Genomic DNA, 55,430 nt, shown 5'->3' with positions numbered 1-55,430 from the left:
AAGACCTGGTTGACCTTGACCTTTTCGAAGCTGCCGTCGCGCTTGGCCACTTCCAGCTGGTCCCCTTCGTGGATCGTCCCGGTGGAGACGCGGCCGATACCGAGGCGGCCGATGTAGTCGTCGTAGGCCAGGGATGAAATCTGCATCTGCAGCGGTTCGAGGCTCAGGTCTTCCTGAATGCCGACGTGCTTGATGATCGTGTCGAACAGCGGAGTCAAATCCGTGCTGTCGTCGTCCATTTCGTATTTGGCGATGCCTTCCTTGGCGATCCCGTAAAGAATCGGGAAATCGAGCTGTTCGTCGTTGGCGTGGAGTTCGACGAAGAGGTCGAAAACTTCGTCGACGACTTCTTCGGCGCGCTGATCCTTCTTGTCGATCTTATTGATGAACAGAATCGGGCGCAGTCCCTGTTCGAGGGATTTGTTCAAAACGAAGCGGGTCTGAGGCATCGGCCCTTCGCTCGCGTCGACGAGCAGGATGACGGTATCGACGGTTTTGAGGATACGTTCCACTTCAGACGAGAAATCGGCGTGGCCCGGGGTGTCGACGATGTTGATCTTGATGCCGTCGTGCATGACCGAGCAGTTCTTCGAGTAAATGGTGATCCCACGTTCCCGTTCCAAATCGTTGGAGTCCATCACGCAGTCGACGACCTTCTGGTTGTCGCGGAAGACGTGGCTCTGATTGAGGAAAGCGTCGACCAGCGTGGACTTGCCCGCGTCGACGTGTGCAATCACGGCAATATTAATAATTGGATTTTCTTGTTTCATTCATTTCTCCTGTTAACGAATTGTAGTGCCGATAATGGTCAAAATTTATTTCATTTATTTTCAATCGGCCCGCCGATTTGACGGGTTTTCATTTGTGTGAAAATTTCGCTTACAAGACTATATCACACTTTTCATTTTCTTTCAATTTTTCCTTGATTTTTTACAAAATTGCACTAAAAAAAGCGGAGCTGCCTCCGCTTTTAATTTGAAAATGGCCTTCGTCATTGGCGGCGCCCTTGATTTTCGACGTCCCGATTAATCCGCGCAGACGTCTCAGCCGCTTCCCGGCCGCCACGGCCGGTTTCGCTCGTGACGCACGGATCGGCTGCCGGCGCCTTTTGCATCTTCGGCCTTTTGTCGATCGGCGTGTGATCGCCAACGCCCAAAGCCTCGCCGGCCACACCCAGCGACGCGATCAAATCGCTTAAATCCGTCGGCATGTAAATCTTCGTCGCCCGGCCGTCGGCCATGTCCTTCAAAGCTTCAATGCCTCTAAGCTTCAACACCGCGTCCTGTATGTCCGCCTCGTTGAGCATCTTGATCCCATCGGCCTTCGCCTTGGAAACCAACAGGAGAGAGCGCGCTTCCCCTTCAGCCGTCGCGATTTTCGCGTCCCGCTCTGCTTCGGCGGCGAGAATCTTCGCCTTCTTGTCCCCTTCAGCCCGAGAGACGACCGCTTCCTGATGGGCCTGAGCCTCGAGCACCGTCTGGCGCCGTTCCCGTTCGGCCCGCATCTGCTTGGTCATGACCTCTTCGATTTCTTGGGGCGGCTTGATGTTTTTGATTTCCACCCGGGTCACGCGGATACCCCAAGGATCAGTCGCTTCGTCGAGGACGCCCTGCATTTTTGCGTTGATCACTTCCCGGCTCGTCAGCGTCTGATCCAGCTCCATCTCGCCGATGATGTTGCGCAGCGTGGTGGCCGATAGATTTTCCAGCCCCGCGTGGGGGTTGTTGATGCCGTAGGTGTAAAGCTTCGGGTCGAACACCTTCATGAACACGACGGAGTCGATCTGCATCGTGACATTGTCTTTGGTGATCACCGGCTGCGGCGGAAAATCCAGCACCTGTTCCTTCAGGGAGACCTTGCTGGTAATTTGGTCAATAAACGGCGCCTTCACGTGGAGCCCCGCCTCCCAGATGGTTTTAAATTTGCCGAGCCGTTCGATAATATAGGTCTCGGTTTGCGGTACGACGCGCACGTTGACGAGCACCAGCACCAGAATGACGATGAGCAGAAAGATCATTCCCAACACGATTTTCTCCTTTGTTAAAAAATAATAAAATTAGGGTTAAAAAAAGACTTTGCCGAAAAGCGGCAAAGTCCGATGGATATAAATTAACGTTTTGAGAACTGCGGTGCGCGGCGCGCTTTTTTGAGACCGTATTTCTTACGTTCGACCATTCTGTCGTCACGGGTTAAGAAGCCAGCCTTCTTCAGTTCAGGACGCAGGTTGACGTCTGCTTCGACCAATGCGCGGGCGATGCCGTGGCGGATCGCGCCGGCCTGACCGTTGAAGCCGCCGCCATAAACGTTGACGACAACGTCAAAGCTGTCAGTGGTGTTGGTTAATGCCAACGGCTGACGTGCGATCATTTTCAGTGTTTCCAGTCCGAAATAATCGTCGATGTCGCGACCGTTGATTGTAAATTTACCATCGCCCGGCAACAGACGCACGCGCGCGACGGATACTTTTCTTCTGCCTGTTCCAAAATATTGTACTTTTGCCATGTTCTATACCTCTCTCAGATTACAGTGCCATTTCTTCAGGCTGTTGTGCTGCATGCGGATGATCCGGACCAGCGTAAACGCGAAGTTTCTTCATCACCTGATCGCCGAGCTTGTTGTGCGGCACCATACCACGGACTGCCTTGTAAACGAGCTGAGCCGGTTTTTCTTCCAGGAAGTGACGATAAGCGATTTCCTTCAGTCCGCCTGGATGACCGGAATAGGTCTTGTAAAGCTTCTGATCGAGTTTATTGCCGGTTAATCTGATCTTGTCAGCGTTGACAATAATAACAAAATCACCGCAATCTGCGTTAGGGGTAAAGCACGGTTTGTTCTTCCCTCTCAACACGTTTGCGACTTCTGCAGCCAGACGGCCCAGCACCTTGTCTGTAGCGTCGACCACATACCATTTGCGATCTATATCCTGAGATTTAGCCATTTTTGTGGCGTATGCTTTCATCTCATATCCTCCTTGATTGTAAGTTGTTTTTTTCGATAAAAGTGGGAAATTATCGAAAGCGAAATGACCGGCTGATTGGTTGGCTCAGCCGTTATATCATTTTGTACCTAGGGGCAGAGGTACATGAAAGCCTGACACATATTATATTATATGCCTCTTTTGACTGTCAATTCTTTTTCCCATTTTTGTCAAATTATTTTGTGTAGTAAACGCGGGTCAGCTCCAGGCCCTTCGCTGGGGCCGTCACGCCCGCCGCGTTTCGGTCCTTCGCCGCGATGATGCCCGCCATCGCGTCCGGCGCAAACTTGCCCGAGCCGATGGCGACGAGGGTGCCGGTTAAAATCCGGACCATGTTGTAGAGAAAACCGGTGCCGACGTAGCGGATGATGAGCATCGGCCCGTCCTCGGCAAAGTCGATGCGGTCTACCCGCCTGACCGAGGTCTTGGCCGAGGAGCCCGCCGCCTGAAAGCTCTTAAAATCGTGGGTGCCGACGGCCTCCGCCGCGGCGGCCCGCATCTTGTCCACGTCGAGAGGATAGGACACCTGCCAGCTGAAATCCGCGGTCAAAGGATCGGCGATGGGGCCGCGGTAAATGCGGTAGGTGTAGCATTTGCCCTTCGCGTCGTATCGGCTGTGAAAAGCCACAGGCACCTCGAAGCTCTGCATGACCCGGACGGCCTCCGGCAGGTGGGCGTTGAGGGCGTAGGCGAAGCGCTCCGGCGGAATGCGGGAAGCGGTTTTGAAATTGGCCCGCTGTCCCCGGGCGTGTACGCCGGCGTCGGTGCGCCCGGCGCCGTAAATCGTCACCTTTTCGCCAGTCACCGCCTCGACTGCCTGCTTCAAATCGCCCTCGACGGTCTCAGCGTTTTTCTGAATCTGCCAGCCGGCAAAGGCGTCGCCCCGATAGGCCACGACCAATCCAATGTTTTTCATCGGCTTATCCAAAGGGGAAAGGCCACGGGTATTGGATGAACCGGGAGCCGATCATCGCCGCCGTCATCGCGGCGAGCACGATGTAGGCGATGGCGTCCCGCTTCGCGTAGGCAAGCACGTACATCCGGGTCCGGCCGCTCCCGCCTCGGTAGCAGCGGGCTTCCATCGCCGTCGCCAGCTCGTCAGCCCGTCTGAAGGCCGAGACGAACAGCGGCACGAGAATCGGAATCAATGCCTTGGCCCGGTCGATGATGTTGCCGGTTTCAAAATCAGCGCCGCGCGCCTTCTGGGCCTTCATGATCTTGTCCGTTTCTTCCATTAATGTCGGAATGAAGCGCAGCGCGATGGACATCATCATCGCCAGATCGTGGGCTACACGCTTGAGCCCCGGAATCACCGACATGCCGGCTTCCATCCCGTCAGTCAGATCCATCGGTGAGGTCGCCAGCGTCATGATCGACGTCCCCGCCACGAGCAGCGTCAGCCTAAGGGCCATGAAGATCGAAAGTTTTAAGCCTTCCCGGGTGATGTGCAGCGCCTTCCACTGCCAGAGCACCTGCCCCGGCGTCATGAACATGTTGAGGATAAAGGTCAGCACGATGATAAAGATCAGCGGCTTCAGGCCTCTGGCGATATAGACGAAGGGGATTTTCGACAGCGCGATCACCAGCGCCAGAATCCCAATCGCGATCAAATAGCCGACCGGATTGTTCACGACGAAAAGCAGCACGATGTACACGAGGGTAAAATTGATCTTCGTCCGTGGGTCGAGCTGGTGAATCACCGAGCCGGTCGGATAATATTGGCCGAGGGTAATATCCTTAAACATCGCGTTCACCTCCAAACACCCGTTCGATCTCCGCCTTGGCGGCTTCAACCGTGAAAATATCGTCGTCGATTTCCGGGTACCGTTTCTTCAGCGCCCGCATCAGGTACTTGACTTCTGGCACCGCCAAGCCCATTTTTTCGAGCTCATCCACGTGGCGGAAAACCACGGTCGGCGTGTCGTAGTACACGGCCTTCCCTTTGTACATGACGAGGATGCGGTCGGCGTAGCGCCCGACGTCTTCCATGCTGTGGGAGACCAGAATGACCGTATTGCCCGTCGCTTTGTGGAGCTTTTCAATCTGGCCGAGGATGGTGTCCCGCCCGTGGGGGTCGAGGCCCGCCGTCGGCTCGTCGAGAATCAACACCTTGGGTTTCATCGCCAGCACCCCGGCGATGGCCACCCGGCGCATCTGTCCGCCGGAGAGCTCAAAGGGCGAGACGTCCTTCATTTTTTCGTAGTCCAGGCCGACCATTTCGATGGCCCATTTCACCCGCTCCTGAATTTCTTCCTCTGAAAGCTTCAGATTCTTCGGGCCAAAGGCCACGTCCTTGGCGACTGTTTCCTCGAAAAGCTGGTGTTCCGGGTACTGGAAGACCAGCCCCACCGAAAACCGGGTTTTGACCAAATCTTCTTTTGACTGATTGAAAATATCGACGCCGTTTAAATAAACCGTGCCGGAAGTCGGCTCGATCAGCCCGTTTAAATGCTGAATCAGCGTGGATTTGCCGGAGCCGGTGTGGCCGATCAGCGCGATGAAGTGGCCGTTTTCCAGCTCGACGTTCACGTCGTCGAGGGCCTTGAACTCGAAGGGCGAGTTCTGCGCGTACACGTGATCCAAGTGTTCTATTTTAAGTGACATAACGCCTCCACCATTTCCGGAATTTCGAGGACATCCTTCGGGATGTCGTAGCCGTCCTGATTCAAAAGGTAGGCCAGCTCGGTCATCTGCGGCACGTCGAGGCCGATTTCTTTTAACATCGCCACCTGGGAGAAGATTTCCCGGGGCGTGCCTGTCGCGACAACCCGGCCGCCGTCCATCACGACGATTCGGTCCGCGCCGACGAGCTCGGTCATGTAGTGGGTGATGTGCAGCACCGTCATCCCGTGCTCGCGGTTCAAATTGGTGATGGTCTTCATGACCTCAGCCCGGCCATTGGGGTCGAGCATCGCGGTCGGCTCGTCGAAAATGATGCAGTCCGGCTGCATCGCGAGGATGCCGGCGATGGCGATCCGCTGCTTCTGGCCGCCAGAGAGCTGGTGCGGTCTGGCCTTGCGGTAGTCGGACATCCCGACGATGTCGAGGACCTCTGTCACTTTTTCCTTAATCTGTTCTGAGGGCACGCCGAGGTTTTCCATGCCGAAGGCCACGTCGGTTTCCACCACCGAGGACACCAGCTGGTTGTCCGGGTTCTGAAAGACCATGCCGGCCGTTTTCCGGATCTGCCAGATCTTTTCCGGATCCTTCGTGTTCATCCCTTCGATCCAGGCGTCGCCCGAATCCGGTGAAAGGATCCCGTTCAGGATTTTCGACAGCGTCGACTTGCCCGAGCCGTTATGCCCGATGATGCCGACAAACTCGCCGCGCGCCACCGTTAAATTGACATCGCTCAGTGCCTGCTTAGGCTGGTCACTGTCTTCCACCGGATAGGCGTAGCTGAGATTTTCAACCCGGATAATCGGCTGGCTCTGTGCGTCCTGGCCGTTCTGACCGTGTGTTACAAATGCAGTTTGCTCATTCATATCCTTATCCTTTGTATTTCGTCAATCTGACGATTAGTTCCGCATGCCATTATAATACAAAACCCAAAACTTGCAAAATAAAAAAGACCAAAGTCCGAAGACTTCAGTCTTGATTCTTAAGCTCACGCAAATGGCTTAGACCATTTCGATGATGGCCACTTCTGCAGCGTCGCCGCGGCGCGGTCCCATCTTGTAAATGCGTGTGTAGCCGCCGTTGCGGTCTGCGTATTTCGGTGCGATTTCTTCGAAGAGCTGAGTGACCACATCTTCACTTGTGATGTAGGCCAGAGCCTGTCTTCTTGCGTGTAAATCGCCGCGTTTTCCTAATGTCACCATTTTTTCAGCCATTCTTCTGACTTCTTTTGCGCGGTGCAGCGTCGTCTGGATGCGACCCTGTTCCAGAAGTGCAGTGGTTAAATTTCTGAGCATGGCTTTTCTTTGGGCGGATGTTCTTCCCAGTTTTCTGTAACCAGCCATTCTATTACTCCTTCGTTTTATCTTCCTGACTCAGAGACAGGCCCATTTCAGCAAGCTTGCGTTTGATTTCGTTCAAGGACTTGCGGCCAAGGTTGCGGACCTTCATCATGTCTTCTTCTGTTTTCTGAGTCAATTTTTCAACTGTATCGATATTTGCCCGTCTCAGGCAGTTGCTCGAACGGACGGAGAGTTCCAATTCTTCGATGGACATTTCCTTGATCCGTTCTTTTTCATTTTCTTCGCGTTCAACCATGGTTTCGACGTATTCCGCTTCTTCTGTCAGGTCGATGAAAAGTTTCAGGTGGTCGTTCATGACCTTCGCCGAAAGCGACAGTGCTTCTTCCGGCGTCATCGTCCCGTCTGTCCAGATTTCGAGCGTCAGCTTGTCGAAGTCCGTGACCTGACCGACACGCGTATCTTCAACCCGGAAAATGACTTTCCGAATCGGTGAGAAAATTGAATCCATCGGCAGTGTGCCAATGGGCATCCCGTCGTACTTATTCTTTTCTGACGGTCTGTAGCCCCGGCCCTTTTCCAGCTTCATTTCCATATTCAGGACGGCGTCGTTGGCCATCGTACAGATATGCATGTCTGGATTGATGATTTCCACTTCCGGCCCACAAATGATATCCCCAGCGGTGATTTCGCCTTCGCCTTGAGCTTCAATGCGGATGATCTGCGGTTCGTCGGTGTACATCTTGGCGCACAGGCCTTTAAGATTCAGCAGAATTTCAATAACATCTTCTCTAATGCCTTCAATCGTCGAAAATTCGTGACGAACATCATTAATCTTGACAGATGTAATGGCAACGCCAGGAAGAGAGGAAAGCATGATCCGTCTCAGGCTGTTGCCGAGCGTGGTGCCGTATCCACGTTCAAGAGGTTCGACTGTGTATTTGCCGTAAGTGTTATCTTCGGATCTATCAACATTCTTAATGATTGGCTTTTCGAATTCGATCATATAATCGATACCCTCCTAAAATATAAACAAGACTCCAAAACACGAGGGTTCCAATACGGCCCTAGATTACTTGGAATACAATTCGACGATGAGATGTTCTGCAATTTCAATATCGATATCTTCACGGGTCGGTTTGCTGACAACTTTACCTGCCAGTTTGTCGTAATCGACCGTCAACCATTGAACAATTGCTCTGTTTTCTGTCGCTTCGATGATGTCCTTGAATTTTGTGGATTTCTTGCTGCCGTCTGCAACTGCGATTTCGTCGCCGACCTTGATCTGATAGGATGGCACGTTGACGCGCTTGCCGTTGACAGTGAAATGTCCGTGGAGAACCAGCTGTCTTGCTTCCTTGCGGGAAGTTGCCAGTCCCAGACGATAAACGACGTTGTCCAGTCTTTCTTCGAGTAAGAATAACAGGTTGTCCCCTGTGATCCCCTGCTGTTTTTCAGCGACGTCGAAATAGTGTCTGAACTGTTTTTCCAGAACGCCGTAAATTCTCTTAACCTTCTGTTTTTCACGAAGCTGCATGCCGTATTCGGAAAGCTTCGCGCGGCGTTTGCCTGCACCACCTGGCGGTGTCGGGCGCTTGTCAAAAGCACATTTGTCTTTTGAATAGCATCTTTCGCCTTTTAAATATAATTTCATGCCTTCGCGTCTGCATTGACGGCATGAAGCTTCTGTATATCTCGCCATACTCTATATACCTCCAATCAGACTCTTCTGCGTTTCGGTGGACGGCAGCCGTTGTGCGGAATCGGCGTGACGTCGCGGATTACTGTGATTTCAAGACCGGCAGCCTGAAGTGCACGAATCGCTGCTTCACGACCGGAGCCAGGTCCTTTAACATTAACTTCAACGCTTCTCAGGCCGTGTTCCATCGCTAATTTTGCGGCTTGTTCGCTGGCCATCTGTGCGGCAAATGGGGTGCTCTTTTTGGAGCCTCTGAAGCCCATTTCCCCAGCGGAAGCCCATGAAAGCGCGTTGCCTGCGTTGTCTGTGATTGTTACGATTGTATTGTTAAAAGAAGATTGAATGTGTACTTGACCGCGTTCAACATTCTTTTTGATCTTTCTCTTTTTAGATCTAACAGCCTTAGCCAATTTTCAACCTCCTATTATGCGTCTTTCTTAGAACGGCCAACAGTTTTCTTCGGTCCCTTGCGGGTTCTCGCGTTGGTTTTGGAACGCTGTCCGCGGACCGGCAGGCCGCGACGATGTCTCATACCGCGGTATGATCCGATTTCGATCAGTCGTTTGATGTTCAAGTTCACTTCTCGGCGAAGGTCACCTTCAACGGTGTATTTTTCATCGAGAATATTACGGAGAGCGCCGACTTCAGCTTCGGTCAAATCCTTGACTCTTGTGTTCGGGTCAATGTTGACTTCCTGAAGAATCTGCTTTGAAGTTGCTCTTCCAATGCCATAGATGTAAGTCAAGCCGACTTCAACACGCTTATCGCGCGGTAAGTCAACTCCGGCAATTCTTGCCATAAGTAGTTTACCTCCTGAATCATGTGTAAATATGATCTGAGCTGCGAAGTGACAATAACAGCCCATGTCCGTCGGATCTGATTCCCTTATTCAGGCAATACGGTGATGGATCCGAACCTCATCTATCAAAAATGTGTTGACAGCCGCTTCCACATTAATGATCAAAAAATAATGTTGGCTTCGATTAGCCTTGTCTTTGTTTGTGCTTCGGGTTTTCGCAAATCACCATGACTTTGCCATGACGTTTGATGACTTTGCATTTTTCGCACATCGGTTTTACAGATGGTCTGACTTTCATGATATTCTCCTTATTTAAATTATTATGACCGGCCTTTTCCGCGCCACACAATGCGGCCACGGTCTAAATCGTACGGAGAAAGTTCCAGAGTAACTTCATCCCCCGGCAAAATGCGGATGTAATTCATACGCAATTTCCCAGAAATATGTGCTGTGACCATATGTCCGTTTTCCAATTCCACTTTGAACACCGTGTTCGGCAGCGCTTCAACAACTTTGCCTTTCAATTCGATCACATTCTTTTTCGACAAAGTATATCCTCCTTCATTTCTGTGTCGCGTTTAGATTTTGCTGGCCATCCTGCGGATAAGCTGAAAGTGCTTTTCGTATCTCACTATTCTGCACTTTTTGACCTGATAACAGCCTATCTTTTATATGATACAGGACTTTGTTCGTTTTTGCAAGATGTTTTATTTTTTTCTTTTTCGGCGATGCAATCTTGCGCAAATCGCCGTCGCACAACGCAACATGATCGCCATCGAGTATCCCAACGACGATCATGTATCTGCCTTTATCTCTGCCTGCTTTCGATCGGACGATCTGTCCGATCTCAATTTCTTTACTCATAAAATAATTTCGATTAATCTTCGACCAGTGTCAGAATTTCTGGCGCGCCTTCTCCGGTGATCCAGATCGTGTTTTCGTAATGAGCGGCGAGCTTGCCGTCATTGGTCACGACTGTCCAGTCGTTGTCCAGCGTGTGGACTTCGTAGGTGCCGACGTCGACCATCGGTTCGACCGCCAAGGTCATATTCTTGAGCAGTCTCGGACCGTGGCCCGGTTTGCCGTAATTCGGAATCGGCGGATCTTCGTGCATTTCCCGGCCGATGCCGTGTCCGACGTAATCTCTGACGACGGAGAAGCCAGCGGCTTCCGCCACCTGCTGAACAGCGTGGCCGATATCAGAAAGGCGGTTGCCTACGTGCGCCTGTTCGATTCCCTTGAAGAAAGAGTCGCGGGTCACATCGATGAGCTTCTGGGCTTCATCTGAAATTTTCCCGACACCCCAGGTTCTCGCCGCATCGCCGACGTATCCGTCCAGCGTCGCGCCGAGGTCGATGGAGATGATATCCCCTTCTTTAAGAACTCGGTCTGACGGAAAGCCATGGACGACTTCTTCGTTAACCGACGCGCAAATTGAATACGGGAATCCGCCGTACCCCAAAAACGTGGGATATGCGCCGTGATCTCTGAAATATTTTTCCGCGACGTCGTTGAGTTCCATCGTTGTGATGCCGGGCTTAATCATATCTCTGAGCAGATTGTGGCATTCGCCGACCAGACGGCCGGCTGCCTTCATCTTTTCAATTTCCTTGTCATTTTTTATCGCAATCATTGTGTCTCACACTTTCCTGTCTATTTGATTCTGTTCCTGAAGGTGCCTCAATTAATTGAGCGCCTTGAAAATATTGGCGGTGACCACACCCACATCCTGATCGCCGTTGACGGTGACGAGAATGTCCTTGCAGCGGTAGTAGTCGATCAACGGTGCGGTTTCCTTGTTGTAGACGTCGAGGCGGTTCTTAACGGTCGCTTCGGTGTCGTCCTTGCGCTGAGTCAGCGTGCCGCCGCAGCGGTCGCAGACGCCGTCTTTTTTCGGCGGATTAAAGGTGACGTGGTAGGATGCGCCGCAGTTGGGGCAGACCCGTCTGCCGACGATCCGGTCAATCAATTTGTCTTCAGGCACTTCAATTGAGAGTGCAAAATCAAGGGGCTTGCCGGTCTTTTCTGTGTAATCAGACAAAGCTGAAGCCTGCGCTACTGTCCGCGGGAACCCGTCGAGCAGGTAACCGTTCTGGCAGTCATCCTTCGCAATACGGTCTTCAACCAACGCGATGACCAATTCATCAGGCACCAGATTGCCCGCGTCCATATAAGCCTTGGCTTTCTTTCCCAAAGGTGTCTGATTTTTGATGTTGTCTCTGAACAGATCCCCGGTGGAAATATGAACAATACCGTATTGATCGGCGATTTTTTTCGCCTGTGTTCCTTTACCTGCGCCCGGAGGGCCCAATAACACGATTCTCATTTGATTTTCACTCCCCATATGTTTCTAAAGAATCTTTTATTTCAAAAATCCCTGATAATTGCGCATCGTCAGCTGAGATTCAAGCTGCTTCACCGTTTCCAGCGCAACCCCGACGATGATCAAAAGGCTGGTCCCACCGAACTGCATGTTGACGCCGCTGATGAAGTGGCCGACGATAATCGGGATGACCGCGATGATCGCGAGGAAGATCCCGCCAAAGAGCGTCAAGCGGTTCATCACCTTAGTGAAGTATTCCACTGTTGGCTTGCCTGGACGAATGCCCGGCACGTAGCCGCCCTGCTTTTTGATGTTGTCCGCAATATCGTAAGGATTGAAGGTGACTGCGGTGTAGAAATACGTGAAGGCCACCGTCAGGATGACGTAAAGAATCGTCGTCAGCGGTGTGCCCCATGCGAAGTATTTCGCGAGCCACTGTGTAAATCCTGAATTCGGGAAAAACTGTCCCAACGTCGCCGGCAGAAGCGTCAGCGATGAAGCAAAGATGATCGGGATGACACCGGCCATGTTGACCCGCAGCGGAATGTGGGTATTCTGACCGCCGTACATTTTTCTGCCGACCACGCGTTTTGCGTACTGAATCGGAATCTTGCGCTGTCCTTCTGTCACCGCTACGACCGCAACAGTCGCCACAATGATGAAGATGATGAGCAGAATCAAGGTGACGATGTTCATCGTCCCGACCTGCATGTACTGGTAGATGTTCTGAATTGCGGTAGGAATGCGGGATACGATACTGATGAAGATGATCAGTGAAATCCCGTTGCCGATGCCGATTTCTGTGATTTTATCCCCAATGTACATCAAAAGCACAGTGCCGGCTGTAACGATTAAAATAACCGTAAAGACTGTGAAGAATGTTCTTTCAACTAACAGCTGTCTGTATGAAAGTGTCATGCCGAGGGCCTGAATAACAGCAAGGACGATCGTTAAATAACGTGTGTACTGAGCGATTTTTTTGCGTCCTTCTTCGCCTTCCTTCTGAAGGTTTTCGAGGGCCGGAATGGCAAACACCAGCAGATTCATAATGATTTCCGCGTTGATATACGGCGTGATCCCCATTGCGAAAATGGTGAAGTTTTCAAAGTTCCCACCGGAAATGATATTGAAAAGTCCAAAGAAGTTGTTGCCGCTGACCAGCGAAGCGAGCTGCTGGCTGTCGATGTACGGAACTGGTATGAATGAGCCTAACCGATATACTAAAAGTAGGAGCAGCGTCATAATAATTTTACGACGCAGCTCCGGTACGCTCCATGCTTTTTTCAGGGTCGCAAGCATTAAATCACCTCGACCTTCCCTCCGGAGGCCTTGATTTTTTCTTCTGCTGTTTTGCTGACTTTATTCACTTTTACAGTTAAAGGCTTGGTGAGTTCGCCTTCGCCTAAAACCTTGACACCTGCTAATAATTTTCTGACGAAGCCGTATTCGAGCAACAGTTCCGGTGTCACAACTGTATTGGCTTCAAAGGCATTGAGTTCGCCGACGTTGACGATGGCGTACTGCTTTTTGAAATGATAATTGGAAAAACCGCGCTTTGGAAGGCGTCTTGCCAGAGGCATCTGACCCCCTTCAAAACCCAGACGAACGCTGCCGCCTGAACGGGATTTCTGACCGTCCTGACCTCTGCCGCCGGTTTTACCTTGGCCGGTCGCGGTCCCGCGGCCTTTTCTCTTCGTGTTTCTTGTAGAACCTTCTGCAGGTCTTAATGTACTTAACTTCATTCAGAGACCCTCCTACGCTTCTTCTTCTACATCGAGCATGAAATCAATTTTGTGAATCATGCCGCGAATCTGAGGTGTATCATCATGGGTCACTGTCTGACCGATCTTGCGCAGACCCAGAGCTTTAACAGTTGCGCGCTGTCTCTGGTTGCGGCCGATCATGCTCTTTTTCAACGTAATGTTTAATTTCGCCATGATAGTCCTCCTAGCCGAGAATTTCTTCTGGTTTCTTGCCGCGTTTTGCCGCAACCTGTTCGACAGTCGTCAGTCTTGACAGACCTTCCATAGTTGCGATGACAACGTTGTGCGGATTGTGTGTGCCGAGGCACTTGGTACGAATATCCTTAATGCCAGCTAATTCGCATACGGCACGGACAGGACCGCCGGCGATAACACCAGTACCGGCTGCAGCAGGCTTCAGCAGAACGCTGCCAGCGCCCTTCTGACCGAGCACCTGATGCGGGATCGTGGTGCCGACCAATGGAACCTTGATCAAATTCTTCTTCGCTGCGTCAACACCCTTGCGGATGGCGTCTGGAATTTCAACAGCTTTACCGGTGCCGACACCGACCAGGCCATTGCCGTCGCCGACAACAACTAAGCAGCTGAAACGCATATTGCGACCGCCCTTGACGGTTTTGCTGACACGGTTGATTTCAACGACTCTGTCCTGAAGTTCGATACCAGATGCGTCAATAAGTTTTCTTTTCATTAACAGACCCTCTTCTTTAGAATTTCAAGCCAGCTTCGCGGGCAGCTTCAGCCAATTCCTTGACACGGCCAGTGTAGATGTAGCCTCCTCTGTCAAAGACGACGTTTGTGATACCAGCATCGAGTGCTTTTTTCGCGACAGCTTCTCCGACTGCTTTTGCAGCATTTTTGTCTCCGCCGTGTTCGACGGCGTTCTTGATGTCAGCTTCGACAGTGGAAGTGGCAACCAGTGTTTTGCCTTCAACATCGTCAATGACCTGAGCGTAGATGTGCTTATTGCTTCTGAATACGCAGAGGCGCGGACGTTCTGCAGTTCCGGAGATTTTTCGGCGTACGCGCAGGTGTCTGTTCTGGCGTACCTTATTCTTATCTTTTTTCTTAATCATTTGTGATCCTTTCTCTTACCCTGTGGAGATAGTCTCAATCGATCAGCCGATCAATTAGCCGGTCTTCCCGACCTTACGTCTGATGTGTTCATCAGCGTACTTGATACCATGCCCCTTGTAAGGTTCAGGCGGTCTCTTGGAGCGCAGCAGCGCAGCGTAAGCGCCAACCGCTTCCTTGTCGATCCCGGATACGATGACGGTGTTTGGACCGTCGGTTTTGGTTTCGATTCCTTCCGGATCTTCCATTTCAACAGGATGGGAGTAGCCTAAGTTCATGACAAGTTTGTTGCCCTTCTTCTGTGCTCTCCAACCAACCCCGCTGATTTCCATTTTCTTTTCAAATCCTTGGCTGACGCCGACGACCATGTTGTGGATCAGCGCTCTGGTGGTGCCGTGGATTGCTTTATGGAATTTGTCGTCAGATGGTCTGGTGACAATGATTTCTTTATCTTCCTGTTTAGCTGTAATGTCTGGGTGTAATTCGCGGGTTAAAGTGCCCTTTGGTCCTTTAACGGTAATGACGTGACCGTCGATTTTGACGTCGACACCGTCTGGAATTACAACCGGTGCATTCCCGATTCTTGACATAATTTCCTCCTCAGATACGCTTACCAGACGTAGCAGACAACTTCGCCGCCGACGCCTGCTTTTCTGGCTTCCTTATCCGTGATCACGCCTTTGGATGTCGACATGATGGCAACACCCAAGCCATTTAATACCTTCGGCACATCTTCTTTACCGACATAGACGCGCAGCCCCGGCTTGGAAATGCGCTTCAGTCCTGCGATAACACGGCTCTTGTCTTCGCCGTATTTCAGTGTGACTTTGATATTCCCCTGATTGCCATTATCAATTGTTTCGTACTTTTCGATATAGCCTTCATCGAGGAGAATTTTAAGAATAGCTTTTTTTTCTTTAGATGCCGGGATTTCGACAGACGCGTGGCCTGCGGTATTGGCATTTCTGATTCTCGTGAGCATATCTGCGATTGGATCAGTCATTGACATGCTTGTTCCTCCTTGTTCCTAAATCCGTATTACCAGCTGGCTTTGCGAACGCCTGGAATTTCTCCCTTGTAGGCTAATTCTCTGAAGCAGATTCTGCAAATCCCGTATTTTCTCAAATAACCGTGCGGTCTTCCGCAAATACGGCAGCGATTGTATTCTCTTGTGGAATATTTCTGCTTGCGCTGCTGTTTCACCTTCATTGATGTTTTTGCCATGAATGATTCTCCTATCTTTCAAAAGGCAAGCCAAGCTGTGCCAACAATTCGTGTGCTTCTTCGTCAGTCTGAGCCGTTGTGACGAACATGATGTCCATCCCGCGGACGGCTTCAACCTTGTCGTATTCGATTTCCGGGAAGATCAGCTGTTCGCGGATCCCGAAAGCGTAGTTGCCGCGGCCATCGAATGAGTGATTGTTCAAGCCGTGGAAGTCGCGGACACGCGGGAGGGCGACGTTGAAGAGCTTATCGCAGAATTCGTACATTCTGTCTGCACGCAGAGTCACCTTTGCGCCGACGCTCTGTCCTTCACGAACCTTGAAGTTAGCAACGGATTTTTTAGCCTTGGTTACGATTGGATGCTGGCCGCTGATGATGCTCAGATCATTGACCGCTGCTTCGAGCAGCTTGGAGTTGTCTTTGCAATCGCCGAGACCCATGTTGATCACGACTTTAACCAGTTTTGGAACCTGCATCGGGTTTTTGTAGCCGAATTTTTCCTTCAGTGCAGGAACGGCTTCATTCACATATTTATCTTTCAGTCTTGTCATTGTGTACTCCTCTATTAATCAAGTTCCGTGCCGCATTTCTTACATACACGGACTTTGGAGCCATCTTCGTTGACTTTGATCCCAGTGCGCACGCCTTTACCGCATTTGTCGCAGAAAAGTAAAACGTTAGAAGCGTCGATGAAGCCTTCCTGTTTTACAATGCTGCCCTGCTGCATCGCCTGATTGGCTTTCTTGTGCTTGGTCTGAATGTTGACACCTTCGACCTTTACGCGGGCGTTTTCGAAATCAACTGCAATGACTTTGCCTGTTTTGCCAAGGTCTTTACCGGAAATAACCTGAACGTTATCCCCTATCTTTACATGTAATTTTCTTGTCATCTGGAAACCTCCTTAAATTACTTCAGGAGCCAAAGACACGATTCTCATGTATTTCTTATCGCGTAATTCTCTGGCAACAGGCCCGAAAATACGGGTTCCGCGCGGGTTCTTGTCGTCGTTGATCAGAACGGCTGCGTTCTGGTCAAATTTGATGTAAGAACCGTCGTTGCGGCGGACACCGCGTTTTGAACGAACAACCACAGCCTTGACCACGTCGCCTTTTTTGACGTCGCCGCCTGGGGTTGCGCTTTTAACTGAAGCGACAATGACATCTCCGATATTGGCATAGCGTCTGCCAGAACCACCGAGTACACGGATGCAGAGCAGTTCCTTTGCACCTGTGTTATCAGCGACCTTCAATCTTGTTTCTTGTTGAATCATCTCTGATACCTCCGTAGTAATTATAATGCCTTTTCGACAATTTCAACGACTCGCCAGTTTTTGTCCTTGCTGAGCTTTCTGGTTTCCATGCATTTAACGGTATCACCGACATGGCATTCGTTGTTTTCGTCGTGAGCTTTAAATTTAACTGTATCTTTTACGCGTTTCTTGTAGAGCGGATGCTTTTTAAAAGTTTCGATGGCAACAACAACTGTTTTGTCCATCTTGTCGCTGACAACTTTACCGATTCGCGTTTTTCTTTCATTACGTTCCATCAGCTATCCTTCCTTCTTATGCCTGGTTAATCCCCATTTTGCGTTCTGTCAAAATGGTTTGAATACGGGCGTAAGTCTTCTTGACTTCCCGAATCCGCATCGGATTTTCGAGCTGACCCGTTACACTTTGAAAACGCAAATTGAACAGTTCTTCTTTCAGATCTGCTAATTTCGCATTCAATTCTGTATCGTTAAGACTTCTTAATTCTTTAATCTGCTTGCTCATGCGTTTTCACCTGCTGCTTCCTGGTCAACCTTTTTGATGACCTTTGTTTTAATTGGCAGTTTGTGCTGCGCCAAGCGCAGAGCTTCCTTTGCCTGTGCTTCCGGAATGCCGCCAATTTCGAACATCACGCGGCCGGGTTTGACAACAGCTACCCAGTATTCCGGTGAACCTTTCCCTTTACCCATACGTGTTTCAGCCGGCTGAGCTGTAACAGGCTTGTCCGGGAAAATCTTGATCCAAACTTTACCACCGCGGCGGGTGTATCTGGTCATGGCGACACGAGCCGCTTCAATCTGATTTGAAGTGATCCATGCCGGTTCCAGAGCCTGGATGCCAAAATCGCCGTATGAAACGGTGTTGCCGCGCATGGCCTTGCCCTTCATGCGGCCTCTATGTTGTTTTCTGCGTTTTACACGCTTAGGCATTAACATCTCAACATCCTCCTTTACGCATCAGTGCGGGGTGCTGCCTTGCGGCGGTTATTGTTCTTTCTTCCCCCGCGTTTGTCGTCAGCTTTCTGAGCTTCGGCCAGAATATCTTCACGGCCGGTTAAAATTTCGCCCTTATTGATCCAGACTTTGACGCCGATTTTTCCGTAAGTGGTGTCTGCTTCTGCAAAACCGTAGGAAATGTCAGCACGAAGGGTCTGCAGCGGCACATTGCCTTGTGCGTAACCTTCTTTTCTCGCCATTTCTGCACCGTTCAAACGGCCGGAAACCAATGTCTTGATTCCCTTTGCGCCGGCGCGCATGGTTCTCTGGATACATTGTTTCATCGCACGTCTGAAAGAAATTCTTCTTTCGAGCTGGCCGGCGATGTTTTCAGCGACGAGCTGCGCATCCATGTCGATGTTCTTGACTTCGACGATATTGATGTAAACCGTCTTTTTGATCATCTTTTCGAGTTCGAGGCGAAGGGCTTCGATGCCTGCGCCGCCGCGGCCGATGATCATCCCCGGTTTAGCGGTGTAAATGTGAATTCTGACTTTGTTTCCGAATCTTTCGATGACAATGTTGGAAACACCAGCCTGGAACTGGCTTTTCTTAATGTATTTGCGAAGCTTGTTGTCTTCGATCAGGTTGTCAGCGAAATCTCTATCATTCGCATACCATTTGGCATTCCAGTCTTTGATGACGCCTACGCGAAAACCAAATGCGTTTACTTTTTGACCCAAATTGATTTACCCCCTAATTATTCATTAGAATCTGCTTCTTTTAAAACGGCAGTGATGATGGACGTTCTCTTTTTGATCGGGAATGCGCGGCCCTGGGGACCTGCCTTCCAGCGTTTCAAAGTTGGGCCCTGGTTTGCCGAAATCTGAGCGATATACAGGGTGTCTGTATTCATGTTGTGATTGTTTTCCGCGTTTGCGTAAGCAGAAAGTACGACCTTTTCGATGATTCTAGCGGCCTTGTTCGGCGCTAACTGTAAGATCGAAAGTGCTTCTCCGACACTCTTGCCTCTGATGGCATCAGCGACGAGCTTGGCCTTTCTGGATGAAACACGGACGTTTTTTGCGGTTGCTTTAGCTTCCATTGATTTCCTCCTTTAAGGCTTATTGCGCAGCGGTCTTCTTTGCGCCAGCGTGACCTCTGAATGTACGGGTCGGTGCAAATTCTCCCAATTTGTGGCCAACCATATCTTCTGTGCAATAAACCGGCACGTGTTTACGGCCGTCGTGAACTGCGATGGTGTGTCCGACAAACTGAGGGAAAATAGTGGATGAACGGGACCAAGTCTTGACGACTTTCTTTTCACCCTTTTCGTTCATTTCTTCAATTCTTTTTAAAAGTCTTTCTTCGACGAAAGGCCCTTTCTTTAATGATCGACTCATTCTATTCCTCCTCGTTACTTGGCATTGCGGCGTCTGACAATCAGCTTATCAGATTGCTTTCTCTTCTTGCGGGTCTTGTAACCCAATGCCGGTTTACCCCAAGGGGTAACAGGTCCTGGACGACCAACTGGTGCGCGGCCTTCCCCACCACCATGCGGGTGGTCGTTCGGGTTCATAACAGAACCGCGGACCGTTGGGCGGATACCCATGTGTCGTTTACGGCCTGCTTTACCGATTCGGACATTCTGATGATCGAGGTTGCCGACAATACCGATTGTGGCGTGGCATTCCAAACGGACCATTCTCATTTCGCCTGACGGAAGTCTCAGGGTCGCATAGTCGTTTTCCTTCGCCATCAGCTGTGCGCTGGAGCCTGCGGAGCGGGCCATCTGGCCGCCCTTGCCCGGCTTGAATTCGATGTTGTGTACGTAGGTACCAACTGGAATGTTAGCCAGCGGCAGGCAGTTGCCGACCTTGATGTCTGCATCATCAGATGAGAGGACGGTCATACCCGGCTGTAAGCGCAGCGGAGCGAGGATGTAGCGTTTTTCGCCGTCTGCGTACTGGATCAGCGCGATGTTCGCGGTACGGTTCGGATCGTATTCGATGCCGACAACCTTACCCGGTACACCGTATTTATCGCGTTTGAAGTCGATGATACGGTATTTGCGCTTTGCGCCGCCGCCCTTGTGACGAACAGTGATTCTGCCGTAGACGTTGCGGCCGCCGTTTTTCTTAACCTTCGTCAGTAAGGATTTTTCTGGTTCACTCTTTGTGATTTCGTCATAGGTGTTGACGCTCATGTTGCGTCGGCCTGGTGACGTCGGTTTGTATTTTTTAATTCCCATTATTCGCAAATCTCCTTTAATATCTTTTGCTTATCGGGTAAAGGGATTAGACCCCTTCGAAGAATTCGATGGTCTTGCTGTCATCTGTCAATTTGACGATGGCTTTTTTCCAGTCCGGTTTCTTGCCGACGGTGTAACCGCGGCGGACTCTTTTGCCCTTCATGTTCATCGTGAACACTTTCTGGACCTTGACATCGAAAATTTCTTCGACTGCGTTGCGGATTTCGATCTTGTTGGCGTCCTTCGCAACCTTGAATGAATATTTCTTTTCTTCGGTTTGATCCATGCTCTTTTCAGAGATGATCGGACTGATGATAATATCGCGAGGATCTTTCATTATGCATATACCTCCTCAATCTTAGCGAGCGCATCTTTTGTGAGGACAAGCACATCGTATTTGAGCATGTCGTAAACATTGAGTTCAGAAACAGTTGTGGCCTGAACCTTTGTGATGTTGCGGGCTGACAGATAGACAGTCGCGTCCTTTTCCGGAGTGACGATCAGTGCGTTTTTCGCATTGAGGGCATCCAGTGCGGCGACCATATCCTTTGTCTTCGGTGCTGCAAAATCGAAAGCGTCAACAACTCTGAGTTCCTGATCTGCTGTCTTTGCGGAAAAGACGGAACGCATAGCCAAGTTCTTGACTTTCTTGTTGACCTTTTTGCTGTAGTCGCGGCTCTTCGGTGCAAAGATCACGCCCCCGCCGATCCACAATGGTGAACGGCTGGAACCCGCACGTGCGCGGCCTGTGCCCTTCTGACGCCATGGTTTTCTGCCGCCTCCGCGGACTTCTGAACGGGTTTTACTGCCCTTTGTGCCCTGGCGTTTATTGGCTAACTGTGCCACAACAACCTGGTGAACAACCGGTTCATTCGGTTCGATGCCGAAGACGCGTTCGCTCAGTTCGGTATTGCCGACAACATTTCCTTTTGTATCTAAAATATCGATTTTTGGCATTTGATTTCCTCCTGTCGTTATTCAGCAACCTTGACGCTGCTCTTTACGGAAACCACAGAACCCTTCGAGCCAGGAATAGCGCCCTTAATCAATAACAGATTGTTTTCTGCGTCAACAGACACCACTTCAAGGTTCAATGTTGTGACATTTTTATTCCCCATCTGGCCGGCCATGTGTTTATCCTTCGGAACGCGTGACGGGTAGGCAGAAGCACCCATAGAACCCGCTGAACGGTGGTATTTAGAACCGTGAGCCATTGGCCCTCTCTGCTGTCCCCAGCGCTTGATCGCGCCAGCGTATCCTTTACCTTTTGAACGGCCTGAAACATCAACATGATCGCCGACTTCAAAAACGTCAGCCTTGAGTTCCTGACCCGGTTCAAGTGCGCTGCAGTCGTCCAGTCTGAATTCGCGAAGGACGCGCGCGTATTTTACGCCGTACTTGTCGAAGTGACCTTTAACTGGCTTGGTGACATTCTTTTCTTTGATGTCGCCAAATGCGAGCTGAACTGCATCGTAGCCGTCGGTTTCTACGGTCTTCTTCTGTACGACTGTACAGGGACCAGCTTCGACAACTGTCACCGGAACAACGGTTCCGTCTTCTTTAAAAATCTGCGTCATGCCGATTTTTTTACCGATAATCGCTTTTTTCATATTTCCTCCTGATCATTGGATCGCTTTCGCGATCATAATTCTTGGTTCGCTATAAAAGCTTCTTTATAGTTTGATTTCGATATCAACGCCGGAAGGAAGGTTAAGGCGCATCAGCGCGTCAACAGTTTTCGGTGTTGGGTTAACGATATCGATCAGACGCTTGTGTGTTCTGATTTCAAACTGTTCTCTTGAATCCTTGTACTTGTGTACAGCTCTCAAGATGGTCACAATCTGCTTTTCTGTCGGCAGCGGCACCGGACCGGAAACAGCGGCGCCTGTGCGGTTCGCCGTTTCGACGATGCGTTTCGCTGACTGATCAAGCAAAACGTGATCAAAAGCCTTTAAACGAATTCTAATTTTTTGGTTGCTCATACCTGAAACAATCCTCCTTAAATAATAAAGTGTTTAGGTGTTGCTGTATCATCACCCACCCGTCCGGGTGTTTAAAGTCACTGTCTTAAAAAAAGCGAGCGAATTTGCTCATCTTTTTGACGGTGATGATCGTCGCCCGATTCATAGATCGTGACATACTCCCCAAGAATGACCTGAATTAGTAACAGCAATATCTTGGTTCATCGCAGACAGCCAACTTTGACTAGTATAATGCATTCCCCGAATGTTGGCAAGATTTTTTTTTGTAATTCTCAATTTTTTTGAAAGTGGTTGAAAATTAAAGTTTTTATTAAGTTTATTTTCAATTTAACCGCAAAAAAAGCCCGTGCCATACGACACGAGCTTTTATTTTGATTGCTTTGTTTTTGAAGATTAGTCGATGATCTTCGCAACAGCGCCGGAACCAACAGTGTGGCCGCCTTCGCGGATAGCGAATCTTAAACCTTCTTCAATAGCGATTGGCGTGATCAGCGTGACTTCCATTTCGATGTGGTCGCCAGGCATGACCATTTCTACGCCTTCCGGCAGTTTGATGTCGCCGGTGACGTCGGTTGTTCTGAAGTAGAACTGCGGACGGTATCCGTCAAAGAACGGTGTGTGGCGGCCGCCTTCTTCTTTGGTCAGAACGTATACCTGTGCGGTGAAGTGGGTGTGCGGGTGAATGGTGCCCGGCTGTGCCAGAACCTGACCTCTTTCGATCTGTGTACGATCGATCCCACGAAGCAGGGCCCCGATGTTGTCACCTGAACGACCTTCGTCCAGTGATTTACGGAACATTTCGATACCGGTAACGGTGGTCTTTCTCGGTTCTTTGATCCCAACAATGTCGACTTCGTCGCCGATGTGGACAACCCCTCTTTCAACACGGCCGGTTGCAACTGTACCACGGCCGGTGATGGAGAAGACGTCTTCGACTGGCATCAGGAATGGTTTGTCTAAGTCTCTCTTCGGTTCTGGGATGTAGCTGTCGACAGCTTCCATCAGTTCGATGATCTTGTCGCCGTCTGGGCCCATTGGATCTTCCAGTGCCTTCAGTGCGGAACCGACAATGATTGGGGTGTCGTCGCCTGGGAAGTCGTATTCGTTGAGCAGGTCGCGAACTTCCATTTCGACGAGTTCGATCAGTTCTGGGTCATCGACCTGGTCTGCTTTGTTCAAGAAAACAACGATGTACGGCACACCGACCTGACGAGCGAGCAGGATGTGTTCACGGGTCTGCGGCATTGGACCGTCAGCTGCTGAAACGACCAGAATGGCGCCGTCCATCTGAGCAGCCCCAGTGATCATGTTCTTAACGTAGTCAGCGTGGCCCGGGCAGTCGACGTGTGCGTAGTGGCGGTTCGGGGTTTCGTATTCAACGTGTGCGGTTGAAATGGTGATCCCACGTTCTCTTTCTTCTGGTGCTTTGTCGATGTTTTCGAATGCGACTTCTTCACCAGAGCCATATCTCGCGTGCAGCACTTTGGTGATGGCTGCCGTTAATGTGGTTTTGCCGTGGTCAACGTGACCGATTGTCCCGATGTTTACATGCGGTTTCGATCTATCAAATTTTTCTTTTGCCATTTTAAATTCCTTTCTATACTAAATCTATTCAAACGAATGGTTGAAGGCAATTATTCTTTGCCTTCAACGATTTTTTCAGCGATTGATTTCGGAACAGCTTCGTAATGTGAGAACTGCATGGTCGAAATCCCGCGGCCCTGTGTCTTACTTCTCAGTGAAGTGGCGTAGCCGAACATTTCAGCCAGCGGCACAACGCCGGTAATCTGCTGGGTACCGTTCTGACGAGCTTCCATCCCTTCAACACGGCCGCGTCTTGAGTTGATATCGCCCATGACATCGCCCATGTATTCTTCCGGACAGACAACGGTCAATTTTTCCATCGGTTCCATCAAAACTGGAGCAGCTTTGCGCATCCCATTTTTGAACGCCATCGACCCTGCGACCTTGAAGGCCATTTCTGAGGAGTCGACTTCGTGATAAGAACCGTCGTAAACTGTTGCTTTAACGTCGATAACCGGATAGCCGGCGACAACGCCGTTCTGCATCGCTTCTTTGATCCCCTGTTCGATTGGCCCGATAAATTCTTTCGGAATGGCACCACCGACGACTTTATTTTCAAAGATAAAGCCTTCGCCAGCTTCCAACGGTTCCAGAGTGATCAAGCAGTGACCGTACTGACCACGGCCCCCTGACTGACGAGCGAACTTGCCTTCTGCGTCGACCTTCTTGGTGATCGTTTCTTTGTAAGCAACCTGCGGTTTACCGATATTGGCTTCGACCTTGAATTCACGCAGCATACGGTCGATGATGATATCCAGGTGGAGTTCGCCCATCCCAGAAATGATCGTCTGACCAGTTTCTTCGTCTGTGTGCGTCTTGAAGGTCGGGTCTTCTTCTGCGAGCTTCATCAGGGCAACGGTCATCTTTTCCTGACCAGCCTTTGTCTTCGGTTCGACAGCAACGGAAATAACCGGATCCGGGAATTCCATGCTTTCGAGGACGATCGGATGATCCGGATCGCAGAGGGTATCCCCTGTACCGGTGTCCTTCAGACCAACAGCCGCGACAATGTCGCCAGTGTAAACTTCAGACAATTCCTGACGGTGATTGGCGTGCATCAAAAGGATACGGCCCAATCTTTCGCGCTTGTCTTTCGATGAGTTGTAGACGTAGGAGCCTGCTTCAGCCTTCCCAGAGTAGACACGCATAAAGGCCAATTTCCCGACGTACGGGTCGGTCATGATCTTGAATGCGAGTGCTGAGAATTTTTCATCGTCGGATGCTTCACGTGTGACTTCTTCGTCTGTATTCGGGTCAACCCCTTTGACAGCCGGAACGTCCAGCGGTGACGGCAGATAATCGACGATGGCGTCGCACAGCATCTGAACCCCTTTGTTCTTGTAAGAGGAACCGCAGGTAACCGCGACGAGCTTCAGTTCGACAGTCCCTTTACGGATGGCACGTTTGATTTCTTCTTCAGAAATTTCCTGACCGTCCAGATATTTTTCCATTAAGTCGTCATCGACTTCGGCCAAGCCTTCGAGCATCTTATCGCGATATTCTTCGGCCTTGTCCTTCATATCATCCGGAATGTCAGTGATTTCGATCTGTTCGCCCAATTCGTCTTTGTAGATTTCAGCTTTCATCTTGATCAGGTCGATGATCCCGATGAATTCATGTTCAGCGCCGATTGGCAGCTGGATACAAATCGGATTGGCATTCAAACGGTCGACCAGGGTGTCGACTGACATGTAGAAGTCAGCCCCGGTAACGTCCATCTTGTTGATGTAAACCAAACGCGGAACGTCGTATTCGTCAGCCTGGCGCCAAACCGTTTCAGACTGCGGTTCAACCCCTGCTTTGGCGTCGAAAACAGCGACGGCACCATCCAGGACTCTCAAAGAACGTTCAACTTCAACGGTAAAGTCGACGTGCCCCGGGGTATCGATGATGTTGATTCGATTCCCCTTCCAATGACAAGTCGTAGCCGCAGAGGTGATGGTGATCCCTCTTTCCTGTTCCTGAGCCATCCAGTCCATCTGTGAAGCCCCATCGTGGGTTTCGCCGATTTTATGGATTTTTCCGGAATAGTAAAGGATACGTTCTGTGGTCGTGGTCTTACCCGCATCGATGTGGGCCATGATCCCGATATTCCGCGTATTTTCCAAACTATATTCTCTAGCCACAATTTCTCCTTGTTCTGGTTATTTTGATCTAACCTAAAACGCTTACCATCTGAAGTGAGCAAAGGCTTTGTTGGCTTCTGCCATGGCGTGCATGGTTTCCTTACGTTTAACAGCGCCGCCTGAATTGTTGCAGGCATCCATGATTTCGCCTGCAAGGCGTTCGACCATCGTACGTTCAGAACGCTGACGTGCAAAACCGACGAGCCATCTCAATGCCAACGCCTGTTTTCTGTCTGCGCGAATTTCTACTGGGACTTGATAGGTTGCCCCGCCAACACGTCTTGCTTTAACTTCCAATACCGGTGTGATATTGGCGATTGCTTCTTGAAATGCTTCAAGCGCATCTTTTCCTGTTTTTTCTGCTACCAGATCAAAGGCACCGTAAACGATACGCTGTGCGACGCCCTTTTTGCCGTCTAACATCACGTTGTTGATCAATTTGGTCACAATCGTGTTCTTATAGATTGGATCCGGCAGTACTTTTCTCTTAGGAACTGGTCCTTTTCTAGGCACTTGCTTCCCTCCTTAACAATTTTGGATTTTCATCGGTACTCGACATCCAAATGTCGTCGTGCGCTTAACCCGAAATAATTTCGCGTTAATGGCCAATCCACATCAAAAGATTCTATTCTAATGACGCGGCTCTGACTGCACTACTTACTTTTTAGGCTTTTTAGCCCCGTATTTGGATCGAGCTTGCTTGCGGTCTTCTACGCCAGCGGCATCGAGCGCGCCACGAATAATCTTATAACGAACCCCAGGTAAATCCTTAACACGGCCGCCTTTAACAAGAACGATTGAGTGTTCCTGCAGGTTGTGACCGATTCCTGGAATATAAGCCGTAACTTCCATGCCATTGACAAGTTTAACTCTGGCAATTTTACGAAGCGCAGAGTTCGGCTTCTTCGGTGTCGCTGTACGAACAGCGGTGCACACGCCGCGTTTCTGCGGGTTGCTCTTCAAAGCCGGCGTCTTTGTCTTCAGAACTGCCGATTTTCTTCCTTGTTTAACAAGCTGATTAATGGTAGGCATTCAGTGCTGCACCTCCTCATTTAAAATTTTTTATTAAAACCGGCACATTCTTCGCTTAAAAGAAGGTGCCGGAGATAACCATGCCTATGCTTGATCGTTTTTCACTCATCCAGAAAGCCGATGACGGCTGCGGGCCTGTCGATTTCACAGGCTTTGCCGATCTCAGCCTTTGTGCCGGCGACGACGCAGTGGACCTGATGTGTTTTGCAGGCCTCTTTAACGGTCTCGGCGATATGCGCGTCGCAGTCCTCTGCGAGCACGACGAAACGAATTTCGTCCTTCCGCATCTTTTTCATCGTCTGGTTCAGTCCGATGACTTTGGGTGAGTTTTTAAAAGTCTCTACATCTATTTTCATAAGATTCTCATTTGGCATTGATGCACGCTCAAAAAAGCATGCGTGATTATTTTACCTTTCTGCCGATTCAGTGTCAAGGTCTTTTTTATCTGATCAGCCGAGAATGTCGCCGGATCCGCCGTCATCCGAATTGGTATCGTCGGAATCGTTGTCCTTGTCCGGCGTCTTGTCCGCGTCGGCGTCGTCATCGCTCAAGAAATCCATATCGAACATGTCAAAGGCCTTCGAGAGTTCGGCGTTCTTTTCGATGCTGTCGTCAATGGACTTCCGTTCTTCTTCGACGCGTTTCGCGAGGATGTTGTCGTCGTCGATGACCACGTCCAGGCCGTCGGTTTCGCCGTCTGCGATATCGTCGATCAGATCGTCGCTGTCGGCCAAATCTTCTGTCGCGTCGATGTCGTCATCGAGGGCATTTTCATCGTATTCCAAATCCACGTCTTCGTATTCGCGGATGCCCGTCCCAGCTGGGATGAGCTGGCCGATGATGACATTTTCTTTCAAGCCCATCAGCGGGTCGACCTTGCCTTTGACCGCCGCATCTGTCAGGACACGGGTGGTTTCCTGGAAGGAGGCTGCCGACAGGAAGGAGTCGGTTGCCAGCGCAGCCTTTGTGATCCCGAGGAGATCGCGGGAGTAAGTACACGGTTCCAGACCGTGATCCAGCGCCTTGTTGTTGGCTTCGCGGGCGTCGAAAATATCGACGACTGTACCGGTGATCATATCGGTGTCGCCCGAATCTTCGATCTTGACCTTTCTCAACATCTGGCGAATGATGACTTCGATATGTTTGTCGGAGATGTGAACCCCCTGCAGACGGTAAACCTTCTGAACTTCTGTCAGCAGGTAAGCCTGAACCGCTTCGACGCCTTGAATTCTTAAGATGTCGTTCGGGTTGATGGACCCTTCAGTCAACGGCTGGCCCGCTTCGACCGAATCGCCGGTGGCGACCTTCAGTCTGGCCCCGTAAGGAATGACGTAGCTCTTCGAGCTGCCGTCCGGCGCGGAGACAATCGCTTCGACGCGCTTGCCTTCCTGAATATCGACCACCCCGGCGATTTCCGTGACAATGGCCTGGCCCTTTGGCTTTCTGGCTTCGAACAATTCTTCGACACGCGGGAGCCCTTGGGTGATATCGTCGCCCGACGCAACCCCGCCGGCGTGGAAGGTTCTCATGGTCAACTGCGTCCCAGGTTCACCGATGGACTGTGCCGCGATGGTCCCGACCGCTTCGCCGATATTGACCGGCTTCCATGTCGTCAGGTCAACCCCGTAGCACTTACGGCAGACCCCGTGTTTCGCTTCACAGTTGAAGACGGCACGGATGCTGACCGATTCGATGCCCAGTTCGTCGATCTTGTCGGCCATTTCGCGGGTGATAACTTCGTCTTTAGCGACCAGTACTTCGCCTGTATTCGGGTCGACAATATCTTCGTGCGCGTAGCGCCCGGCAATACGTTCGCCCAGGCTTTCGATGACTTCGTTGTTTTCCTTCAGCGCGTGGACTTCGTAACCGTGTTCGGTGCCGCAGTCTTCTTCACGGACGATCACGTCCTGAGAGACGTCGACGAGACGGCGGGTCAGGTAACCTGAGTCGGCCGTTCTCAGCGCGGTATCGGTCAGGCCCTTTCTGGCCCCGTGGGAGCTCGAGAAGAATTCCAAGATGTTGAGCCCTTCACGGAAGTTGGAGCGGATTGGCAATTCGACGATGTCCCCGTCGGTCTTCGCCATCAAGCCGCGCATCCCGGCGAGCTGACGGATCTGATTGTCAGAACCACGGGCCCCGGAATCGGCCATCATGTGAATCGGGTTCAAGCGGCCCAGATTGTCGAGCAGGGAACGGGTAACTTCGTCCGTCGCCGCGTTCCAGATGTCTCGGATGTTGTTGTGGCGTTCATCCCAAGAAATGAGCCCCATTTCGTAATTGGCCTGGTTTTCGTCGATCTTTTCGTCGGCCGCGGCCAGGATTTCTTCCTTGTTCCCTGGGACCTGCATGTCGGCGACCCCGACGGTAATCCCAGACAAGGTCGAGTGCTTGTAGCCGAGGCGTTTGATTTCGTCGAGCACTTCCGAGGTGACGGTCGGGCCGTGTTTTCTGAAGCACTTGTCGACAATCTTGCTCAGCACGCCTTTTTTGACGACCTGATCAATTTCAAGCTTAAAGTAGGTTTCCGGTCTTTCCGGATCTCTTTCGACAAAGCCTAAATCCTGCGGAATCACCTGATTGTAGATGAAACGGCCGACTGTCGATTCGATGAAACCGACGTGATCGACGCCGTTGATTTTGCGGTGTTCCCGGACCTTGACCCGTTTGTGAAGACCGACGGCGTGGTTGGCCAGCGCCATTTCCATTTCCGCTTCGTCGCAGAAGACCGGCATTTCGTCGGAAACCACCGGTTCGTAATCCGCCGGTGCGAAGCTGCCGTGGGTGGCTTCTTCTTCGTCGTTCATTTCCAGCGTGATGTAGTAAGCGCCGAGGATCATATCCTGGGTCGGCACGACAACCGGCGTCCCATCCTGCGGCTTCAGGATATTGTTGCAGGCCATCATCAGGAAACGCGCTTCAGCCTGTGCTTCGACGGACAGCGGCACGTGGATGGCCATCTGGTCGCCGTCGAAGTCGGCGTTGTACGGCGTACAAGCCAGCGGATGGAGCTTCATCGCGCGGCCTTCAACGAGGACCGGTTCGAAAGCCTGAATCCCGAGACGGTGAAGTGTCGGTGCGCGGTTGAGCAGAACCGGATGTTCGTGAATGACGTCTTCCAGCACATCCCAAACGATCGGGTCCATCTTTTCGACGGTCTTCTTCGCGTTTTTAATGTTCTGGCTGATGCCGCGATCCACCAATTCGTGCATGACGAAGGGCTTGAACAATTCGATAGCCATTTCCTTCGGCAGCCCGCACTGGTACATTTTCAGTTCCGGACCGACGACGATAACCGAACGGCCGGAGTAATCGACTCGCTTGCCGAGGAGGTTCTGGCGGAAACGTCCCTGCTTCCCTTTGAGCATGTCGCTCAGGGATTTGTACGGGCGGTTGCCAGGGCCGGTGATCGCGCGGCCGCGGCGGCCGTTGTCGATCAGGGCGTCGACCGCTTCCTGGAGCATGCGCTTTTCGTTCTGGATAATGATGTCCGGCGCATCGAGTTCCAACAGCTTCTTCAAGCGGTTGTTTCTGTTGATGACGCGGCGGTACAGATCGTTCAAGTCGGAGGTGGCGAAACGGCCGCCGTCCAGCTGAACCATCGGGCGCAGTTCCGGCGGAATGACCGGGATGCAGTCGAGGATCATCCATTCTGGCTTGTTGTTGGATTGTCTGAACGCTTCGACCGCTTCAAGATGACGCGCGACCTTGACGCGCTTCTGGCCGGTGGCGGTTTTCAGTTCTTCCTTCAGAACCGCTTCGTCCTGGTCCAGGTCGACCATCTGCAGCAATTCCTTGATGGCTTCCGCGCCGATGCCGGCTCTGAAGCTTCTGCCGTACTGCTGTCTGGCTTCCCGGTATTCGGTGTCGGAAAGCAGCTGTTTGTAGGCCAGCGGGCTGTCGCCTGGATCGGTGACGATGTAGGACGCGAAATAGATGACGCGTTCCAATTCCTTCGGCGACATTTCGAGAATCAGGCCCATCCGGCTCGGAATGCCCTTGAAATACCAGATATGGGAAACCGGAGAAGCCAGTTCGATGTGGCCCATACGTTCGCGGCGGACCTTCGCCCGGGTGACTTCAACGCCGCAGTTTTCGCAGACGACGCCCTTGTGGCGGATGCGCTTGTATTTGCCGCAGTTACATTCCCAGTCCTTGGTCGGTCCGAAAATCTTTTCGCAGAACAAGCCGTCCTTTTCCGGTTTTAATGTGCGATAGTTGATCGTTTCAGGTTTTTTGACTTCACCGCGGGACCACTGGCGGATCTTTTCCGGTGATGCCAGACTGATCTGGATCGATTCAAATTTTAACTCCTGTGGATTGATCATCTTTTACTCCTCATTATCGTTCAAATCCGCATCGATATCCTGGCCGTTGATAATGCCGAACATATCTTCGTCGGAATAATCGTCTTCCGTCGCCATCTGATCGTCGGAGGCGCCTGACAAATCGTCGAACAGCGACTGTGCCGCCTGTTCTTCGTCGTGTTCTTCGCCTTCTCCTTCGTCGTCGTGATGTTCGTGCGGCTTCTTCTGATCGAATTCGCCGTTATCGTAAGCTTCCTGAGCCAAGTCAATATCCAAGACGTCGAGGTGTTCGCCGTCTGCGGTGTTGACCGTCACGTCGAGGGCCAGGGCCTGGAGTTCCTTGATCAAAACCTTGAAGGCTTCAGGCAGGCCAGGTTCCGGAATATTTTCGCCCTTGACGATGGCTTCGTAAGCCTTCACACGGCCGACGACGTCATCGGACTTGATCGTCTGAATTTCTCGGAGGGTGTGGGCTGCGCCGTAAGCTTCGAGAGCCCAGACTTCCATTTCACCAAAACGCTGTCCGCCGAACTGCGCCTTACCGCCGAGCGGCTGCTGGGTGACCAGTGAGTACGGGCCGGTTGAACGGGCGTGCATCTTGTCGTCAACCAGGTGGTGCAGCTTCAAGTAATACATAACCCCAACGGTGACGCGCCCGTCGAAAGGTTCGCCGGTACGGCCGTCGTAAAGCTGAACCTTGCCGTCTTCCGGCAGGCCGGCTTCGACTAAGAGGTCGCGGATGTCGTTTTCGTTGGCGGCATCGAAGACCGGTGTCGCGATGTGCAGGCCGAGGGACCTCAATGCCATCCCGAGGTGCACTTCGAGGACCTGCCCGATGTTCATACGAGACGGCACGCCCAACGGGTTCAGGCAGATGTCCAGCGGTGTACCGTCCGGGAGGAACGGCATATCTTCCTGCGGGAGAATGCGGGAAATAACCCCTTTGTTCCCGTGGCGGCCGGCCATTTTATCCCCGACGGAGATCTTGCGCTTCGTCGCGATGTAAACGCGGACCATCGTGTTGACGCCCGGTTTCAAATCTTCGTCCTTGTTGGCTCTCGAGAAGACCTTGACGTCGACGACAATCCCCTGTTCGCCGTGAGGCACCTTCAAGGAGGTGTCGCGGATTTCGCGGGCTTTTTCGCCGAAAATCGCGCGGAGCAGTTTTTCTTCCGGTGACAGGTCAGTTTCACCCTTCGGCGTGACCTTCCCGACCAGGATGTCTTCGGATTTGACTTCCGCCCCGATGTAGATGATCCCGTTTTCGTCGAGCTTCTTCAGTGCGTCTTCCCCGACGTTTGGAATGTCGCGGGTGATTTCTTCCGGCCCCAGCTTCGTTTCCCGGGCTTCGCATTCAAATTCAGCGATGTGAATCGAGGTGTAGCGGTCTTCCTTCAGCAGGTTTTCGTTGAGCAGGACCGCGTCTTCGTAGTTGTAGCCTTCCCAGGTCATGAAGCCGATCAGGGCATTGCGGCCGAGGGCCAGTTCGCCTTGTTCGGTGGCCATCCCGTCGGAAATGATTTCTCCGGCGTCGACGTGCTGATTGTGGTAAACCAGCGGGCGCTGATTCATACAGTTCCCCTGGTTAGTTCTTTCGTATTTCTGGAGGTGGTAGACGTCCATGCCTTCGCCTTCGTCCGGACGGATGCGGATCGTGTCCGCAGAGACGTAGGCGACAGTGCCGGCGCGTCTGGCGATCTGGCAGTCTCCGGAGTCGTGAGCCGCCTTGGCTTCCATCCCGGTTCCGACCAACGGCGCTTCCGGCTTGAGCAATGGCACAGCCTGACGCTGCATGTTGGCGCCCATCAGTGCGCGGTTGGCATCGTCGTTTTCGAGGAATGGAATCAGCGCAGCCGCGACGGACACAACCTGTTTTGGCGACACGTCCATGAAGTCGACTTCTTCGCGGTGGATGGTCGTGAAGTCACGGTTTTTGCCGACACGGCCGGTGACCTGTTCGTTGACGAAACGGTTGTTTTCGTCCAGCGGTTCGTTGGCCTGGGCGATCGCGTATTCCCCTTCTTCGTCGGCGGCCAGGTAGACGACTTCGTCAGTGGCCACGCCATCGACGACGCGGCGGTAAGGCGATTCAATAAAGCCGTATTCGTTGATGCGGGCGTAAATCGCCAGCGACCCGATCAGCCCGATGTTCGGACCTTCAGGGGTTTCAATTGGGCACATTCTGCCGTAGTGGGAGTCGTGAACGTCTCGCACTTCGAAACCGGCACGTTCTCTGGACAAACCACCCGGCCCCAATGCCGACAGACGGCGCTTGTGGGTCAATTCTGACAGTGGGTTGTTCTGGTCCATGAACTGCGACAGCTGTGAGGAGCCGAAGAATTCCTTCAGCGCCGCGTTGATCGGGCGGGTGTTGATGAGGCTCTGAGGCGTCAGGATTTCGTCATCCTGCACGCTCATGCGTTCGCGCACCACTCGTTCCATTCTGGACAGGCCGATTCTAAACTGGTTCTGGAGCAGTTCCCCGACAGAGCGCAGACGACGGTTGCCCAAGTGGTCGATATCGTCGGTTTCGCCGATGCCGTATTCCAGACCCATAAAATAGGAAACGGTCGCGTACAAATCAGAGTGGAGCAGGTGCTTCGGCACCAGTTCACGGTGACGGCGCTTGATTTCGTCGTGTTTTTCTTCGTCGGTAAGGCCTTCGTCGTTCATGATTTCGTCGAGCACCGGTTTGTAGACGAATTCCTTGATGCCGAGGTCCGACACGTCGAAAGGCAGATCCTGTTTGGTCAGATCGACGAAGTCGTTGCCGATGACGTTGAACGGCGCTTCTTCACCGTCAATGGTAACGGCCACGCGGACGGTGTTGATGCCGGCGTTCTGGATGGCCCAGGCTGTCGCCTTATCGAATTTCTGGCCCTTTTCGATCAAAATTTCGCCGGTTTCTTCGTCAATGACGTCTTCGTAAGCGATTTGGCCGATCAGGCGGGCTGCCAGCGCCAGCTTCTTGTTGTACTTGTAACGGCCGACCTTCGCCAAATCGTAGCGGCGGTCGTCGAAGAACATCGAGGTCAGAAGGGATTCCGCCGATTCCACTGTTGGCGGTTCGCCCGGGCGCAGTCGGCGGTAAATTTCCAAAAGCCCGCTGATACGGTTGTTGACTTCCCCGGCCGCGTCCTTCTTCATGGTTTCGATCAAACGCGGGTCTTCGCCGAAGACACCGATGATGTCGCTGTCGTCGCCGAGTCCGAAGGCTCTGAGCATCAGCGTCAGAGAAATCTTACGGGTCCGGTCGATCTTGACCCAGAGCAGATTGTTGGCGTCGGATTCGTATTCGAGCCAGGCCCCGCGGTTCGGGATGATCTGGGACTGATACAGCGGAATACGGTTTTTCTTGTCCATTTCTGAGGTGAAGTACGACCCCGGCGAACGGACCAGCTGACTGACGATGACACGTTCGGCCCCGTTGACGATGAAGGTGCCGGTTGGCGTCATTTTGTGAAGATCGGCCAGATAAACCTTCTGTTCCTTGACTTCGTTCTTTTCCTTATTAATCAGGCGCACGCGAACTTTCAGCGGCTGATAATAGGTTTGATCTCTTTCCTTGCATTCTTCGATCGAATACTTCGTTTTGTCTTCCAGATCGTAATCGACGAACTGCAGCACGAGATTGCCAGTGTAGTCCGTGATTTCGCGCATGTCGTCGAAAACTTCCTTCAGGCCCTTTTCCAGGAACCACTTGTAGGAATCCAGCTGAACCTCCAGCAGATTCGGCATCTCGAGAACTTCTTCAATTTTCGAGAAGCTTTGTCTGATACGAAGTCCAGATCGAACAGGATGTACTTGTACCATTAGCGTTTGTCTCCTTCGAATCCAATAAAAACACACTCAGACAGCAAAAAAGAAAAGGTATCGATGAAATTTCCGGCCTTTGATCAGTCGGAAAAACGAATCCGGAAAATTGAAAATTCCTTCAAACCGCCTTTGATCAGCGGTTTCACGCCCATCCATGCCTTTTTGCATTCACAATTTATAAAGTTTTTTTGAGAAACACAAAAATTTTTTTGAATTTTTTTAAAAATTACGTATAAATTTTTGCACTAAAGTTCAATTGAGCATGTTATCATGCCGTTTTAAGATTGTCAAGCCTTTCGTTTGACAATTCCTCCGAATTTTTTTATAATACATCTTGCAAAACAAATAAAGCCGTACGGCTCATTTTTTATCGACCATTTTATTTTTTCGCCGTTCGGCTTAATTTTTAATTAAATGGGGGAATTACATTTATGAAAATTAATGACACCTCAGAATTTGGTGCCGCCCTGCGCAACCGCAGAAAGCAGCTGCATTACACACAGGCTTTTCTCTCTGAATTTACCGGCTTCAGTATCAGTTTTATTTCCGACCTCGAACGGGGCAAGCCCACCGCCGAGCTCGGCAAAGCCCTCTACCTGGCCAACCTGCTCGGCCTCGACACGACGCTCAACGCCAGAGGCTCCAACGCGTGAACGCGTTAAATGTCATGATTGAAATCTGCGGGCAGCCCGTGTTAGTCGGCACCCTGTCGGACGCCTACTCGCCGCTGCCCCAGTTTCAATACGCGCCGGATTACCTTTCCCGGGAAAATGCCCGGCCTATTTCCCTTCACCTGCCCCTTCAGGAAGACCCTTTTTCGCCTGAAAGCACCCGAAACTATTTCGAGGGGCTGCTGCCCGAGGGCTTCACGCGCCGTTCTGTCGCTGCCTGGATGCACATCGACGCCGACGATTACCTCACCCTGCTTAAAATGCTGGGGCGGGAATGTCTCGGCGCGGTCACCATCTGCGACCCCAACGAGCCCGCACCGTGCCCGGCTTACGAAAAGCTTTCAATGGAACAGGTCCGCGACCTCGCCAACGAGGGCGTGACGGTCTCGACTGAGCTCGTCACCAAAGCCCATTTATCGCTGACCGGCGCTTCCGGCAAGGTCGGCCTTTACCACAACCCCGATACCGGCGAGTGGTTTCTGCCGAAAGGCAATGCGCCGAGCACCCACATCGTCAAACAGAGTCACGTCCGCCTCGACAGCATCGTGACCAACGAGCAGCTGACGCTGACCACGGCTGAGCATCTCGGTATCGCCGTGCCCCAAAGCTTTATCGTCAACGTGGGCCTCGGCCGGGACCAGGACGTGCTCCTCGCGACACGCCGCTACGACAGGAGCTTCTCCCGTTCGACGCCCACCGTCAAAGGGACCCCGATGCCCCAGCGCCTCCATCAGGAGGATTTCGCTCAGGCCCTCGGCATTCCCTCGGCGAATAAATACGAGGGGCCGAACGACCATTATCTGCCGAGAATGTTCGACCTGCTGCGGCGCTATTCGGCCAACCCGATTGTCGACCAGCTGAAACTGTGGGATCTGGTGATTTTCAATTTCCTGATCGGCAACACCGACAATCATTTGAAAAATTTTTCGCTGCTCTACGACGAAACGCTGACGTCGATCCGGCTGGCGCCGGCCTACGATTTGATTTCCACGTCGATCTACCCGAGCTCGACGCGCAACATGGCCTTTAAAATCGGCGATCACCTGTCTCTCGACGACATCACGCCTGAGGATTTTGCCCGCGCGGCCAAGACGTGCGGTCTCGGCACCAAAATCGCCGCCCAGCATTTCCGACGACTCAGCGCGGCCTTCGCACCGGCCTTAAAGGCCGCCACCTCGTCCTTAGTCGAGCAGGGATTTGTCAACGCGAAGCACCTCGCCGACCGGATTCTCAAAACCGGCGGCTGTGAGCAGGTCGCCTGATTACGATAATACAAAATCGAGATCCTATTCAATCGGATCTCGATTTTTTGTTCGATTATTTAATTCGCTTTGGTTTCCTTCGCGCTCTTAACCTTCCAGTCGCCGCCGTCCTTTTCAAAGGTTAACTTCCAAGTATAATCCTTGGTTGAAGCGGTATCGATCATCTGCGATTTTGCCTTTTCAATTGCTTCCGGCATGATGCCGTTGAAAAGCGCAACATATAATCCTTTTTCTCCGCCAGAACTGTACGCGCTCATCAATTCGCTCTGATGCTGCGCAAAGTAGTTCTGACTCAAGGTAGAAACCGAGTTCGTAAAAGTTGAACTATTCATACTGTTCGGATCAAGAATAGAGACTTTAACCGACAGCGATTTATCGTTGTCATCGTAATCGTCGTTAATTGTGTAAGATTTGATCAAATTCTTTTCGTAATATTTCATCAGATCATTGACTGAATCCTGAGCGGATTGAGATAAATCAGATTCTGAAATTCCCATACTGGAAAAACTTGAGTAAAAACCTTTTTTGAACGTATCTTCCATGTTTTCGTCGATATCGAGAGAAGTAGACGCGGAACTTGAGCACATCTTCTGCGCCGAGGTAAAATCGCCATCGTCGCAATACGTCATAAAAGTCTTCGCTGCCGATTCCACTTCCTTTTTGTCACTGCCACAGGCCGTCAAACCGAAGGCCAGCGCAGCCACACACACCACAGCCATAAGCCGGCTCAGCATTCTCTTTTTCATAATCTTACACCTCCTTAGTTTTTTCTTGTTGTAATATTATGACTTCGGTTTCATTTTATCATGATTATACGTCGAACACAATATATTTATACAAAATATCTTGTTGTTTGAATTAATATCCTTAAATAAAAAAAAGAGCAAGTGAATTGTCCTCTTCGTATCAAAAATAGATACCATTATATATTCAAAATTTACTGTACTTCTTTTCGCAGCGGTAATGGATTTGTACTATAATAATTTTGTAATCGATACAATTCGGAGGGCAATTGATTTATCACTCATTTTCTCTAAGGAAAGAAGGCGTATGATTTTGATTAAAAAGAGAAAAGTTGCCATCATCGGTCTGGGCCACGTCGGCGCCCACTGCGCGTATTCCCTCGCGCTCCAGGGCATCGTCGACGAGCTGTATCTGGTCGATACCAATCACGACAAAGTCGTCAGCGAATGCCAAGACCTTCGGGACGCGGTGGCCAACTGCCCGCACACCGTGGAAATTAACGTAGCGGATTACGGCGATCTCGGCGACGTGGACATTATCGTCAATGCCATTGGCAACGTCGCCATTCTCGCGGCGTCGAACAACGACCGCCTCAAGGAATTGGATTTCACAATTCCCCAAGTGACCGACTTTATTCCTAAGGTGATGGCCAGCGGCTTTGACGGTATCATCGTCAACATCACCAACCCCTGTGATATTGTCACCTATCAAATTGCGAAACTGTCCGGGCTGCCGAGAGGGCGCGTCTTCGGCACCGGCACCGGCCTCGACTCCGCGCGGCTGAAAAACGTGCTGTACCGGAAAACCGGCATCGCCCATCACTCGATATACGGCTGTATGATGGGTGAACACGGCAACGCCATCATGGTGCCCTGGTCGCAGATTACTTTCGGCGGCAAGAAATTGACTGAACTCGCAAAGCGAGACCCCCGTTTTCAATTTGAACACGAAGACATCCGCAAGCAAGTCGTCCAAAACGCCTGGGTAACGGTCAGCGGCAAGGGCTGCACCGAATACGGCATCTGCAGCACATTGGCCCGCATCGTCCACGTCATCTATCACGACGAAAAGGCGATTCTGCCGGTGAGCACCGAGCTTTGCGGCGAATACGGCGAATCCGGGCTGTTCATCGGCGTCCCGGCGATCGTCGGCTCTGACGGGATCATCGAAATCGTCGAATATTCCCTGCCTGACGATGAAAAAGCCGCTTTCCACGCCTGCTGCGAAAGCGTGCGCCACAATCTCACATTGAACCCACTGATTGTCCACTAATTGTCGGCACAAAAAAACGAGATCCGCAAGGGTCTCGTTTTTTTAATTGATTCAAAGGAATAAACGCCACAGCAAATTTCTATCCGGCGTTCTCCCAATTATTATCGGAGGATGATGTCCAGCCGTCTCTTCAAATATGGTAAAATAATAATATCGTAAACCTTTAAAATAAAATGATTTTACTTGATAAGAGAAGGAGGGATGCTGATGTCAAACGACGCCATCACTGTATTAAAGACCGAAGCCCAAATTGACGCGTACCTCAAGGATCGCGGAATCTTCTCCAGAACCTGCCGCCTGATCGTCGAGGATCTGCGCAAGGTCAAGGAAAGCGCCGAGGGCTTTGTCAATCTGATCTACCGCGTGCGCGGCAGCGACGGCCGTTCTGTCGTCATCAAGCAGATTCTCGATGTCCCCGTCAGCCGTCAGCAGCGCAAGAGCCCCGACGCCTACGTTTCCAGCTGGCAGCTCGATCAAAGCCGAATGCTGTACGAAATCGCGGCATTGATTTTTTGGAATCAAATTCACCCGGGGATCTGCCCTGAAATTTACCTGCTGGACCGTCCCAACGGCGTCATCGTCATGGAAGACCTGTCCGATCTGAGCCTGCTGCGCTTTGAATTCACGCGGTTCAAAAAATACCCGCGGCTCGGCCGTCAGCTCGGCGCTTTTCTCGCCGACAATCTGTTTTACTCGTCGGCGCTCAACATGACCGAATACCGCAGACAGACCCTGCTTGAGTATTTCGACAATCCGGAAGTCACCGCGCTTTACACGTTCTTATTCAAGTCCTGTGTCATCGTCTCGCCTGAGCGCGCCATGCCAGACGCTGTTGCGCCGCTGCGGCAGAACATCATCCACGACGAAGCCGTCCAGACGGAAATTACGCGGCTCAGCAAACTGTTCACCGACGACAAGGAATGTCTGATCCACACGGACCTGCACGCGTCCAACATCATGATCGACGACGATCACCTGAAAATCATCGACGGCGAATTCGCCGGGTTTGGTCCAATCGCCCAGGATTTCGGCCGTCTCTGCGGCTCCTTTGTCCTCGACTACTGCTCGCTGTTCGGCGAAGGCTGCCACTCGAAGGCTAAGCGGGAAGACTATCAGGGCTACCTGCTCGATATGCTGGCCGATTTGTTCACGGTCTTCGAAAAGGAATTTAAGAAGCTGATCCGCGAAAACATCCCGCACAATTACAATCTGAGAAAGCTGGACGTCGACGCTTACTTAAGCCAGCATTTCGCCGACGCCCTTTCCTTTACCGCGCTCAACGCCGCTTCCCGGCTCAGCGACTGGGGACTCGTTCACGACTTCAAGATCCTGCCGATCGAGGAACGGATTTACCCGGAAAAGCTCGTGCTGGTCTCGAGTCAAGACATTTTAAGCGGCCGTGTCAAGCTTAATAGCCCCGACGAGTGGATCGCCTACCTCAAGGATCTGCCGAACCGCTACCCGAAAAATTGTCTGTAAAATGAATGACAAATGCTGCCGCCAACCGGCGGCTTTTTTGTTGTCATCTATAAATAGGGAAAGATCAATTTTGAGCGCAAAAAAGCCCGTGCCGTACGACACGAGCTTTTAATTTGATTGCTTTGTTTTTGAAGATTAGTCGATGATCTTCGCAACAGCGCCGGAACCAACAGTGTGGCCGCCTTCGCGGATAGCGAATCTTAAACCTTCTTCAATAGCGATTGGCGTGATCAGCGTGACTTCCATTTCGATGTGGTCGCCAGGCATGACCATTTCTACGCCTTCCGGCAGTTTGATGTCGCCGGTGACGTCGGTTGTTCTGAAGTAGAACTGCGGACGGTATCCGTCAAAGAACGGTGTGTGGCGGCCGCCTTCTTCTTTGGTCAGAACGTATACCTGTGCGGTGAAGTGGGTGTGCGGGTGAATGGTGCCCGGCTGTGCCAGAACCTGACCTCTTTCGATCTGTGTACGATCGATCCCACGAAGCAGGGCCCCGATGTTGTCACCTGAACGACCTTCGTCCAGTGATTTACGGAACATTTCGATACCGGTAACGGTGGTCTTTCTCGGTTCTTTGATCCCAACAATGTCGACTTCGTCGCCGATGTGGACAACCCCTCTTTCAACACGGCCGGTTGCAACTGTACCACGGCCGGTGATGGAGAAGACGTCTTCGACTGGCATCAGGAATGGTTTGTCTAAGTCTCTCTTCGGTTCTGGGATGTAGCTGTCGACAGCTTCCATCAGTTCGATGATCTTGTCGCCGTCTGGGCCCATTGGATCTTCCAGTGCCTTCAGTGCGGAACCGACAATGATTGGGGTGTCGTCGCCTGGGAAGTCGTATTCGTTGAGCAGGTCGCGAACTTCCATTTCGACGAGTTCGATCAGTTCTGGGTCATCGACCTGGTCTGCTTTGTTCAAGAAAACAACGATGTACGGCACACCGACCTGACGAGCGAGCAGGATGTGTTCACGGGTCTGCGGCATTGGACCGTCAGCTGCTGAAACGACCAGAATGGCGCCGTCCATCTGAGCAGCCCCAGTGATCATGTTCTTAACGTAGTCAGCGTGGCCCGGGCAGTCGACGTGTGCGTAGTGGCGGTTCGGGGTTTCGTATTCAACGTGTGCGGTTGAAATGGTGATCCCACGTTCTCTTTCTTCTGGTGCTTTGTCGATGTTTTCGAATGCGACTTCTTCACCAGAGCCATATCTCGCGTGCAGCACTTTGGTGATGGCTGCCGTTAATGTGGTTTTGCCGTGGTCAACGTGACCGATTGTCCCGATGTTTACATGCGGTTTCGATCTATCAAATTTTTCTTTTGCCATTGGTCATATCTCCTTATTTAAAATTAAAATAAATTACAGGCGTCGTTAAAAACGTTCCATAACATTATATATAATATGATTGACAACTTCAAGCCATTTTCGCATTTTTAAGCCGTCTTTAATAGGCGCGTGCGAAATATGCCATCTTGTCGGCGTGCTTGCCGCAGCAGACGCAGGAGCCGTCTCCGATGACTTCCTGTTCGTCGTCAAAGGGGATGCAGCGGCAGGAGGCGCCGGTTTCTTCGTGAATCTTGTCTTCGCAGGCCGGATCGCCACACCAATTGGCTTTGATAAAGCCCGGATTTTCGGCGAGGCGCTGCTTGAATTCGTCCATGTTTTCGGCCGTAGATGTCTTTTCTTCGCGGGCCTTCAGCGCTTTGTCGTACAGGTTCTGCTGAATGGTTTCGAGCAGATCGCCGATCGTGTCTTCGATCCCGTCGAGGGACGCCGGTACCTTTTCGCCGTTGTCGCGGCGCGCCAGGACACATTGGTTCTTTTCGAGATCTCTCGGTCCGAGTTCGACGCGGATCGGCACACCCTTCATTTCCCACTGGTTGAATTTCCATCCCGGCGAATTGTCCGAATCGTCGAGAGTAACTTTGAATCGGCCTTCGAGGCGTTTTTTCAGATCCTGCGCCGCGTCGAGCACACCCGGCTTGTGCGCCGCGATCGGGATGATCGCCACCTGAATCGGCGCGATGTGCGGCGGCAGCACCAGCCCGTTGTCGTCGCCGTGGACCATGATGAGCCCGCCGATGAGCCGTGTGGACACGCCCCAGGACGTGTGGTACGGGTACTGCTGTTCGTTGTTGCGGTCGAGGTAAGTGATGTCGAACGCCTTGGTGAAATGCTGGCCCAGATTGTGGGAGGTGCCTGACTGGAGCGCCTGGCCATCGTGCATCAGGGCTTCCATCGTGTAGGTCGCCGCTGCGCCGGCGAATTTTTCGCTTTCGCTCTTGCGCCCCACCACCATCGGAATCGCCAGATCCTTTTCGGCGACTTCTCGGTAAATGCCGAGCATGCGCATCGTTTCTTCCTGCGCTTCTTCAGCGGTTTCGTGGAGGGTATGGCCTTCCTGCCACAGGAATTCAGAGGTGCGCAGGAACGGACGCGTCGTCTTTTCCCAACGCACGACGTTGGCCCACTGATTGTACAAAAACGGCAGCTGACGGTAGGAGTGCAGCCACTTACTGTACATCGAGCAGATGATCGTTTCCGACGTCGGCCGAATGGCCAGGCGTTCGTTTAACTTTTTACCGCCGCCTTCTGTGACCCAGGCGACTTCCGGCGCAAAGCCTTCGACGTGTTCCGCTTCCTTCTGAAGCATGCTTTCCGGAATCAAAAGCGGAAAATACATGTTCTGATGGCCTGTCGCCTTGAATTTTGCGTCGTACAGCTTCTGGATATTTTCCCAGATCGCGTAGCCGTACGGGCGAATGACCATAAATCCTTTAACCGGCGCGTAGTCGACCATTTCCGTTTTGGAGATGACATCCGTGTACCACCGCGCAAAATCGACGTCCCGCGGTGTAATGGCTTCTACTTTTTTGCCCTTATTTTTCCCCATAACAATCCTTTCGCATAAATAAATTTTCTTTTTAAACGGCCTATATTATAGCACAAAATAAAAGGCTGTGCCGAAAAGCAACAGCCTTTTTATTTTTATTTCCCGCGAATGCGCTTACGCTTATTGTGCGTCCGCCGCCACTTCGTTCGCTTCGTCGTTCAGATGCAGGGTGTCGTTCAAATATTCGACCACCTGATCGCCGTCGAGGCCGTGGACCATGGACGCATCGCCGATGGATTCCATCGCGGCAGCCGGGCAGCTGATGCAGCCCATGCCGATCATCATCAATGCGCGGGCCGCTTCGGGGTATTTAGCGACAACGTCGCCTGTTAACATATCTTTTGTAATTTTCATCGGAGTCCTCCTCATTTCGTCTTTATTTTGTGCCTATTAATATAACACAGAATGAAATGAAATCAAGACTTTTTTTGTCTAATTTAAGTTTAACCCCTGGAAAAGACCGCCATGGCCCGCTCGACGTCGGCCTGCATCGCGTCCTGGGCCGCCTGAGCCATTTGATCGAAGCGCAGGCCAGCCGGGTCGTCGGCACTGTCGATTAGCGCCCGGACGCCGGCGCCGCCAGCTAAGGACATGTACGTAAAATAATTGATTTTGCAGATGCCGTTTGCGATGGCCTTCTGCATTTCGTCATCAGTGACGCCGGAACCGCCGTGCATGACCAGCGGCAACTGCACCGCCTCCCGTACCTCGGCAACCCGGTTCACGTCGAGCACCGGCTTAGACGTGTAGACCCCGTGAGCCGTGCCAAAAGCGATGGCCAGACAGTCGACCCCCGTCGCGTCGACGAAGGCCTTGGCCGCCGCCGGATCGGTGTAGGCCGCGTCAGGCGGCAGATTGTCGGGATCGTCCGTGCCGCCGCCAGAGGCCGGGCGGATGACCCGGCCGAGCTCCGCTTCGACGTCCGCGTCGTAGGCCTTGGCCATCTCGACCGCTGCCTTCGTGACCGCCACATTGTCCTCGTAAGGTTGGGCCGAGGCGTCGATCATGATCGATGTGAAGCCCAGCTCCAGCGCCCGCTTTAAATAATCCAGATCTTCACCGTGATCGAGGTGCACGGCGACCGGCACCGACGCGCGTTTCGCCGCGTCGAGCATCACCGGCGCGATCACGTCCATCGGCATCAGGGATTCGTGAAGCTGAGCGTGCTGAAGAATGACACCCTCGCCCCGCGCCTCAGCGGCCGCAATCGTCGCACGCACCGCCTCTAAATTCGGTGTGTTGAAGGCGCCGACGCCGACGTGCTTGTCGTAAGCTTCTTTCAGAAGCGCACTCATTTTAACTAGCATCGCGTCCGCCTACATCCTGACGGTTTTGGCCGCGACGATGTCGACGCCGGTCCCCGCCACATTGGCGATCAGCGATTCGCCCATTTTGACGGCGTGATGCAAATGTTTCGCCCGAATGGCCTGCATCGCGTCCTTCATCACAGCCTTCGGAATCGGCTTAGCCGAGCGCACCGGCACGAGCACTGCCTTGGCGCCAGTGTCGAGGATCATCGTCGATGTCAGCGTCCGCACTGGGCAGCGCCATTCGCTCTCTGCAAAATCGACGCCCCGTTTGCACAAATTGCCTTCTACCGCGACCACCTGGTCGTCTTCAATCGTCGCTAAAAGCTCACAGCTGTTCGGGCAGGTCGTACAGCTCATTTTTACTTTTTTCATTCTGGCCTCCTCATTATGCCTGGGTTTCAACTGTCACGGTCAGCGGTTCCGCGCAGCCTGCGAGGGCATCGCATTTGACCGTGTGAATTTCCATATTGCTCGGCAGAAAACGATGGGCCTTCTTTTCCCGGTAGATTTCCTGTCCGCCTGAGCGGATGACGGTCACACCGCTTGCAATCGGCGCGCCGACTCTGAATTTGATCTGCTTGTCCGCGCCGTCCGCCGGATCGACAAAGCCCGGCACCGTGTAGCGCACCGCGCCCTCGGCCTTCACGGCGAGCTGTTGTTCCGAATGTTGCAACGCGTTTCTGGCGTAAAGGGCCGCTTTTTCACCGGCTTCCTGTGCTTCCGCCGTCACGTAGTCGACGACGTCGTGCACGTGCAGGACGTTGCCGCAGGCGAAAATCCCCGGCACCGCCGTCTCGAGATTTTCGTCGACGATCGGTCCCTTTGTCACCGGATCGAGGGGCACGCCCGCCTTCCGGCTCAGCTCGTTTTCGGGGATCAGCCCGACCGAAAGCAGCACCGTATCGCAGGGGATTTCCCGTTCGGTTCCCGGAATCGGATTGCGGTGTTCGTCCACCTGTGCGACCTCTACCGAATGGACGCGGTCCTTGCCGTTGATCCGCGTAATCGTTGTGGACAAATGCAGCGGAATGTCAAAATCGTCCAGACAATTGATGATGTTGCGGTACAGCCCATTGGGATAAGGCATGATTTCGTAAACCCCTTCCACCTCGATACCTTCGAGGGTCAAGCGTCTGGCCATGATCAGCCCGATGTCCCCTGAGCCGAGAATGACCGCGCGATTCCCGGGTTTCATGTTTTCAAGGTTAATGTAGCGCTGGGCAATTCCGGCGGTGAACACGCCGGCGCCGCGATCCCCTGGGATGCGGATGGCGCCCCGGGTCCGTTCCCGGCAGCCCATCGCGAGGATCACAGCCCCCGCCTCAAAATGGAGCACCCCTTCGCCGCAGATCGCCGAGACGTGGCGGTCCTTGGTAATGTCCAGCGCCATCGTGTTCAAAAACACGTCGATGTCCTGATCCACAACCTGATCGATGAACCGTTCTGCGTATTCCGGGCCGGTCAGCTCTTCCTTGAAAACGTGGAGGCCAAACCCGGCGTGAATGCACTGCTCGAGAATGCCGCCGAGTTCCGCGTTGCGTTCGAGAATCGCCACGCTGGCGCCCTGCTTTTTGGCCGAGAGGGCCGCCGCCAGACCGGCCGGCCCGCCGCCGACCACTACCACATCGTATTGATAAGTCTTCACTCTGATTCTCCTTTATCTCTTCACAGGCCCAAACAAAACCGGCGAATGGTCTTCTTCGAACTTCACTTCTTCTTCCGGAATACCCAGCTCCCGCGCCAGAATCTTCATGACCTTGAACTGACAGAAGCCGCTCTGGCAGCGGCCCATGCCCGCGCGGGTGCGGCGTTTGACCCCTTCGACGGTCCGCGCACCGAGGGTCTGGTGAATCGCCGCGACGATTTCGCCTTCCGTGACCGTTTCGCAGCGGCAGACAATCTGGCCGTAGCGCGGGTCCTGCGCGATAATTTGGTCCTTTTCCTCGTCGGTGCATTCGCTGAAATCCACCGGCGCCTTGCGGTACTTGTTGTAGCCCGGTCGGGGTTTCAGATCGAGCCCTGCGTCCGCTAATAAATCGCGGACGTATTCGGCGATCCCCGGCGAAGAGGCCGCCCCCGGCGATTGAATGCCCGCCGCGTGGATGAAGTGCGGCACGGTTTCCGATTCGCAGATCCAGAAGTCGTTGTCGTTGTTTAACGCCACCGGCCGCTGCCCCGCGAAGGTGCGGATGACCGATCCGTCGTCAAAGCCCGGAATCAGATGATGGGCACCGTTGAGCAGATCTTGAATGCCCTTCGCGTCGTTGCTCGTGTCTTCTTTGTCCGTGCGCATCGTCGCCGTGGAGCCGATGATGTAATTGCCGTGGGCCATTGGGATCAACGCGATCCCTTTGGTGTCCGGGCTCGGGCACGGGAACATGACCGTGTGAATCGGCGTCGGCAGGTTTTTATCGACAACGCATAGATTGCCGTGCCGGCCTTGAATTTTGTACTCGTGAATCCCGGCCATCGCGGCGACGTCGTCGGCGTAAATGCCCGCCGCGTCGACGATGTAGCGGGTCCGATAGGTGTCGTGGTTCGTCTGAACCGTAAAATTGCCGTCCGCGTCTTTCGACATACCCGTCACTTCGGATTCCAAGAAAATATCGGTGCCGTTCACCTTGGCGTTTTCGGCAAAGGCCACCGCCACCTCGAAGGGATCGATCATCGTCGTCGTGTGGGCTAAAAGCGCACCGAGAGCTTTTTTGTTGATGTTGGGCTCCCTGTTCTGCAGCTGGGCCGCGTCGATGCGTTCGACCTGTTCGACGCCGTTGATCCGCGCGTTGTCACAGAGTTCATCGACCTTCTTCAAATCCTGTTCAGAATAAGCGACGACGAGGGTGCCCGTGTGACGGATATTGAAATCGAGATCCTTCGCCAGCTGCGGGTACATCCGCGCGCCCCGGGGATTCAGCTTCGCCTTGAGGGTCCCGGGATGGGGGTCGTAGCCGGGGTGCACCACCCCGCCGTTGCCCTTCGTCGCGCCCATACCGATGTCGTTTTTGCGCTCTAAAAGCGCCACATCGATGTCGTATTTCGCCAGCTCGTGAATGATCCCGGTGCCGGTGATCCCGCCGCCGATGACGATCACGTCGTATATTTTTTGATTTTCAGCTTTCAAATTTTGCTCCTCCCTTTTGTTTCCTTACCGCATCAGCATGCCGCCGGTGAGGTCGACCGTCGCGCCGGTCATGTAGCCTGCCGGCGCTGAAGCCAGAAAGACGATGACGTCCGCGACCTCCTCAGGCTTCGCGACGTGCCCGATCGGAATCCGGCTTTCGTAATAACCTGGATGCTCGGCCATGCTTTTCGCAATCATATCTGTTGCCACAATTCCCAGCGCCACCGCGTTGACCGTGATCCCCTTCGGCGAAAGCTCTCTGGCCATCGAGATGGTCATCGCCGCCATGCCGGCCTTGGACGCCGCGTAATGCACGTGACCGGTCGTCGAGCCGTGAAAGGCCGCCTGGGAATTGACGTTGATGATTTTGCCGCCCCGCCCGGCGTCGAGATTCGCCTTCGCGAAGTACTGGGATGTCAAAAAGGACGCCGTCAAATTGACGTTAAAAGTCCGCTGCCAATCTTCGAGGCTGATGTCCTGACACCAGCCCTGAAGGAAGATTCCCGCGTCGTTGATCAGGATATCCATCTCGCCGAGGGCAGCCTCCGCCTTCGCCATCATCGCCGTGACCTGGGCCGGATCGGCGAAATCCGCGGCCAAAGCCGTCGCCTGCACGTCGAGGGCTCTCGCCGCCTCAGCTGTTTTTTCCGCGCCTTCTATATGTCCGGCCGTCACAACGAGATTGACCCCTTCTCTCGCCAGCCCGAGGGCCACGGCGCGGCCGACGCCCCGCGAGGCGCCGGTGACAATCGCATTTTTACCTTTTAATTTTAAATCCATATGATCCTTCGATTCTTTACGCACACACGCACAATTTCATTCATTCCAATCGTCCCAGACGCCGTCGAGAGCGTCGATGACCTTGAGATAGCGCCGGTATTTCCTGTCGTAGACGTCCTTCTTCGACAGGTCCGGCTGGGCCGTGTACATGACGTCGACCATCTGCTCCGACGCCTCCTTAAAGGACGGGAAGACCCCGACGGCCACACCGGCGTTGATCGCCGAGCCGAGGGCGCCGAGCTCTTGGCTGCGGGCCACTTCGATCGGCACCTGCAGAATGTCCGCGAACATCTGCACCCAGATCTTCGATTTGGCAACGCCGCCGGCCATCCGGATCAAATCCGGAGCATCCCGGTATTTGAGCAGCTTTTCGATGTGGTATTTGTGGCTGAAGACGATACCTTCGTACACCGCACGGAGCATGTCGTCCCGGGTGTGCCAGGATTGCAGCCCGATGAAGGCGCCCTTGGCGTTCATATTGACGTTGCTGCCGAACAAAAACGGCAGGAAAACCAATCCCTTGTCGTCGTCCCCGGCCCGGGCCACCGCTTCGTTGGCGTAGTCGTAAATGCCCCGGTCGTGGAGGTCGACGCCCTTGAGCACCTCCGTCAAAAACCATTCCTGATTGGAGGCCGAGGTGGGGCTGCCTTCGAGAATCATCCAATAGCCCGGGATCGTGTCGATCGACGTCATGAACAAATCCTTGTCAACCACCGGCTTTTTGCTGATGTACTCGTTGATGCTCCAGGTTCCGGCGACCACGCACATCGCCGATTCGTCGGTGACACCGACGGCCATCGCCGACGCGTGAATGTCCATCGAACCGCCGGCCACTGGCGTGCCGGCCTTCAGCCCGGTCAACCCCGCCGCTTCTTCGGTCACGTAGCCGCAGATTTCGCCGGAGTAGCGCAGCGGCGGCAGCTTGTCGTAAATGCATTCGAGGCCCATTTCCGCCAGGAGGTCTTTGTCGTAGCAGACGTCCCGGACGTTCATCAGCGACGACCCGGAATAATCGGTGATTTCCCCGTAGGCCTCGCCGGTGAGCTTGAAGCGGATGAAATCCTTGCACATGAAGACCCAGCGGGTCCGTTCGATCACCTCCGGCTGGTACTTTAAAAACCATTTGATGATCGTCGTCGGCTGGCCGCCCCAGCAGGACTGCATGGTCTTCGGCAGAATTTTTTCAAAAGTGCCGTCCTGCTGCCACTGCGCTGCAAATTCATTGCCTCTGGAATCCGTCGAGATGATGCCGTTGTAGGCCGGCGAGCCGTCCGCCTGGGTCAGGTAGACGCCGTTGCCGTGGCCGGTCGCCGCGACGCCGACAATCTGCCCGCTGTCGATGCCGGCCTGGGCGATCACCGCGCGGATCGCGCCGACGTTGGCCGCCCACATTTCGTTGCTGTCCCGTTCGGTAAACCCCGGCTGAGGTTGAATCAGCTCGGTTTTCCGGCTGGACACCGCGATTTCATGCCCCTCTAAATCGTACAGGGCCGCCTTAGACATGGTCCCGCCGTTGTCGAGCCCCAACAGATATTTTTCCATTTTCACACACCTCTCTATTGTGATCTGAACTTTCGTTCATCCTCATTCCCTCTAAAACAAATGCCTTTCACTGGTGGTGGCGCCATTAAATCCGGCCCGTTCGACCGCCTGGATCTCTTCTGGAGTCTGAATGAAGCCGCCGGCCCAAAGCGGGATGGCTGTCACCTTGCGAAGCTCGGGCAGCACGTCCACCGCGACCTTCGCCGGCAGAATTTCAGCCGCCTGCGCCCGGGTGGATTTCAAAATCCGAAGGGTCGTGTCCAGTGCCTTGGAATCAGAGATCAGAAAACGCTGGATCGTGTACAGGCCGATGTTGCGCGCCATCCCGAGGCGCATCCGATCGGTGGACATGACGCCGTCGACCTTGAAGTAATGCTTGAGCAGCTTGATCCCGACCTCGTCTCGACCAAATCCGCCGAGAAGCTCCATATTGATGAGCACCCGTTTCCCGGCGTCGTGGACCTTTTGGGCGAGCAGCGGCAGACTGGCAATGTCTGCCCCGGTGAGCAGAATCGTCTGCCGTTCGCTCTTTAGCGCCCACTCCAAATCGCCGAGGCGGCGGATCGACGGGATCACCTGAAAGGCTGACGGCTGATGCCAGCCGCGCTTTGCGCCGCTCATTCGCGCGCCCAGTTTGAGGAGCGCTTTACGGCTTCGCGCCATTGTTCGTAGAGCGCTTCCCGTTCCGTATCGCCCATGCGCGGTTCGAACACCTTGTCCGCTTCCCACAAGTCCTTGAGCTCACTTTGATCCTTCCAGACGCCGCAGCCCAGCCCCGCGAGGTAGCAGGCGCCTTTGGCTGTGGTCTCGATATCCTTCGGACGGATGACGCGGCAGTTGAGGATGTCCGCCTGGAACTGCATCAGGAAGTCGTTCTGGGAGGCTCCGCCGTCCACCTTGAGTTCCTTGAGGGCGATGCCTGAATGTTCGGCCATGTCTTCGAGCAGATCCCGCGTCTGATACGCCATGGATTCGAGGGCCGCCCGGGTGATTTGTTCCTGAGTCGTGTCCGCGGTGATGCCGATGATCATCCCTCTGGCCTTCGGATCGTAGAACGGCGCGCCGAGGCCGGTAAAGGCCGGTACAAAGAAAATGCCCCCGTTATTGGGGATGCTGGCCGCCATGGCTTCCGATTCGCCGGATTTTTCGAAGAACTGCATCTTGTCTCTGAGCCACTGCACCACCTGACCGGCAATCAGAATAGACGCGCCCATCGAATAGGACAGATGGCCGTCGATGCCCCAGGCTAAGGTCATCAGTCCCGTTTCAGTCCGCGGCGCCTTGTCACCGGTGAACATCAGCGGCACAGCGGAGGTACCGTAGGTATTTTTCGCGCTGCCCTCTTCGAAGCAGGCCTGACCGAACAACGCGGCCGACTGGTCGCCGGCGATACCGGTGATTGGAATTTCTGCGCCGAACCATTTGGGATCAGCTGTGCCGAAATAGCCCACCGAATCCTTGACCTCCGGCAGGATTTCCGCTGGCACGTCCAGCGCTTCGATCAAGGCATTGTCCCATTTGCCTTCGTAGGGATTGAACAGCAGCGTCCGCGCCGCGTTGGAGCAGTCCGTCGCGTGCACCCGGCCGCAGGTGAGATTCCAAAGGAGCCAGCAGTCGATGTTCCCGAATTTAAGTTTGCCCTGTTTCGCCTTTTCCGCCGCTTCCGGCACGTTGTCGAGGATCCATCTGATCTTCGTCCCGGAATAGGTCGGGTCGAGCACCAGCCCCGTCTTGTGGTTAAACATCGCGTTGTAGCCTTCCTGACGGAGGCGTTCGACGATCGGCGCGGTCCGGCGGCAGCCCCAGACGATGTCGTGATAGACCGGCTCGCCGGTTTCGCTGTCCCACATCACCGTCGTTTCCCGCTGGTTGGTGATGCCGATGGCCTTGATGTCCTGGCCTGTGATGCCGGCTTTGGCGATCGCGTTCTGCGAGGTTTTCAAAGTGACCTGCCAGACGTCGTTGGCGTCCTGTTCCCACCAGCCGGACTGTGGATAATACTGCTTGTATTCCGCGTAATCAATGGCGACGACATTGCCGGTTTCGTCGTAGATGACGCCGCGTGAGCCGGTTGTGCCCTGATCCATAACCAAAATATACTGTTTCATTTACATCCTCCCCGATGTGTTCAACTCTTGAAAATACAAAAAGCCCTGCTTAATAAACTGCGCAATCTCGTACACGACTTCAGATCTCGCAATCCATTAAACAGGACTCTGCATTTCCATCCCATTCTCCAACTCTCCAAATTTTGAATCAAATCGGAAATATTTTGTTTTGTAGGTTTATCTTAACACGACTAGAAAACGATGTCAAGATGAATTTGACCGGCGGCTTTTGCACTTTAAGTTTTATGCCGAAAAATAGCTTATCGGTGTGTATTCTGTGATATGATTATCTTTATGAGATACGAAAAAATAGACGCGATTTTTAACCAATTCCACATCAGTCATTACCGCAGCCAGGTCGAGCAGATTTTGGATCTCGAATCCATTTATCACAAGCTCGCCAACCCGGAGTTTCTGACGATCACCGAGGCGCTGAAGCAGAAGCTGCGCGACGGCGCGACGGAAGAAGATATCAAGATCCACGCCTTCGCGCTGATCCGCGAGGCGGCCTGCCGGGTGCTCGGGATGCGGCCCTTTCCGGTGCAGGTCCTCGGCGGCCTGGTGCTCAACGACGGGTGCGTCGCCGAGATGAAAACCGGCGAGGGCAAGACGCTGGTGGCCATCATGCCGGCGTATTTGAACGCGCTCTCGGGCAAAGGCGTCTTCGTCGTCACGGTCAACGATTATTTGGCGAAGCGCGACGCCGAGCAGATGGGCCGAGTCTTCGCGTTCGCCGGGCTCACGACCGGGCTGGTCACGAGCGGCATGCCGACGGCTGCGCGCAAGGCCGCCTACCAATGCGACATCACCTACGGGACGAGCAGCGAGTTCGGCTTCGACTACCTCCGGGACAACATTGCCGCCAATCTCGACGATCAGGTGCAGCCCCGCCGCCATTTCGCGATTATCGACGAGGCGGACTCGATCCTAATCGACGAAGCCCGCACGCCGCTGATCATCTCCGGCAGCGAAACCCGGGACGCCGGCGAATACGAGCGGGCGGACCGGTTTATCAAATCTTTGGCCGAAGACGACTACGAAAAAGAGGAAAAGGACAAAGTCATCACCCTGACTGAATCCGGCATCGCCAAGGCCGAAGCCTATTACCACGTCGACAATCTGGCCGCCCCGGGCAACACCATGGTGGTTCACGATATCGAAAAGGCCCTCTACGCCAACGGCATGATGGCAAACGGTGTGGATTACATCGTCCAGAACGGCAAGGTCGTCATCGTCGACCAATACACCGGGCGGATCATGCCCTCCAGACAGTTCTCCGACGGCCTGCACCAGGCGATTGAAGCCAAAGAGGGCGTTACGATCAACAGCGAGACCAAGACCCTCGCGACGATTACGATTCAAAATTATTTTAGACATTTTGACAAAATCGCCGGCATGACCGGCACGGCTCAAACGGTGGCCGACGAATTCCGCAGCGTCTACCACATGGACGTCGTCTCGATTCCGACGAATGTACCGGTGCATCGTGTCGACAAGCCGGACCAAATTTTCACGACCGAACGCGCCAAGCTGCGCGCCGTGACGGCTCACGTGAAGGCCTGTCTGAAAAAGGGACAGCCGGTGCTCATCGGCACGGCGTCGGTCAACGCGTCGGAAAAGCTCAGCGCGGCACTCAATCGCGCGGGCATTTCCCACCGGGTGCTCAACGCCAAGCACCTCGCCGAGGAAGCCACAATCGTCGCCCAGGCCGGACAGCGGGGCGCCGTGACCATTTCGACGAACATGGCCGGCCGGGGCACCGACATCAAGCTGGGGCCTGGCGTGCGGGAGGCCGGCGGTCTCTGCGTGATTGGGACGGAACGCCACGAGTCGGAACGGGTCGACAATCAGCTCCGCGGCCGCTCGGGCCGCCAGGGCGACCCGGGAGTCTCGCAGTTTTACCTTTCCCTCGAGGACAATCTGCTCAAAATTTTCGGCGGGCCGAGGGCTGAAAAACTAATTGCCAAATACGTAGGTTATCCTAAAGATAAGCCCATTGTCGGTGGGGCCGCGGAGCGGGCAGTCAAGGCGGCTCAGGATCTGATCGAGGCCAAAAATGCCGACCAGCGCAAGAACGTGCTCAAATACGACGACATCATCAGCCGTCAGCGGGATTTGATTTACAAGGAACGCCAGGCGGTTTTGGAAAGTGACAGCCTCGCCGGCCAGATCGACGCGATGGCCGACGACGCGGCCGACGCGATCATCAACGAATGCGTCACTGACGATTTCAAGGTCGACACCCAACAGTTTATCCAAAAGCTCAAGGCTTACAACATCGCGATTCCGCAGAACGATCTCGTCCAAATCCGCGACCTCGACACGCTGAAGCAGGCGCTCGTGGCTAAATTTAAAGCCCTTCACGCGGATCACGTCGCTGAATTCGGCGAAACCCTCGCGAACAATATGGAACGTTTAGTCCTGCTCCGACAGGTCGATGCGGCGTGGATCGATCATTTGACTGCGACGTCGCAGCTGCGCCAGGGCATCGGCCTGCGCGCCTACGGGCAGAACGATCCCGTCGTCGAATACAGCCGGGAATCCGCCGAACTCTTCGACAAGATGAACCGCCGCATCGTGCTGGAGACGGTGAAAGCCCTCGCCAATTTGACCAATTATTAATTCTTTCTTTTTCAAAAAACCATCCGCAGTTTGTTTTTAATCAGACTGCGGATTTTTTGCTTCCCAAAAATACGCGTAAAAACCTGCTAACAAAAGTCAAGCGTAAAATAAAAATAATTAGATGCTGATTTCCTGCATCACAAAAAGACCGGACGTGAACCCGATCTGAAAAGAAATATTTGTTTGAACCGCGATCAGCAGCCGTAAACGGCCATCACACGGGCGTAATAAATTCTTAGGAACTTGTTCAGCCCGGCTATGTTGGCGACTTTCTTCGGTTTGCCCTCAGCTTCTTTTTTGAGAATAAACTGATAAACCGCGTTATCTTTCGGTTCGGCGTGTGATTTGAGTGAGCGCATGACTTCGTAGCCGGTTTTTCGTATGGCCGATGATCCTCTTTTGGAGATGTGCCGTCTCGTTCCTGTGAACTGTCCGGACTGGTACGGTGGCGCGTCGATTCCGGCATAAGCGACCAAGCTTTTGGCGCTCTTGAAGCGCCTGACGTCGCCGATATCGGCGATCAGACGCGGTGCCAGTGTGTCGCCGACGCCAC

65 protein-coding genes (1 of these 65 running past the window's edge) are annotated in these 55,430 nt (G+C 53.0%); 5 read left to right on the top strand and 60 right to left on the bottom strand.

Annotation, left to right across the window (positions count from 1 at the left end; genetic code table 11):
- The 47 genes from typA to QZX60_RS05860 all read right to left on the bottom strand — a co-directional run.
- Window positions 1–770 carry the start of a translational GTPase TypA gene (gene typA, locus QZX60_RS06090; RefSeq protein WP_295362412.1) on the bottom strand. 1,060 nt of this gene lie to the left of the window's left edge, so only the first 770 of its 1,830 coding nucleotides appear in the window; it begins with the start codon at window positions 768–770; the stop codon falls past the left edge of the window.
- A 221-nt stretch (window positions 771–991) separates the two neighbouring features.
- A complete protein-coding gene (locus tag QZX60_RS06085; protein ID WP_295362477.1) occupies window positions 992–2,017 on the bottom strand; it encodes an SPFH domain-containing protein in 1,026 nt (341 codons plus the stop codon).
- Between the two features lie 92 nt (window positions 2,018–2,109).
- Window positions 2,110–2,502, bottom strand: a complete 393-nt coding sequence (gene rpsI, locus QZX60_RS06080; protein ID WP_154575574.1) for a 30S ribosomal protein S9 — start codon at window positions 2,500–2,502, stop codon at window positions 2,110–2,112.
- A gap of 19 nt (window positions 2,503–2,521) precedes the next feature.
- A complete protein-coding gene (gene rplM / locus QZX60_RS06075) occupies window positions 2,522–2,959 on the bottom strand; it encodes a 50S ribosomal protein L13 (protein ID WP_295362408.1) in 438 nt (145 codons plus the stop codon).
- Between the two features lie 193 nt (window positions 2,960–3,152).
- Window positions 3,153–3,893: a tRNA pseudouridine(38-40) synthase TruA gene (gene truA, locus QZX60_RS06070; protein WP_295362407.1), complete on the bottom strand. Its 741-nt coding sequence runs from the start codon at window positions 3,891–3,893 to the stop codon at window positions 3,153–3,155.
- A gap of 4 nt (window positions 3,894–3,897) precedes the next feature.
- Window positions 3,898–4,722, bottom strand: coding sequence for an energy-coupling factor transporter transmembrane protein EcfT (locus QZX60_RS06065; RefSeq protein ID WP_295362405.1), 825 nt, complete (start codon window positions 4,720–4,722; stop codon window positions 3,898–3,900).
- Window positions 4,715–5,581, bottom strand: a complete 867-nt coding sequence (locus QZX60_RS06060; RefSeq protein ID WP_295362403.1) for an energy-coupling factor transporter ATPase — start codon at window positions 5,579–5,581, stop codon at window positions 4,715–4,717. Before QZX60_RS06060 ends, QZX60_RS06065 begins: the two co-directional genes overlap by 8 nt.
- Window positions 5,566–6,462: an energy-coupling factor transporter ATPase gene (locus QZX60_RS06055; RefSeq protein WP_295362401.1), complete on the bottom strand. Its 897-nt coding sequence runs from the start codon at window positions 6,460–6,462 to the stop codon at window positions 5,566–5,568. Before QZX60_RS06055 ends, QZX60_RS06060 begins: the two co-directional genes overlap by 16 nt.
- 135 nt (window positions 6,463–6,597) lie before the next feature.
- Window positions 6,598–6,939, bottom strand: coding sequence for a 50S ribosomal protein L17 (gene rplQ, locus QZX60_RS06050; protein WP_295362398.1), 342 nt, complete (start codon window positions 6,937–6,939; stop codon window positions 6,598–6,600).
- A 4-nt stretch (window positions 6,940–6,943) separates the two neighbouring features.
- Window positions 6,944–7,900, bottom strand: coding sequence for a DNA-directed RNA polymerase subunit alpha (locus QZX60_RS06045; RefSeq protein ID WP_295362396.1), 957 nt, complete (start codon window positions 7,898–7,900; stop codon window positions 6,944–6,946).
- A 66-nt stretch (window positions 7,901–7,966) separates the two neighbouring features.
- Window positions 7,967–8,596, bottom strand: coding sequence for a 30S ribosomal protein S4 (rpsD, locus tag QZX60_RS06040; RefSeq protein WP_295362394.1), 630 nt, complete (start codon window positions 8,594–8,596; stop codon window positions 7,967–7,969).
- Between the two features lie 17 nt (window positions 8,597–8,613).
- The gene (gene rpsK / locus QZX60_RS06035; RefSeq protein WP_154575583.1) at window positions 8,614–9,003 is read right to left on the bottom strand and encodes a 30S ribosomal protein S11; all 390 of its coding nucleotides are present in this window, start codon (window positions 9,001–9,003) and stop codon (window positions 8,614–8,616) included.
- A 14-nt stretch (window positions 9,004–9,017) separates the two neighbouring features.
- Entirely contained in the window at window positions 9,018–9,392 is a 375-nt protein-coding gene (gene rpsM, locus QZX60_RS06030; protein WP_154575584.1) for a 30S ribosomal protein S13, read from the bottom strand.
- Window positions 9,393–9,576: 184 nt separating this feature from the next.
- Entirely contained in the window at window positions 9,577–9,690 is a 114-nt protein-coding gene (gene rpmJ, locus QZX60_RS06025; RefSeq protein ID WP_013781731.1) for a 50S ribosomal protein L36, read from the bottom strand.
- Between the two features lie 22 nt (window positions 9,691–9,712).
- Complete coding sequence (gene infA / locus QZX60_RS06020) at window positions 9,713–9,940, bottom strand: translation initiation factor IF-1 (protein WP_295362390.1); 228 nt, start codon at window positions 9,938–9,940, stop codon at window positions 9,713–9,715.
- Window positions 9,941–9,953: 13 nt separating this feature from the next.
- Window positions 9,954–10,256: a KOW domain-containing RNA-binding protein gene (locus QZX60_RS06015; protein WP_295362388.1), complete on the bottom strand. Its 303-nt coding sequence runs from the start codon at window positions 10,254–10,256 to the stop codon at window positions 9,954–9,956.
- 13 nt (window positions 10,257–10,269) lie between these two features.
- Window positions 10,270–11,025, bottom strand: a complete 756-nt coding sequence (gene map / locus QZX60_RS06010; protein WP_295362386.1) for a type I methionyl aminopeptidase — start codon at window positions 11,023–11,025, stop codon at window positions 10,270–10,272.
- Window positions 11,026–11,076: 51 nt separating this feature from the next.
- Complete coding sequence (locus QZX60_RS06005; protein ID WP_295362384.1) at window positions 11,077–11,718, bottom strand: adenylate kinase; 642 nt, start codon at window positions 11,716–11,718, stop codon at window positions 11,077–11,079.
- 36 nt (window positions 11,719–11,754) lie between these two features.
- Window positions 11,755–13,014: a preprotein translocase subunit SecY gene (secY, locus tag QZX60_RS06000; protein ID WP_295362381.1), complete on the bottom strand. Its 1,260-nt coding sequence runs from the start codon at window positions 13,012–13,014 to the stop codon at window positions 11,755–11,757.
- Complete coding sequence (gene rplO, locus QZX60_RS05995) at window positions 13,014–13,457, bottom strand: 50S ribosomal protein L15 (RefSeq protein WP_295362378.1); 444 nt, start codon at window positions 13,455–13,457, stop codon at window positions 13,014–13,016. The genes secY and rplO overlap by 1 nt, the downstream gene beginning before the upstream one ends.
- 12 nt (window positions 13,458–13,469) lie before the next feature.
- Entirely contained in the window at window positions 13,470–13,652 is a 183-nt protein-coding gene (gene rpmD / locus QZX60_RS05990) for a 50S ribosomal protein L30 (protein ID WP_154575590.1), read from the bottom strand.
- A gap of 10 nt (window positions 13,653–13,662) precedes the next feature.
- On the bottom strand, window positions 13,663–14,169 hold the full coding sequence (gene rpsE / locus QZX60_RS05985) for a 30S ribosomal protein S5 (RefSeq protein ID WP_295362373.1): 507 nt from the start codon (window positions 14,167–14,169) through the stop codon (window positions 13,663–13,665).
- Window positions 14,170–14,185: 16 nt separating this feature from the next.
- On the bottom strand, window positions 14,186–14,554 hold the full coding sequence (rplR, locus tag QZX60_RS05980) for a 50S ribosomal protein L18 (RefSeq protein WP_295362370.1): 369 nt from the start codon (window positions 14,552–14,554) through the stop codon (window positions 14,186–14,188).
- A gap of 54 nt (window positions 14,555–14,608) precedes the next feature.
- Window positions 14,609–15,142, bottom strand: coding sequence for a 50S ribosomal protein L6 (rplF, locus tag QZX60_RS05975; RefSeq protein ID WP_295362367.1), 534 nt, complete (start codon window positions 15,140–15,142; stop codon window positions 14,609–14,611).
- 20 nt (window positions 15,143–15,162) lie between these two features.
- Window positions 15,163–15,561, bottom strand: coding sequence for a 30S ribosomal protein S8 (rpsH, locus tag QZX60_RS05970; protein ID WP_295362364.1), 399 nt, complete (start codon window positions 15,559–15,561; stop codon window positions 15,163–15,165).
- Window positions 15,562–15,590: 29 nt separating this feature from the next.
- Window positions 15,591–15,776: a type Z 30S ribosomal protein S14 gene (locus QZX60_RS05965; protein WP_295362361.1), complete on the bottom strand. Its 186-nt coding sequence runs from the start codon at window positions 15,774–15,776 to the stop codon at window positions 15,591–15,593.
- A gap of 11 nt (window positions 15,777–15,787) precedes the next feature.
- Complete coding sequence (gene rplE, locus QZX60_RS05960; RefSeq protein WP_295362358.1) at window positions 15,788–16,327, bottom strand: 50S ribosomal protein L5; 540 nt, start codon at window positions 16,325–16,327, stop codon at window positions 15,788–15,790.
- A gap of 14 nt (window positions 16,328–16,341) precedes the next feature.
- Entirely contained in the window at window positions 16,342–16,665 is a 324-nt protein-coding gene (rplX, locus tag QZX60_RS05955; protein ID WP_295362355.1) for a 50S ribosomal protein L24, read from the bottom strand.
- A 12-nt stretch (window positions 16,666–16,677) separates the two neighbouring features.
- A complete protein-coding gene (rplN, locus tag QZX60_RS05950) occupies window positions 16,678–17,046 on the bottom strand; it encodes a 50S ribosomal protein L14 (protein WP_295362352.1) in 369 nt (122 codons plus the stop codon).
- Between the two features lie 20 nt (window positions 17,047–17,066).
- Window positions 17,067–17,324 (bottom strand): 30S ribosomal protein S17, encoded by a 258-nt coding sequence (rpsQ, locus tag QZX60_RS05945; RefSeq protein ID WP_154575599.1) that lies wholly within the window; start codon window positions 17,322–17,324, stop codon window positions 17,067–17,069.
- A gap of 13 nt (window positions 17,325–17,337) precedes the next feature.
- On the bottom strand, window positions 17,338–17,547 hold the full coding sequence (rpmC, locus tag QZX60_RS05940; protein WP_295362346.1) for a 50S ribosomal protein L29: 210 nt from the start codon (window positions 17,545–17,547) through the stop codon (window positions 17,338–17,340).
- Window positions 17,544–17,978, bottom strand: coding sequence for a 50S ribosomal protein L16 (rplP, locus tag QZX60_RS05935; RefSeq protein ID WP_295362343.1), 435 nt, complete (start codon window positions 17,976–17,978; stop codon window positions 17,544–17,546). Before rplP ends, rpmC begins: the two co-directional genes overlap by 4 nt.
- A 14-nt stretch (window positions 17,979–17,992) precedes the next feature.
- On the bottom strand, window positions 17,993–18,721 hold the full coding sequence (gene rpsC / locus QZX60_RS05930; protein WP_295362340.1) for a 30S ribosomal protein S3: 729 nt from the start codon (window positions 18,719–18,721) through the stop codon (window positions 17,993–17,995).
- A gap of 17 nt (window positions 18,722–18,738) precedes the next feature.
- Window positions 18,739–19,083 (bottom strand): 50S ribosomal protein L22, encoded by a 345-nt coding sequence (gene rplV / locus QZX60_RS05925; protein WP_295362337.1) that lies wholly within the window; start codon window positions 19,081–19,083, stop codon window positions 18,739–18,741.
- A gap of 19 nt (window positions 19,084–19,102) precedes the next feature.
- A complete protein-coding gene (rpsS, locus tag QZX60_RS05920) occupies window positions 19,103–19,381 on the bottom strand; it encodes a 30S ribosomal protein S19 (RefSeq protein WP_295362334.1) in 279 nt (92 codons plus the stop codon).
- 14 nt (window positions 19,382–19,395) lie between these two features.
- The gene (rplB, locus tag QZX60_RS05915) at window positions 19,396–20,229 is read right to left on the bottom strand and encodes a 50S ribosomal protein L2 (protein WP_295362330.1); all 834 of its coding nucleotides are present in this window, start codon (window positions 20,227–20,229) and stop codon (window positions 19,396–19,398) included.
- Between the two features lie 46 nt (window positions 20,230–20,275).
- Entirely contained in the window at window positions 20,276–20,566 is a 291-nt protein-coding gene (gene rplW / locus QZX60_RS05910; RefSeq protein WP_154575606.1) for a 50S ribosomal protein L23, read from the bottom strand.
- Window positions 20,566–21,186, bottom strand: coding sequence for a 50S ribosomal protein L4 (gene rplD, locus QZX60_RS05905; RefSeq protein ID WP_295362325.1), 621 nt, complete (start codon window positions 21,184–21,186; stop codon window positions 20,566–20,568). Before rplD ends, rplW begins: the two co-directional genes overlap by 1 nt.
- A gap of 17 nt (window positions 21,187–21,203) precedes the next feature.
- Complete coding sequence (gene rplC, locus QZX60_RS05900) at window positions 21,204–21,839, bottom strand: 50S ribosomal protein L3 (protein ID WP_295362322.1); 636 nt, start codon at window positions 21,837–21,839, stop codon at window positions 21,204–21,206.
- A gap of 63 nt (window positions 21,840–21,902) precedes the next feature.
- A complete protein-coding gene (rpsJ, locus tag QZX60_RS05895) occupies window positions 21,903–22,211 on the bottom strand; it encodes a 30S ribosomal protein S10 (protein WP_295362319.1) in 309 nt (102 codons plus the stop codon).
- A 393-nt stretch (window positions 22,212–22,604) separates the two neighbouring features.
- Window positions 22,605–23,795: an elongation factor Tu gene (gene tuf, locus QZX60_RS05890; protein ID WP_295362290.1), complete on the bottom strand. Its 1,191-nt coding sequence runs from the start codon at window positions 23,793–23,795 to the stop codon at window positions 22,605–22,607.
- A 50-nt stretch (window positions 23,796–23,845) separates the two neighbouring features.
- Window positions 23,846–25,921 (bottom strand): elongation factor G, encoded by a 2,076-nt coding sequence (gene fusA / locus QZX60_RS05885; protein WP_295362316.1) that lies wholly within the window; start codon window positions 25,919–25,921, stop codon window positions 23,846–23,848.
- 42 nt (window positions 25,922–25,963) lie between these two features.
- Complete coding sequence (gene rpsG / locus QZX60_RS05880) at window positions 25,964–26,434, bottom strand: 30S ribosomal protein S7 (RefSeq protein ID WP_295362313.1); 471 nt, start codon at window positions 26,432–26,434, stop codon at window positions 25,964–25,966.
- A 144-nt stretch (window positions 26,435–26,578) separates the two neighbouring features.
- Window positions 26,579–26,953: a 30S ribosomal protein S12 gene (gene rpsL, locus QZX60_RS05875; RefSeq protein WP_154575611.1), complete on the bottom strand. Its 375-nt coding sequence runs from the start codon at window positions 26,951–26,953 to the stop codon at window positions 26,579–26,581.
- Window positions 26,954–27,054: 101 nt separating this feature from the next.
- Complete coding sequence (locus tag QZX60_RS05870) at window positions 27,055–27,309, bottom strand: ribosomal L7Ae/L30e/S12e/Gadd45 family protein (protein WP_295362306.1); 255 nt, start codon at window positions 27,307–27,309, stop codon at window positions 27,055–27,057.
- A gap of 93 nt (window positions 27,310–27,402) precedes the next feature.
- Window positions 27,403–31,278, bottom strand: coding sequence for a DNA-directed RNA polymerase subunit beta' (rpoC, locus tag QZX60_RS05865; RefSeq protein ID WP_295362303.1), 3,876 nt, complete (start codon window positions 31,276–31,278; stop codon window positions 27,403–27,405).
- Window positions 31,279–31,281: 3 nt separating this feature from the next.
- Window positions 31,282–35,070 (bottom strand): DNA-directed RNA polymerase subunit beta, encoded by a 3,789-nt coding sequence (locus QZX60_RS05860; protein WP_295362301.1) that lies wholly within the window; start codon window positions 35,068–35,070, stop codon window positions 31,282–31,284.
- Window positions 35,071–35,504: 434 nt separating this feature from the next.
- Here QZX60_RS05860 and QZX60_RS05855 point away from each other — a divergent pair, with 434 nt between their 5' ends.
- Both QZX60_RS05855 and QZX60_RS05850 read left to right on the top strand, forming a co-directional pair.
- Entirely contained in the window at window positions 35,505–35,726 is a 222-nt protein-coding gene (locus tag QZX60_RS05855; protein ID WP_295362299.1) for a helix-turn-helix domain-containing protein, read from the top strand.
- The gene (locus QZX60_RS05850) at window positions 35,723–37,006 is read left to right on the top strand and encodes a type II toxin-antitoxin system HipA family toxin (protein ID WP_295362297.1); all 1,284 of its coding nucleotides are present in this window, start codon (window positions 35,723–35,725) and stop codon (window positions 37,004–37,006) included. The genes QZX60_RS05855 and QZX60_RS05850 overlap by 4 nt, the downstream gene beginning before the upstream one ends.
- Window positions 37,007–37,065: 59 nt before the next feature.
- Here QZX60_RS05850 and QZX60_RS05845 read toward each other — a convergent pair whose 3' ends face one another.
- A complete protein-coding gene (locus QZX60_RS05845; protein WP_295362295.1) occupies window positions 37,066–37,752 on the bottom strand; it encodes a hypothetical protein in 687 nt (228 codons plus the stop codon).
- Window positions 37,753–38,056: 304 nt separating this feature from the next.
- Here QZX60_RS05845 and QZX60_RS05840 point away from each other — a divergent pair, with 304 nt between their 5' ends.
- Window positions 38,057–39,022 carry an L-lactate dehydrogenase gene (locus tag QZX60_RS05840; protein ID WP_295362294.1) on the top strand — a complete coding sequence of 322 codons (966 nt, stop codon included), beginning with the start codon at window positions 38,057–38,059 and terminating at the stop codon, window positions 39,020–39,022.
- A 207-nt stretch (window positions 39,023–39,229) separates the two neighbouring features.
- On the top strand, window positions 39,230–40,501 hold the full coding sequence (locus QZX60_RS05835) for a phosphotransferase (RefSeq protein ID WP_295362292.1): 1,272 nt from the start codon (window positions 39,230–39,232) through the stop codon (window positions 40,499–40,501).
- A 135-nt stretch (window positions 40,502–40,636) separates the two neighbouring features.
- Here QZX60_RS05835 and tuf (QZX60_RS05830) read toward each other — a convergent pair whose 3' ends face one another.
- From tuf (QZX60_RS05830) to glpK, 11 genes are all read right to left on the bottom strand, one after another.
- Window positions 40,637–41,827 (bottom strand): elongation factor Tu, encoded by a 1,191-nt coding sequence (gene tuf, locus QZX60_RS05830; protein ID WP_295362290.1) that lies wholly within the window; start codon window positions 41,825–41,827, stop codon window positions 40,637–40,639.
- A 118-nt stretch (window positions 41,828–41,945) separates the two neighbouring features.
- The gene (gene proS / locus QZX60_RS05825; protein ID WP_295362288.1) at window positions 41,946–43,394 is read right to left on the bottom strand and encodes a proline--tRNA ligase; all 1,449 of its coding nucleotides are present in this window, start codon (window positions 43,392–43,394) and stop codon (window positions 41,946–41,948) included.
- 120 nt (window positions 43,395–43,514) lie between these two features.
- Complete coding sequence (locus tag QZX60_RS05820) at window positions 43,515–43,748, bottom strand: DUF1858 domain-containing protein (RefSeq protein ID WP_295362287.1); 234 nt, start codon at window positions 43,746–43,748, stop codon at window positions 43,515–43,517.
- A gap of 89 nt (window positions 43,749–43,837) precedes the next feature.
- Window positions 43,838–44,701 carry a class II fructose-bisphosphate aldolase gene (locus QZX60_RS05815; protein ID WP_295362285.1) on the bottom strand — a complete coding sequence of 288 codons (864 nt, stop codon included), beginning with the start codon at window positions 44,699–44,701 and terminating at the stop codon, window positions 43,838–43,840.
- A 9-nt stretch (window positions 44,702–44,710) separates the two neighbouring features.
- Complete coding sequence (locus tag QZX60_RS05810; RefSeq protein WP_295362283.1) at window positions 44,711–45,076, bottom strand: DUF1667 domain-containing protein; 366 nt, start codon at window positions 45,074–45,076, stop codon at window positions 44,711–44,713.
- A gap of 13 nt (window positions 45,077–45,089) precedes the next feature.
- The gene (locus QZX60_RS05805) at window positions 45,090–46,349 is read right to left on the bottom strand and encodes an NAD(P)/FAD-dependent oxidoreductase (RefSeq protein WP_295362281.1); all 1,260 of its coding nucleotides are present in this window, start codon (window positions 46,347–46,349) and stop codon (window positions 45,090–45,092) included.
- Window positions 46,350–46,361: 12 nt separating this feature from the next.
- Entirely contained in the window at window positions 46,362–47,825 is a 1,464-nt protein-coding gene (locus QZX60_RS05800; RefSeq protein WP_295362279.1) for an NAD(P)/FAD-dependent oxidoreductase, read from the bottom strand.
- Between the two features lie 24 nt (window positions 47,826–47,849).
- The gene (locus QZX60_RS05795; protein WP_295362277.1) at window positions 47,850–48,605 is read right to left on the bottom strand and encodes an SDR family NAD(P)-dependent oxidoreductase; all 756 of its coding nucleotides are present in this window, start codon (window positions 48,603–48,605) and stop codon (window positions 47,850–47,852) included.
- 36 nt (window positions 48,606–48,641) lie between these two features.
- Window positions 48,642–50,147, bottom strand: coding sequence for an FGGY-family carbohydrate kinase (locus tag QZX60_RS05790; protein WP_295362275.1), 1,506 nt, complete (start codon window positions 50,145–50,147; stop codon window positions 48,642–48,644).
- 51 nt (window positions 50,148–50,198) lie between these two features.
- The gene (locus QZX60_RS05785; RefSeq protein ID WP_295362273.1) at window positions 50,199–50,768 is read right to left on the bottom strand and encodes a glycerol-3-phosphate responsive antiterminator; all 570 of its coding nucleotides are present in this window, start codon (window positions 50,766–50,768) and stop codon (window positions 50,199–50,201) included.
- The gene (gene glpK, locus QZX60_RS05780) at window positions 50,765–52,255 is read right to left on the bottom strand and encodes a glycerol kinase GlpK (protein ID WP_295362271.1); all 1,491 of its coding nucleotides are present in this window, start codon (window positions 52,253–52,255) and stop codon (window positions 50,765–50,767) included. The genes QZX60_RS05785 and glpK overlap by 4 nt, the downstream gene beginning before the upstream one ends.
- A gap of 282 nt (window positions 52,256–52,537) precedes the next feature.
- On the opposite strand from glpK, the gene secA reads away from it, so the two are divergent.
- Complete coding sequence (secA, locus tag QZX60_RS05775) at window positions 52,538–54,877, top strand: preprotein translocase subunit SecA (protein WP_295362269.1); 2,340 nt, start codon at window positions 52,538–52,540, stop codon at window positions 54,875–54,877.
- A gap of 194 nt (window positions 54,878–55,071) precedes the next feature.
- Here the strand turns inward: secA and QZX60_RS05770 are convergent.
- Window positions 55,072–55,430: transposase (locus QZX60_RS05770; protein WP_295362267.1), on the bottom strand; the 359-nt coding region annotated here is incomplete at its 5' end.

The sequence above is a fragment of the uncultured Pseudoramibacter sp. genome (genome assembly GCF_903789625.1).
GTDB lineage: Bacteria > Bacillota > Clostridia > Eubacteriales > Eubacteriaceae > Pseudoramibacter > Pseudoramibacter fermentans.
Note: the sequence above shows the minus strand (reverse complement) of the source record. Positions and strands in the feature narration are given on the sequence as shown.

What these genes read in the sequence shown, in the direction of transcription:
- QZX60_RS06085 (WP_295362477.1), bottom strand. Translation starts at nt 2,017, where the DNA reads ATGATCTTTCTGCTCATCGTCATTCTGGTGCTGGTGCTCGTCAACGTG.
- rpsI (WP_154575574.1), bottom strand. Translation starts at nt 2,502, where the DNA reads ATGGCAAAAGTACAATATTTTGGAACAGGCAGAAGAAAAGTATCCGTC.
- rplM (WP_295362408.1), bottom strand. Translation starts at nt 2,959, where the DNA reads ATGAAAGCATACGCCACAAAAATGGCTAAATCTCAGGATATAGATCGC.
- truA (WP_295362407.1), bottom strand. Translation starts at nt 3,893, where the DNA reads ATGAAAAACATTGGATTGGTCGTGGCCTATCGGGGCGACGCCTTTGCC.
- QZX60_RS06065 (WP_295362405.1), bottom strand. Translation starts at nt 4,722, where the DNA reads ATGTTTAAGGATATTACCCTCGGCCAATATTATCCGACCGGCTCGGTG.
- QZX60_RS06060 (WP_295362403.1), bottom strand. Translation starts at nt 5,581, where the DNA reads ATGTCACTTAAAATAGAACACTTGGATCACGTGTACGCGCAGAACTCG.
- QZX60_RS06055 (WP_295362401.1), bottom strand. Translation starts at nt 6,462, where the DNA reads ATGAATGAGCAAACTGCATTTGTAACACACGGTCAGAACGGCCAGGAC.
- rplQ (WP_295362398.1), bottom strand. Translation starts at nt 6,939, where the DNA reads ATGGCTGGTTACAGAAAACTGGGAAGAACATCCGCCCAAAGAAAAGCC.
- QZX60_RS06045 (WP_295362396.1), bottom strand. Translation starts at nt 7,900, where the DNA reads ATGATCGAATTCGAAAAGCCAATCATTAAGAATGTTGATAGATCCGAA.
- rpsD (WP_295362394.1), bottom strand. Translation starts at nt 8,596, where the DNA reads ATGGCGAGATATACAGAAGCTTCATGCCGTCAATGCAGACGCGAAGGC.
- rpsM (WP_154575584.1), bottom strand. Translation starts at nt 9,392, where the DNA reads ATGGCAAGAATTGCCGGAGTTGACTTACCGCGCGATAAGCGTGTTGAA.
- rpmJ (WP_013781731.1), bottom strand. Translation starts at nt 9,690, where the DNA reads ATGAAAGTCAGACCATCTGTAAAACCGATGTGCGAAAAATGCAAAGTC.
- QZX60_RS06015 (WP_295362388.1), bottom strand. Translation starts at nt 10,256, where the DNA reads ATGAGTAAAGAAATTGAGATCGGACAGATCGTCCGATCGAAAGCAGGC.
- map (WP_295362386.1), bottom strand. Translation starts at nt 11,025, where the DNA reads ATGATTGCGATAAAAAATGACAAGGAAATTGAAAAGATGAAGGCAGCC.
- QZX60_RS06005 (WP_295362384.1), bottom strand. Translation starts at nt 11,718, where the DNA reads ATGAGAATCGTGTTATTGGGCCCTCCGGGCGCAGGTAAAGGAACACAG.
- secY (WP_295362381.1), bottom strand. Translation starts at nt 13,014, where the DNA reads ATGCTTGCGACCCTGAAAAAAGCATGGAGCGTACCGGAGCTGCGTCGT.
- rplO (WP_295362378.1), bottom strand. Translation starts at nt 13,457, where the DNA reads ATGAAGTTAAGTACATTAAGACCTGCAGAAGGTTCTACAAGAAACACG.
- rpmD (WP_154575590.1), bottom strand. Translation starts at nt 13,652, where the DNA reads ATGGCGAAATTAAACATTACGTTGAAAAAGAGCATGATCGGCCGCAAC.
- rpsE (WP_295362373.1), bottom strand. Translation starts at nt 14,169, where the DNA reads ATGAAAAGAAAACTTATTGACGCATCTGGTATCGAACTTCAGGACAGA.
- rplR (WP_295362370.1), bottom strand. Translation starts at nt 14,554, where the DNA reads ATGATTAAGAAAAAAGATAAGAATAAGGTACGCCAGAACAGACACCTG.
- rplF (WP_295362367.1), bottom strand. Translation starts at nt 15,142, where the DNA reads ATGTCAAGAATCGGGAATGCACCGGTTGTAATTCCAGACGGTGTCGAC.
- rpsH (WP_295362364.1), bottom strand. Translation starts at nt 15,561, where the DNA reads ATGTCAATGACTGATCCAATCGCAGATATGCTCACGAGAATCAGAAAT.
- QZX60_RS05965 (WP_295362361.1), bottom strand. Translation starts at nt 15,776, where the DNA reads ATGGCAAAAACATCAATGAAGGTGAAACAGCAGCGCAAGCAGAAATAT.
- rplE (WP_295362358.1), bottom strand. Translation starts at nt 16,327, where the DNA reads ATGACAAGACTGAAAGATAAATATGTGAATGAAGCCGTTCCTGCACTG.
- rplX (WP_295362355.1), bottom strand. Translation starts at nt 16,665, where the DNA reads ATGACAAGAAAATTACATGTAAAGATAGGGGATAACGTTCAGGTTATT.
- rplN (WP_295362352.1), bottom strand. Translation starts at nt 17,046, where the DNA reads ATGATTCAACAAGAAACAAGATTGAAGGTCGCTGATAACACAGGTGCA.
- rpmC (WP_295362346.1), bottom strand. Translation starts at nt 17,547, where the DNA reads ATGAGCAAGCAGATTAAAGAATTAAGAAGTCTTAACGATACAGAATTG.
- rplP (WP_295362343.1), bottom strand. Translation starts at nt 17,978, where the DNA reads ATGTTAATGCCTAAGCGTGTAAAACGCAGAAAACAACATAGAGGCCGC.
- rplV (WP_295362337.1), bottom strand. Translation starts at nt 19,083, where the DNA reads ATGGAAGCTAAAGCAACCGCAAAAAACGTCCGTGTTTCATCCAGAAAG.
- rpsS (WP_295362334.1), bottom strand. Translation starts at nt 19,381, where the DNA reads ATGAGTCGATCATTAAAGAAAGGGCCTTTCGTCGAAGAAAGACTTTTA.
- rplB (WP_295362330.1), bottom strand. Translation starts at nt 20,229, where the DNA reads ATGGGAATTAAAAAATACAAACCGACGTCACCAGGCCGACGCAACATG.
- rplW (WP_154575606.1), bottom strand. Translation starts at nt 20,566, where the DNA reads ATGAAAGATCCTCGCGATATTATCATCAGTCCGATCATCTCTGAAAAG.
- rplD (WP_295362325.1), bottom strand. Translation starts at nt 21,186, where the DNA reads ATGCCAAAAATCGATATTTTAGATACAAAAGGAAATGTTGTCGGCAAT.
- rplC (WP_295362322.1), bottom strand. Translation starts at nt 21,839, where the DNA reads ATGAAAAAAGCGATTATCGGTAAAAAAATCGGCATGACGCAGATTTTT.
- rpsJ (WP_295362319.1), bottom strand. Translation starts at nt 22,211, where the DNA reads ATGAGCAACCAAAAAATTAGAATTCGTTTAAAGGCTTTTGATCACGTT.
- tuf (WP_295362290.1), bottom strand. Translation starts at nt 23,795, where the DNA reads ATGGCAAAAGAAAAATTTGATAGATCGAAACCGCATGTAAACATCGGG.
- rpsL (WP_154575611.1), bottom strand. Translation starts at nt 26,953, where the DNA reads ATGCCTACCATTAATCAGCTTGTTAAACAAGGAAGAAAATCGGCAGTT.
- QZX60_RS05870 (WP_295362306.1), bottom strand. Translation starts at nt 27,309, where the DNA reads ATGAAAATAGATGTAGAGACTTTTAAAAACTCACCCAAAGTCATCGGA.
- rpoC (WP_295362303.1), bottom strand. Translation starts at nt 31,278, where the DNA reads ATGATCAATCCACAGGAGTTAAAATTTGAATCGATCCAGATCAGTCTG.
- QZX60_RS05860 (WP_295362301.1), bottom strand. Translation starts at nt 35,070, where the DNA reads ATGGTACAAGTACATCCTGTTCGATCTGGACTTCGTATCAGACAAAGC.
- QZX60_RS05855 (WP_295362299.1), top strand. Translation starts at nt 35,505, where the DNA reads ATGAAAATTAATGACACCTCAGAATTTGGTGCCGCCCTGCGCAACCGC.
- QZX60_RS05845 (WP_295362295.1), bottom strand. Translation starts at nt 37,752, where the DNA reads ATGAAAAAGAGAATGCTGAGCCGGCTTATGGCTGTGGTGTGTGTGGCT.
- QZX60_RS05840 (WP_295362294.1), top strand. Translation starts at nt 38,057, where the DNA reads ATGATTTTGATTAAAAAGAGAAAAGTTGCCATCATCGGTCTGGGCCAC.
- QZX60_RS05835 (WP_295362292.1), top strand. Translation starts at nt 39,230, where the DNA reads ATGTCAAACGACGCCATCACTGTATTAAAGACCGAAGCCCAAATTGAC.
- tuf (WP_295362290.1), bottom strand. Translation starts at nt 41,827, where the DNA reads ATGGCAAAAGAAAAATTTGATAGATCGAAACCGCATGTAAACATCGGG.
- proS (WP_295362288.1), bottom strand. Translation starts at nt 43,394, where the DNA reads ATGGGGAAAAATAAGGGCAAAAAAGTAGAAGCCATTACACCGCGGGAC.
- QZX60_RS05820 (WP_295362287.1), bottom strand. Translation starts at nt 43,748, where the DNA reads ATGAAAATTACAAAAGATATGTTAACAGGCGACGTTGTCGCTAAATAC.
- QZX60_RS05815 (WP_295362285.1), bottom strand. Translation starts at nt 44,701, where the DNA reads ATGCTAGTTAAAATGAGTGCGCTTCTGAAAGAAGCTTACGACAAGCAC.
- QZX60_RS05810 (WP_295362283.1), bottom strand. Translation starts at nt 45,076, where the DNA reads ATGAAAAAAGTAAAAATGAGCTGTACGACCTGCCCGAACAGCTGTGAG.
- QZX60_RS05795 (WP_295362277.1), bottom strand. Translation starts at nt 48,605, where the DNA reads ATGGATTTAAAATTAAAAGGTAAAAATGCGATTGTCACCGGCGCCTCG.
- QZX60_RS05790 (WP_295362275.1), bottom strand. Translation starts at nt 50,147, where the DNA reads ATGGAAAAATATCTGTTGGGGCTCGACAACGGCGGGACCATGTCTAAG.
- QZX60_RS05785 (WP_295362273.1), bottom strand. Translation starts at nt 50,768, where the DNA reads ATGAGCGGCGCAAAGCGCGGCTGGCATCAGCCGTCAGCCTTTCAGGTG.
- glpK (WP_295362271.1), bottom strand. Translation starts at nt 52,255, where the DNA reads ATGAAACAGTATATTTTGGTTATGGATCAGGGCACAACCGGCTCACGC.
- secA (WP_295362269.1), top strand. Translation starts at nt 52,538, where the DNA reads ATGATTATCTTTATGAGATACGAAAAAATAGACGCGATTTTTAACCAA.